The organism is Wenzhouxiangella sp. XN201 (genome assembly GCF_011008905.1).
Taxonomy (GTDB): domain Bacteria; phylum Pseudomonadota; class Gammaproteobacteria; order Xanthomonadales; family Wenzhouxiangellaceae; genus Wenzhouxiangella.
In genome coordinates this window covers 46,163-96,162 of the sequence record NZ_JAAIVI010000021.1, presented here as the reverse complement: position 1 = coordinate 96,162, position 50,000 = coordinate 46,163, and the positions used below count along the sequence as shown (strand labels likewise).

Genomic DNA, 50,000 nt, shown 5'->3' with positions numbered 1-50,000 from the left:
GGCGTACTGCGGATTGACGACGAGGCGCGAAAAACCCAGCGCCTCGGCCACTCCGTCGCGGTCGAGCGGCAGGTTGACGCCGAAGCCCGAGGCCGTGCCCAGTGGACTGGCGTCGAGCCAGTCGGCGGTTTGCCTGGCCAGGTCGGCGTTGTCGATAAAGGCCTCGGCATGGCCGGCCCACCACAGCCCCAGCGACGAGGGCATGGCCTGCTGCAGGTGGGTATGGCCGGGCAGCGGCACCATCGCCTCGGATTTCGCACGATCGAGCGCAACGTGCGCGATCTGCTGACACACGGTGCTCAACCGGGCCAGGCGATCGCGCAGGTAAAGCCGGATGGCCACCGCCACCTGGTCGTTGCGGCTGCGGCCGGCGTGAATGCGGCCGCCGATGTCTCCGAGGCGCTCGGTCAGCCAGGCCTCGATGGCCGAATGACCATCTTCGTAGCGTTGGTCGAGCACGAATTCGCCCGCGTCGAATGCCTGCTGCAGTTCGTTCAGGGCGGCAACCATCGAGTCGGCCTGCGCGTCGCTGAGTACGCCGATGCGCGCCAACCCACTGGCATGCGCCTGGCTGGCGCGGATATCGAAGGGCAGCAGTTCGCGATCCAGGATCACGTCGTCGCCAGCCAGGAAGCGCATGACCCGCTCGTCGACTTCGCCGGCCGAGTCCTTTTTCCAGATGTAGTCAGCCAATGGGATCTCCAGGCGTAGCGGCCGTTCGAATGAACAATGAAACCGCAGATGTACGCAGATAAACGCAGATTTGCTTTGGTTGTTCTCTTGTCATCTGTGTTAATCCGCGTTCATCTGCGGTTCCAGTTCCACTTCTTTCCATATCCACTCACTCATCGATGCCCGCCCGCTCATCCAGGCCCAGGGCCAGGTTGATGTTCTGCAGGGCCTGGCTGGCCGCGCCCTTGAGCAGATTATCGAGCACGACGACGAAACTGGCGCGCATGGTGTCGCGCTCGTCGACGGCAAAGCCGCCGAGGGCCAGGCGCGGCGTCCCGGCGACCTGGCGAATCTCGGGAATCTCGTCGCTGACCTCGATCAATGCCTCCCCCTCGTAGCGCGTTCGATACAAGGATTGCAGTTCTCCGGCGGACTGGGGTTCGGTCAGCATCACCGAGATCGTCAGCGAAATACCGCGAAAGAAGGGCGCCACGTGCGGATGAAAGCGCACCGGGCGACGCAGGTGAGAGGAGATTTCCTGTTCGTGCACATGTCCGGTCAGTGCGTAGGGAATCAGGTTGTCCCTGAGCCGATCGGGATCGTTGCGCGGCGATGGGGTCCGGCCGGCACCGCTGTAGCCGGACACACCAAAGGCCACCGGCGGCGAAGCCAGGGCGTGACGAATCGGCCACAGCCCGAACAGGCAACCGGTGGCATAGCAGCCCGGATTGGCGATGCGACGGGCCGAGCGCAGCGCCTCGCGATTGAGCTCGGTCAGGCCGTAGACCCAGTGTTCATCAAAGCGCCAGTCGGCGCCCAGATCCAGCATCACGGCATCGGGATGCGCTTGCGCGATGGCCTCGACCCAGGGCTTGCTCTTGCCGTTGGGCAGGGCCAGCACCCAGACATCCGCATCGACACCGGCGACGGCTTTCGGCTCGAGCGCCTCGAAGGTCTGCCCGGCATGGGGCCATTCAGAAACGACTTCGGCGATCGCCTGGCCGGCCTGGCTGTCGCTGGAGGCCAGCGCCAGCTCGATGCTGTCGTGAACAGCCAACAGTCGCAGCAATTCCGATCCGGTGTAGCCACGTCCGCCGATCAGGGCCAGTCGATGCATCACAGCGCTCCCAGTAAAAAGCTTGAAGCCAGCCACTGGTACATCAGACCAAAGGCGACGACTTCACTGGTACTCAGGAGGGTACCAATGACAAAGTATTCGGCATGCGCTCGCTGCTTGCGCACGCTGTCGAAACGGAAGACCGACTTGGCCGCCAGTACCAGGCCGATGGCGGCCCAGGCTTGTGCCAGGAATGCCGAGAACATGAGGAATCGCTCCAGCCAACCGATATACAGGCCGGCCCGGGCCAGGCCTTCGCCGGCATCCTCGCCTTGAGGCAGCAGCGAGGCCAGAAGCAGGCGATTGAACCAGCCGCAGACCACGACCACGATCAGATAAGCGACCAGCATCCAGCCGGCCGCGCCGCCAGACAGTTGCCAGAAGTCACTGATCGAGGCCTGCCAGTCGGGCTGACCGGCCAGCCACCAGGCGGCCAGCAGCAGCACCAGCAGGTGGATGGCCTGGTCGAACACGAAAGCGGTCAACGGGCGCTGGCTGCCGAAGCGGTACTTCAGCCAGTCGACGGTCAGATGCACCACGACGATCGCCGCAAACGCCAGGATCACCTGCCAGATGGCAGTGCCCGCCGGGGCGAACAGCAGCCAGGCGACGACCAGGCAAGCCAGGTGCCAGGCACCGTGCTCGAGCAGCGCGGCCAGGCGACCGGCTCGCTTGCCCTCGATCACCGCCTTGCGCTGGACGAGGAAATCGCCGACCAGATGCGCCAGCAGCAGTGCCAGAAGAATCTCCATCACGATGCCCCGTCAGCGCTTGCCATTGTCAGTATCCCGCACCGTTTCGCCCAGTATCTCCCCCAGCTCGCACAGGCTGGCCCTGATCTCGCGGTAGCGGGCGCTGGCCAGTGTACGCGACACGGTCGAGGTCGACACTCCGAGCTCGGCGGCCACTTCGGTTTGCTTGCCCGCCTGCTCGTAGCGGTCGATCACCTGCCACTGCCGATCGGTGATGTCCTGGACCAGGGCATCGGCCAGGCGCAGGACTGCGTTGCAGGTTGCCGCAGGCACGGAGTCGGCCGCGACCACCCGGATTCGCACCCGGCTCATGCCGTGTGTCGGGGCATCAAGCTGATCGAGTGCCTCGCGGGCACGATAGAAGGCCGCGCCGGTCACGGCTTCGTTCAGCGGCCTCCCGTCGGCCGCGTCAGGCGCGATCTCGATGTCACCGAAGCCCACGCCGACACGCAAGGACAGGGGCTGGAAGGCCCGCCACAAGTCCCACACAACATCGGGCAACCACTGCGGCCGGGTCAACAGGCCCTGGAATTCGTCCCAGGCCGTGACGGCATAGTCAAACTGGCTCCAGCCGCGACGGCGATGACGCGCGGACAACTCCGCCAGCAACCGGTCACGGCGCCCGGGGAAATCTTCCACCTGGCGCGAATCGGCCACATCGGCGATCAGAGCGACGGATTCAGTCATGGGTTCTGATCAGAATGCATTCCTGAGTGCATTTTTATCAAATTGCATAGATAAATGCAATTATTCTCGCCAGCCCGGATCCCGCGCCCGCGCATCGCCGACCAGCCGCCCGAGCAGGCCGAAGTCGTCCACGCCCACGCTATAGACAATCCACTCGCCCAGGCGGTGGCTGGTGTGCGCCTGCTGGAAATACCAGCCGGCAATCGGATTGCCGGCACGCGCACGCCAGTAAAGCTGCGGGAAGCGCTGGCGTAGGGCCTGCCATAGCGCCGCGCCCAGGCCTTCGCCCTGAGCCTCGGGTGTGACCACGAACTTGTCGAGATAGGGCACCCCGTCGACGCCGGTGGTCACCAGGGCGGCTGCCCGGCCGCTTTCCGCCCAGAGCAGCCCGACGACATCACGCCCGGACAGCCAATCCGCGCGCAGTTCACGGCCAAAGCTGCTCTCGAGCAGGATCTGGAGCTGCTCACGAAGCTCGGACGAGAGCGTCTCGAACCAGTCGATCGCCTCGCCGCGGCGGATCAGCGTGCCCGCGCCGGTGTGCGTGAACAACTCGCGGGTGAGGTTTTCGGCCGAAGTGATCGACACCGAGGTCTCCGGCGACAGGCGCTCGAGCATTTCCCGGATCTGTTGCAGTTTCAGGCGCATGCCCGAGTGCACCCAGTCCTGTGAGAGCAGGTGGTCGTAATCGGTGCGCAGGCTGATGGCCGAAATCACCCGGCCGCTGTGGTCGAGCAGACCGCCAGTGCCGGTCAGAAAGATGACCTTGTGCGGCTCCACCGCCCAGACCAGTTCGCGTGCGGCTATGTCGGCATTGATGTTCATCACCTGCCCGCCGGGTGATTCGCCCAGGCAGGCGACCACCGGCAGCGCGCCCGAGGCAATGGCCGTCCGCACCGGCTCGAGCTCGACCCGTTCGATCTCGCCGACCAGGCCGAGGCGTTCGCGATCGGCCAGCCTGGCTTCGAACACTCCGTGCAAAATGCCGCGTGCGCGCACGCCGCGTGCTTCCAGGGCGTCGACCAGCGCGGCGTTGGCGCGATAGATCACCGGCCGGGCCACCGCCATGACATCCTCGGTGGTGACGCGCAGGCCGTCGCGCTTCTCGATCGGCACGCCCGCGGCTTCCATCGCCTGATCGAGTTGCGGCCCGGCGCCGTGCAGCACGATCGGCGTCAGCCCCAAGCGCTGCAGGAAGGCCAGCGCGGCCGCCATCTCGTCGAGCTGATCGCGCATGACCGCGCCGCCGACCTTGACCACGGCAAAGCGCGATTCCTCGATGCGCGAGAACTGCTTGAGATACTGCCTGGCCTCCCGGCTGGAGCCGAGCTGGCCGAGCAGTTCGATCACGGTGCGGCGGACTTCAGGCATGGTCGACGATCCGTTGATAGAGATTGAGTGCCCGTTCGAGCTGATCGAGCGCGACCCACTCGTCGGCGGTGTGCGCCTGGGCGATGTCGCCGGGGCCGAGCACCATGGCCGGCATGCCGGCAGCCGAGAACAGCGAGGCTTCGGTCCAGAAATCGACCGGCTCGCCGATGGTCAGGTCATGGCGCTTGCAGAAAGCGCGTACCGGCACCTCGTCCTGGCCGGCGGCAGGCAGGGGCGGCCCGGAGAAGGGCACGTGCCAGTTGGCACACTGATCGATTCCGCCCAGGCCGGACAGCTCGGCCAGGAGTGCTTCATTGGACTGCCCCGGACCCAGCCGGGCCGAGTAATGCAGATTCGCCTCGCCCGCGATCACGTTCGACTTGGTGCCGCCGGAAGCGAGTCCGACGTTGAAGCAGGTCGGCCGGCCGGCGGCCTTTTCGGATTCACAATGCGCCACCGCGGCATCGATCCAGCGCGCCATGCGATGGATTGCGCTGTCGGCCAGTGCCCGACCTTCCGAAGAGTGCCCGGCAACACCCGTAAACCGTCCCTTGACCGAGAGGAATCCGCGATGGGCGAGAATCGCCTCGCAAGCGGTTGGCTCGCACACGATCACCTGCTCGAAACGACCCGGCGAGTCGTCGGCCAGGAAGTTGCGCACACAGCAGCCGCCGGCGCCTTCCTCGTCGGAAGAGAAAAGGATCGCCATGGGCGCGTCGCTGGTTTCGGCCACCGTCAGCAGCGCGGCAGCTGCACCCTTGATGTCACAGGCGCCACGCCCGAATGCCCGGCCATTTTCGACCGTCAGCTCCAGCGGCGGCTTGTTCCAGCCTTCGCCGATCGGCACCGTGTCGAGATGGCAGTTGAACAGCACCGTCGCCACGCCGCGCCGGGCAAACAGGTTGACGTGGCCGTCGCCGTAGTCGGACATGGCCACGTCAAATCCCGCCGCTTCCAAGACAGCGCGCGCATGCACGAACATGCCCGCCTCGGGCGTGATCTGCCGGGGCGGATTCTGGCTGTCGCACTCGACGAGAAACTTCAGGTGTTCCAGCAATCGTTCTTGCTCGGGCATCGTCATCGCTCGTCGGCCTCACGCCAAGGCGCCAAGACGCAAAGGACGCCAAGGTATAAATGACCCATGAGGATTCTTTTCTTGGCGAGCTTGGCGCCTTCGCGCCTTGGCGTGAACTGCATTTTCTAATTTCCCCTGACCCGGGCCGCCAGGGTGGACGACTGGCCGAGGAGTTTGACGAAGCCCTCGGCCTCCTCGGGTGTCCAGCCGGCGGACTGGGCGTAGACGGCATCCGGGTCTTTCAGCACGTAGCGCGATCCCACCGCCACGGCCTGGACATTCCCACCGTCGGTGGCCAGGCGAACCACACCGGTCACGTATTCGTTGGCCGAGGCCAGATAGGCCTCGAGATCGGCCTTGTGCGGCTCGAAGAAAAAGCCGGTGTAGACCAGTTCGGCCCAGCGCTGGGCGATCGCCTGGTGGAACTGGTTCTGCAGTTTCGTGTTGACCGCTTCCCTGAGTGCGCGCTGAGCGACCATCAGGCCGTCGATGCCGGGGCACTCGAATACGATCCGGCCCTTGAGCCCGATCGAGACGTCGCCGGTGTAGATGTGCCGGCCGACGCCGTAGGCGCCCAGCTTCTCGTTGAGTGCGGCCAGCAGTTGCGGACCTTCCATCTTCTGATCGTCGAGGCTCACGGCACGACCCTTCTCGAACCCAAGGGTCAACTCCATCGGCCCGTCCGGCCACTCGGTTCGCGGCCGGCACCAGACATGCGTATCCTCCCCCGGCACCCCGAATTCGTCGATCTCCTGGCCGGAAAGCGTCACGCCCAGCAGGTTCTCGTTGATCGAGTAGCGGCTGGATGATTCCGGCACTTCCACGCCGGCGTCAGCCATCAGCTTCAACTCATGGGCCCGCACGTTGCGGGTCTCGCGCTGGAGTTCGCGGATGGGCGCATGAATCGTGTAGTCGCCAAGCGAGCGTACCGACTGGTCGAAACGAAGCTGATCGTTGCCCATGCCGGTACAGCCGTGCGCGAAGTGCGCGGTGCCGAGCTCGTCGGCCAGATTCAGGCACTCCTGCACGATGACATAGCGATCCGAGCACAGCATCGGATACTGCTCGAGCATGCGCGCACCCGACCACAGCAGCGGCACCACGAACTGGTCCCACAGCGGCTGGCCGGCATCGAGCTCGTGATGCTCGGCGGCCCCCAACGCCCTTGCCCGCTCGGCGATCCAAGCCTTCTGGTCCGGGCCGATGCCACCGGTGTCGACAAAGGCGGTATGCACCTCGAAGCCCTGCTCCTTCAAGGCCAGCACACAGTAGCTGGTATCCAGTCCGCCGGAAAAGGCGAGTACGACGCGTTCGCTCATGATTCAATCTTCCCGTTCATTTTTACTTGATCCACTCATGCACAAAAAAACCCGGCTTTCGGGCCGGGTTTCTGGTGCAGTCTCGTCTAGCTTGAAGCTCGAATTCGACTAGTGCACACCCCGGCCCGAATGTCGGACACGACGTCGCGGCAGGCGGCCTGGACGCAGGTTGTCGGTAGTGGCAAGTGCGATGGCTTCAATCATGATTCACAAATTGCCATATGTTGGGGGGCAAAACAAGTGCGCGGGTGCAATCGCCCTGCCGCTGGGTATTGCGTTGCTACCGACGGGTTAGCGGGCCTCGACAAGTCAAAGGCGGTTCCGCCCGCCTGCTACGCAGGCTGATGGCGGGTAACTTTTTTCCCGCGCGAAAAAAGTAACCAAAAAACGCGCTTAAAAGCAGGCGGTTACGTCTCGAAAATCTCGCCTCGGAGTGGCTTCACGGACTGTGACTGGGGCTTTGCTTGGGCCCGGCTGAGAAACATGCTGGCGTGCGGTAACGCCTGGCGCGGCCCGCATCTAGCACTACGACTTCGAGTGGCGTTCCACCTCTGAGGTCTGCCCAACCCTCTATCGAAGTCGACCCCGATCGAGGTCGTACCGTTTTGGTGCGGGCTACGCCAAGGATTTAGCGAAAACGCCATGTTTCACGACCGAGCCATCGCGAAGGCAAAAGCGGTATCTCCGTTAAGCCCTGAAGCCATCTGGTCCTGCGGAACAACCGCGTCTTCTAAGAGCGTTTTTGGTGACTTTTGTCGCGACTGACAAAAGTTACTCGCCCAAAGTGCTTGCGAAGCAAGCCGGGCGAAACCGCCTTTGACTTGTCGAGGCCGCAAACCCGGCGGTAGCTACACACTGCCCAGTGGCTCCAGACTACCCAGCGCCCTTGGGCGCAATCAACTCCGCCATCATCGCCTTCTGCGTGTGCAACCGATTCTCGGCTTCGTCGAGCGCGACGCAATAGTCCGCGTCCATCACGCCATCGGTAGCCTTGATGTTGCGCCTCAACGGCAGGCAATGGCTGAAACGCGCGTTGGCGGTCAGCGCCATCTTGTCTTCGTCGACGATGAAGTGTCGAAAGGGCTCGCGCAGCCTGGCTTCTTCTTCCGGCCGACCGTAGAAGGGCAGTGCGCCCCAGCTCTTGGCGTAGACGAAGTCGGCATCGGAATAGGCTGCCTTGATATCGGTGGTGACTTCCAGTGAGCCGCCCGACTCGCCGGCCTGGTGCTCGGCGGCGTCCATGAACTGCTCGTCCAGGCGATAGGCCTCGTCGGGGATCAGCATGCGGATGTTCATGCCGAATTTGCTGGCGATCAGCAGGGCGGAGTTGGCCACGGCAGTATTGAGCGGCCGCGGGTGCCAGGTCCAGGTGAGCACGAAGGTCTTGCCGTCGGGTGAGCCGATATGGTCCTGGACGGTGCGCATCAGGGCCAGTTCCTGGCAGGGATGGACGATGGTCTCCATATTGATCACCGGTACGCTGGCGTATCGAGCCAGCGATCGGATCACCTTGTCCTGACGGTCTTCGGCCCAGTTCTTGAACAGCGGAAAGGCACGCAGGGCGATGGCATCGCAGTAGCGCGACAGCACCCCGGCGACCTCGGCGATGTGCTCCTCTGCATCGCCGTCCATCACCACCCCGGTCTCGAATTCGATGCCCCAGGCGCCCTTGCCGGGCTCCAGCACGACCGCATGCGCGCCGAGTTCGTAGACACCCACTTCGAAGGAAGCCCGGGTGCGCAATGAGGGGTTGAGGAAAAGCAGCGCCACGGAGCGGCCAGCCAGGGGGCGGCCCGACTCACCGTCGCGCCAGAGGCGAGCGCGGTCGAGCATATGCTGGAGCTCGGATCGGCTCCAATCGGTCGTGGTCAGGAAATGTCGCATTCAGGCATTCATCCTAGCATCACACCGGAGCCCCTCCTACTTCCGTTCCGTCCATTTCCAGGCGGTTGCGGCCGGCTTTCTTGGCCCGGTACAAGGCGCGATCGGCGCGTGTCAGCCACGACTGCGGATCGGGCGCGGTCAGCGCGGCCGCGCCGATGGAAACGGTGACCGGCCCGCCGGGTCCGTGAAGGTGCGCGCGAAGATAATCGTGGAGTTTCGCCAGTGCGGACAGCATCCCCTGTTCATCGGTAGCCGGCAAGAGCAGCACGAATTCCTCGCCGCCCATCCGGAAGAGCTGATCCTGCTCGCGCATGCACGCCCGGATCTGTCGGACCACAGCGATCAGCACCTGGTCGCCAGCGTCGTGCCCGTAGGTGTCGTTGATGGTCTTGAAGTGATCGAGGTCGAGCAGCGCCAGCCCGGCCGGCTCCCGACGCCTGCGGAACTGCTCGACGCAGCGGTCCAGCGAGGTACGCAGCGCCAGGCGGTTGCCGGCGCCGGTCAGATGATCGCTGCTGGCAATCGCGGCCAGCTGCCGCCGCTGCATTTCCGTTCGGGTGGCGAAGATCAACCCGAACGCGGCCGCCAGCGCACCGTTCACCACGAAACTCGACAACTCGACCACGGACGAAAACTGTCCCGGTTGCATGGCGATGCCGACCAACGTCAACCCACTGACTGCGACCGCAAGATAGCGGTCGGCCAGCAGAAAACTGGCCGAGAGTACCGGGAAGGCCCAGAACACGCTGACATTGGTGAACGTGACCAGGACCACGTATCCGATCATGACGACGAATGCGACCACGTTGCCCACCAACCTGGTTCGCCCGCTGATCCAGGCATAGGCAACCAGCCCACCGATGATGGCGATCAGCACGCAGTCACCAATGCCGGTCAGGAATTCGCCCCGGGCGAATCGAAACACGGCGAACGGCAGAATCCCCAGCATGGTGCACAGGCCGAAGAAACTGATGATGGTCAACCGGAAATCTTTGCGCAGCCGGCGTAACGTAGCCTTGAGGGTGTATCGGGAGCCTGACTCGTCGGTCGGGGTGTCGGCGTTGTTCCGGAGCATTCAGTAACCTGGGAAGACATCGCGACTTTTTACCGAGATTCTCTTTCGGCTGCGCTTTCCGACATTATCGCCGCTTGACCTCGTTCGGGCAAAAGCCGATGCTTGGACCTCCACCACACAAGTGAAGAGGTCCCACCATGGGTATTGAAGTCACTGGCCTGCTGAGCCTCATCTGGCTGATCATCATCATCTGGGCCATCGTCAAGACTGCTCAGAGTTCTGCAGGAACGGGCGCCAAGGTTCTCTGGATTCTTCTGCTTCTGTTCCTGCCGCTACTCGGGCTGATCCTCTGGTTGCTGCTAGGACCCAAGGGATAGCGCCTCTGCGGCCGGTCCGAGTCCGGGCCGGCCGCCTGCTTCCATGCCACTTCCCGACCCGCACACCCTGCTCGATTTCTGGTTCGGCGACAGCCGCACTCAAGCCGCGGCCATTCCCGAGCGCATGTCGTTCTGGTTTCAGCCGTCCAGCTCGGACGACGCCGCGGTGGCCGAACGCTTTGCCGATGCGCTGGCGCTTGCAAGCGGCGGCCACCTGACCCGATGGCTGGCCAATTCCGACAGCCGCCTCGCACTCATCCTGACCCTCGATCAGGCCCCACGCGTCATCCATCGCAGACGCGCCGAAGCCTTCGCCCACGACGGCCAGGCCCTGGCCACGGCACTGGCCGGCATCAAGGCGGGCGTCGATGAGCAGCTCGGCCTGGCCGAACGCGCCTTCTTCTATATGCCCCTGCAGCACGCCGAGGATCCGTTGGTACAGCGGCTATCGGTCGCCCGTTACCAGGCGCTGGTCGAGGCCTTTCCCGACCATGCCGATATCGCGCGGAGCTTTCTCGGCCACGCGCGCGAGCATGCTGAAATCATCGAACGTTTCGGGCGCTATCCGCACCGCAATGAGGTGCTGGAGCGCGAAAGCACAAACGAGGAACGAGCCTTCCTGGAATCCGGGCCGCGTTACGGACAGTAGCTCCCAATCTTCTGGCAGGCATGCGCACCTTGGGTCCCGCCAGCCCTCCGCCTTCCTCCGGGTCTGACACAGAATTCCCTCGGATTACGACTGCTAACAGTATTCCCGTTCCTACGGGCCGATAAAGCGTCACACTCGTGAGGAATCGTGCAATGAAATTTTGGATCCAAGTGGCCGCTGCCATTTTCGTATCGATCGCCGTCCCCGCCAGCGCCGGCGACGTGCCGGGTGACCCGCAAGTGGTCTTCACCACTTCCGTCACCGGCAATGTCATTCTCGGCTCCTGGCCCGACGCCGACGAACAAACCGGACTGGCGGCCGCCGATCGTATCTGCCAGAACCGGGCCGCGGCCGGCAGCCTGGCCAATGCCGCAAGCTACGTCGCCTGGATTTCCGACTCCAATGATGACGCTTACTGCCGCTTGCACGGTCTGACGGGGAAGAAGGCCGACAACTGCGGTCAGCCCAGCCCGCCGACCAGCACCGGGCCCTGGGTGCGCACCGACGGTTACCCGTTCGCACCCGAAATTGGGCCATTGCTGAGTCCCCACAACGTGGTCTATACGCCGCCGATGTTCGACGAGATGGGTGAGCCGGTCAGTCCAAACCAGTTTCTGCTGACGGCCACCGGCTATGACGGCACGCTGCTCGGCGATTCCTGCGGCGACTGGACCGACGACAGCTCGGGCAGCCTGAGCCTCGGTGCAGCCGGGGCGGTCAGCGGCAGCTGGACGAGCAGTGCAGGTGCATCCTGCTCGTACCCATCCGCTGCTTTGTTATGCATGGAACGTTCGACAGGTGCCGACTTTCCGCCGATCGAGTCGAGCGGGCGGATCGCGTTCCTGTCATCGGCAAGCGGCAACGGCAACCTCGGCTCGTGGCCCGAGGCCGGCGGTGCGACCGGACTGGCCGCCGGCGATGCCATCTGTCAGACGCTGGCAGCCGATGCCGGCCTGGCCCATGCATCCAGCTTCAAGGCCTGGTTGTCGGACGACACCACCAATGCCATCGACCGCATAGAACACGACGGCCCCTGGAAGCGCCTCGACGGCGTACCGCTGGCCAGCGGCAAGTCCGAACTGACGGCAGATGCGTGGTTCACAGGGCTGGCAGTGGACGAGAATGGCAACTATCTCGTCGAAGCGGTCCACGGCAGCAATGTCTGGACCGCCACACAGATGGACGGGACGACAACGGCGGCCGCTTGCCAGAACTGGTCGAGCGACAGCAGCGCCGACTCGGGTACCCGGGGTCTGCACTACACTGCGGGTGTCTGGCGCACGCATTTTACGCAGGTCGGCTGCCACGTCTCCGCACGCCTTTACTGCCTGTCCGACCTCGGTCCCGTCGTGTTCAGCGATCGCTTCGAGAATTGAAGCGAGCTATTGAACGGTCAGGCGCGCAAAACGGCGCTTGCCAACCTGTAGCACGCCTTCAAAGCCGGCCTGGAGCATCAGGTCGCGATCGGAGACTTTCTCTCCGTCGATCTTGACCGCGCCCTGCTTGATCATGCGGAAGGCCTCGGAATTGGAGGCCGTCAACCCGCACTCGGTCAGGGCCGCGGCGATGCCGATGCCGTCCTCAGTAGCCGGCAGCGTCATTTCAGGCATGTCCTCGGGCAACTGACCGCCACGGAATCGGGCGATGAACTGATCACGTGCCTTTTCGCCGGCGCCTTCACCATGGAAGCGGTCGACAACCTCCATTGCCAGGGCAAACTTGGCATCGCGCGGGTTGCCACCGTTGGCGACGCCCTCGCGCAGGGCCTCGATCTCGTCCGTGGCCCGGAAACTCAGCAACTCGAACCACCGCCACATCAGCTCATCGGAGATGCTCATGATCTTGCCGAACATCTCGTCGGCGGGCTCGTTGATACCGACGTAGTTGTCGAGCGACTTCGACATTTTCTGCACCCCGTCGGTGCCTTCCAGCAGCGGCCAGGTAATGATGATCTGGGGCGCCTGGCCGGCCTGCTGCTGGAGCTGGCGTCCGACGAGCAGATTGAACTTCTGGTCGGTACCGCCCATTTCGATGTCGGCCTTGAGCGCGACCGAGTCGTGACCCTGCACCAGGGGGTAGAGAAACTCGTGAATGGCGATCGCCTGGTTGGCGCGATAGCGCTTTTCGAAATCGTCACGTTCGAGCATGCGCGCCACCGTGTGCCGCGATGCCAGTCGGATCATGTCGGCGGCCGACATTTCGTTGAACCATTCCGAATTGAAGCGCAGCTCGGTGCGTTCCCGGTCGAGAATCTTGAACACCTGCTCGGCATAGGTTTTCGCGTTGGCGCGCACGTCGGCCTCGGTCAGGGGCTTGCGCGTGACGTTCTTGCCGGAAGGATCGCCGATCATGCCGGTGAAATCGCCGATCAGGAAAATCACGATATGACCGGCGTCCTGAAAGCGGCGCATGGCGTTGAGAATGACCGTGTGCCCCAGGTGCAGGTCGGGTGCCGTCGGGTCAAAACCTACCTTGAGGCGCAGCGGACGACCTTTCGCCAGCCGCTTCTCGAGTTCGTCGTGCTGAATGACCTCGGCTGCGCCGCGCGTCAGTTCGTTGATGTCCGTCACTTCGGGGGTCCCTGAGTGTGTCATTCATGCCAACAGAGCTTGCCGGCGGTGCCTGCCGAGATTGACTTGTCGGCCCGGAAGTCGTTAATGTTACCGGGTTTCCAGCCAATTGCGTCGTGCATGACCAGAAAATCGATGGCCACTTCCGGGCGCACGCGTGCGCACCGCGTGATGACGAGCGTCCGGATCGAGCTTGCCCAGGGGGGGCGCTTTCTGGCCCGCCACTGCGCCCAGGCATTCAAGTCGCGCCCGCATATCAGCCTGGCGGCGACCGGACTGGTCGCACTGGGCCTGGTGTTCTCCCTGGTGCCGTCCGGCCCGGAAGGATCGCCGGCGGCGCGGGTGCAGCCACTCGAGTTGCCGAAATTTGCCGAGGAGGCACGCAAGGGTCCGACCACGGACACGTCTTCGCCAGCCCATGAGGCTGCTCCGGCGGATTACCCTGAGCCGACCACCCAGGACTGGCAGATCGTCGAAATTCGACCCGGCCAGACGCTCGAACGCGTATTCCGAGACCTGGGCCTGGACGCCGGACTGCTGCACGAAATCGTCACGACGACCGAGCAAACTCGCAACCTGGCGCGAATTCGCCCGGGCGACGAGTTCGCCTTCGACATTCATCCCGAGGACGGCTTTCGCGCACTGCGCACCGAGCTTGACGAAGATGCCTGGCTGTACGTCGAACGCGACCAGGACCGGTTGCTCACGCGCACGGAACCGCGCCATCTGGAACGCCGCATCGTCGAGGCCTCCGGAACCATCGACGCTTCGCTCTACACGGACGCCCGCGAAGCCGGATTGTCGGACAGCATGATCATGCGCCTGGCCACCATTTTCGGCTGGGACATCGATTTCGCGCTCGACATCCGCGACGGCGACCGCTTCGCGTTGATCTACGAGGAAGTCTGGCGCGAGGGCGAGCACCTGCGCGACGGCGACATCCTGGCCGCCCGCTTCATCAATCGCGGCGAGAGCTTCGAGGCCGTCCGTTACGACGCGGGCAACGGACCCGACTACTTCGCCCCCGACGGCCGCCCCATGCGCAAGGCCTTTTTGCGCACGCCGCTGAACTTCGCCCGGGTCTCGTCCAACTTCAATCCGCGACGGCTGCATCCGGTGACCCGGCGAGTGCGACCGCACAACGGCACAGACTATGCCGCGAATACCGGAACCCCGGTGTGGGCCTCGGGCGACGGCACGGTGATCGAGGCCGGCTACTCCCGGCCCAACGGCAACTACATCTTCATCAAGCACGGCAACAACATCGTCACGCGTTACCTCCACCTGTCGAAGAAGCTGGTCAAGCGCGGTGACCGCGTGCGCCAGGGCCAATCCATCGGCCACGTCGGCTCGACCGGCCTGGCGACCGGCCCTCACCTGCACTACGAGTTCCTGCTCAACGGCGTGCATCGCAATCCGCGCACGGTCGACCTGCCACCAGCCGACCCACTGCCGGCCGAACACATGAAAGCCTTCGGTCGGCTCGGCCAGGGCCTGCTCGCCCGACTGGACAACCTGGCGCCGCCGGTGACCCTCCTGGCGCAGTCCGACAAGGACTGCGAACAGCTCTCCAACAGCTGCTGAATGCCCGGCAAGGCGCGCCCGGCCGAGCGCTATGTCGGGCTGATCTCCGGAACCAGCATGGACGGCATCGACGCCGTCGTCGTGGATTTCGCTTCCGAGCGACCGATTGTGCTCGCCGCCCTGACGCATCCCTTCGATGAACGCCTGCGCAGATCGCTCGATGCCCTGCGCCACGACCCCGATTGCTTTCCCGTAGCCGAGCTCGGCGCGCTGGATGCCGCACTGGGCGATCGTTTCGCCGAAGCGGCTTTGGCCGCCATTGATGCCGCCGGGCTGGCGTCGGCCGACGTGGCCGCCCTGGGCTCACACGGCCAGACCGTTGTCCACCATGCCGAGGCCAGGCCACCCTTCACGCTGCAGATCGGCGACCCCCATCGCATTGCGGCGCAAACCGGCATCACCACGGTGGCCGACTTTCGCCGGGCCGACCTGGCCGCCGGCGGCCAGGGCGCGCCGCTGGCGCCACTGCTGCACGAGCAGCTTTTTCGCAGCGAAACCGAATGCCGGGCAGTTATCAATCTGGGCGGCATTGCCAACGTCACACTGCTCGCACCGGACAAACCGGTCATCGGGTTCGACACGGGCCCGGCCAACTGCTTCCTGGATTGGTGGTTTCGAAGTCACCACGACGCCGGGAGATTCGACGCGGGCGGGCGATGGGCGGCCTCCGGCAAATCAGACTCCGGCTGGCTGGAAGCTCTGATGAGCGATCCCTACTTCCACCGGCCCGCTCCCAAGAGCACCGGTATCGAATACTTCAGCCCGGGCTGGCTGAAAGAGCGCCTGCCTTCCTGGGCCGAGTCCCGGCCGGCCGACATTCAGGCCACCCTGGCCGAGTTGTCGGTCAAAAGCCTGGCCGAAGCGCTGCAAGCGGCTAGTCCCACTCCCGTGGAGCGAGTCATCGTCTGCGGCGGCGGCGCGGCCAACTTCCATCTGATCGAGCGACTTGGCGACAACCTCGGCGGCATCCCGATCACCGACAGCGACACCTTCGGGCTCCCCGCCGATCACGTCGAAGGCGTACTGTTCGCCTGGCTGGCGCGGCAGCGGATGACGAACAGCCGACTGGCGACGGCATCGGTGACAGGTGCAGAGAGATCCGTCCTGTTGGGCGTTATCCACGAAGCCTAGGCCGAAGCGGCGGGCTGCTGATTGCTCCGCCTGGCATCGAGCAGCTGCTGGATATAGGTATCGTGGCTCGGCCCGTCGCTGACCACGTGCGCAATGTCTGCCTTGACCCTGGCCATCATGGCCGCGAGGTTCGCGTCATCAACGCGGTCAACTACCGGATGATAGCTGGCGGGCAGCAGACCCTGCCCGATCATCACGGCCGTCCACGACACTTCGGAAAAAAGTTCGTTGTTTTCTCTGAAGATCACGCCCGATCGCGAAAACAGGTCGATCTTGTGGCGCAGCGAATCCGGAATATCCATCTCCCGGCACTCGGTCCAATAGGGCGAGTCCGTGCGCTGATTGACGTGGTAGTGCAGGATGATGAAATCCCGGATGTATTCGATCTCGCTTTCCACTTCACGGTTGAACTGATCGATATTGGCCTGCTCGATTCCGGCCCGCGGGAACATCTTGATCAGTCGAATGATGCTGTTCTGAATGAGATGAATGCTCGTCGACTCAAGCGGCTCGAGAAAGCCGCTGGACAGGCCGAGTGAGACGCAATTCTTGGTCCACTGCTGCCGACGGCGGCCGGTCTTGAATCGGATCGGGCGCGGATCCGTAATCGGACGGCCTTCGAGATTATCCATCAAGGTGCGGGCGGCCCGATCCTCGTCCATGAAGTCGCTGCAATAGACCAGGCCGTTGCCGACCCGATGCTGAAGCGGAATCTTCCACTGCCAGCCGCAGCTGCGTGCGGTCGAGCGGGTGTAGGGTACCGGCGGACGCGTCGATTCGGTCTGCACGGCCAGTGCCCGGTCGCTGCGCAGCCAATGCGACCAGTCTTCCCAGCCGGTGCCGAGCGTTTGCTCGATGAGCAGTGCACGGAAGCCGCTGCAGTCGATAAACAGCTCGCCCGTGATTCGACGCCCGGATTCCAGCCTGACCGATTCAATGAATCCAGACTCGGAATGCTGTTCGACATCGATGACTTTGCCTTCGCTTCGCACGACACCCATCTTCTCGGCGAGCCCGCGCAGCAGCCGCGCATAGCCGGTGGCGTCGAAGTGATAGGCGTAATTGGCCGCCCGCCCGGACTTGTTGCCGAATCGGTTGGCCCGCGCCATACAGGTTTCCATGCTGAAATCATCCAGCGCGGCGCTTTCACCGGCCTGACGGGCGCGCAGCCAGTAGTGATGAAACTGAGCGGCCCAGGTGTCGATACCGTGCGGGGCGAAGGGATGGAAGTATCGATCGCCCAGTTCTCCCCAGTTTTCGAATTCAATGCCGAGCTTGAAGGTGCCGTTGACCGCGCGCAGGAAATCAGCCTCATCGAGTTCAAGCAGCAGATTGAAATTCCTGATCGGCGGAATCGTCGCTTCTCCCACCCCGACGGTGCCGATGGCATCGGATTCGATCAATTCGACATTGATGGTCGGGCCGAAAGTCTTGGCCAGCGCCGCGGCAGCCATCCATCCCGCGGTGCCGCCTCCTACGATCACGACTTTCTCGAGTTTGTCCACGCCTTGATCCTCCGGTGAGCGGGGCCGTGCAGCGGCCCTAGCGATTGAGCTTGTTACGCAGCATCGAGCGCCACTGCCGTGCTTGCTCTTCGTTCATGTCGCCGAGCACGCCACGGCTGGATTCCGGTATGTGCGCCAGGGCGTCCTCGGGCGGGTCGAAGATGTAGTACTCGAACATGTGCCGCCAGGCCTCGCGCTGGCGTCTGGGCAGCCCCCGCAAGTTCATCAGACCGTGGATCAAGACGTCTCCGGGCGCGCCCATATAAGAGGGAACGTCGCGCCACCAGTGATTGATCAGGATGTTCAGGGACGACAGGGCGTAAACCTGGTGCCACCACATGCTCGGAATGTAGATGGCATCGCCCGGCTGCAACTCGGCCCACAGCCCGGCCTCGAGCGCCTCTGCATAACGGGGGAAGGCCTCGAAATCGGGATTGTCGGGATCGACCAGGCTCACCTGCTGCCCGGCCGGCGTCATGTCGATGGGCCCCAGATAGAGGTTGGCCAGTTGTTCAGGCGGGAAGAGCGTGAACTGCCGTTCTCCCACGCACACGCAGGCGATGTTGTCGAGCACGTCGTGGTGTGCGGCCACCTTTGACTGATTTCCTATCCAGATCCTTACAGTCGTCGGCAGGTCGTGGGTGGCCAGGCTGTGAGTGGGCTTGAGCGAGGGCAGGCAATGGTCCATGGCCATCGAGCCCATATAGACCGTGGGCGCAGGCGATTGCTCCCGGGCCTGTCGAATATGCGACAGGACCGCATCGAGGCCGGTTCTGGTCGGCTTGAAATTCAGCGCCGAGATATCGTCGTTGTAGAAGAGACGCCCGTCGTTGCCGGACTCGCCCAGGAAAGCCGTTACCGGTGCGCCTTCGTAGTGGTCAAGCAACAGCCTTTCGACTGCGTCAGGCGAGTCGGCGGCCTGAACAAGCGGCCAGTCGGTGCACAGACCCCGCAAAACCAACGGCTCGGCACGGCCGTTGACCGATTCGATCACGGTCGAGGCGTCTGCACGTTCAGTTTCTTCGATGGTGCGCTCGGGGCGCATCACGAGGCCGTAGCCATGACTTGCCGGTTCTTGCGTTCGGTGAGTATCGACAGGTTGGGCATGGAAGCCAGCATCATGTAAATGAGCCGGAGATAACCCTTCTTGTGAAGCGCTTCCAGCGCTGTGCCGCCTAACTGCGCCAGGCGCGACTCGTCGATGGCATACAAGCCCTTGAGGTTCTGGCTGGACCCGTCGCGAAACTGCAAATCCAGCGACACCGACTCGATCAACTCCAGTCCCACCAGTGTCTGGGAGAATGCGGGAATGGCCTGGTGGCCTTCGTGGATCTCCATCAAGACCGAGGTCATGCGCTCGAGCCATTCGCTTTCTCCGCCGTGCGGCAAGAACAGCAGCTCACCCTCGGTTTCGCTGATGCTCGGATGGTCGAGATCGATGTGTACCACGGGAACCTCGGTGGGTATGCCGTCGATGTCCTGCTGCTGGAATCCGATCAGCAAGGGCTGGCGCTCGATCGTCAGGGGCAGGTAGTAGGCGTCCCAGCGTCCGTTGTCGAGGTAGAGATTTTCCTCGTCGGAAAACCCCAGAAGCGCAATCGGTTCGAAATGCCCGGTATCGCGATTCTTCATGAAAAACAGTGGATACTCGTTCTGCAGCGCCTCGAACTCGGCCGGAAAGACGCGCGCCACACCGGCATCGTAACCATGTCCGGGGCGGAACACGCGGTGAATCCGCAATTCACGGTGGGAAACGTTGTCCAGCAGTTCGTGTCGGGCCATATCTGTCTCCGAGCGCGCACGGCGGCGCCTGAGTTCGTCAGCTCGCCGCCGGCAGGCCGAATTCGGCAATCTGGTTCAAAAGCGCCCGGTTTGAGGGCAGCTTCTCGAGGTGCTGGTTGGCAGACCGAAGATTATCGTCGAACAAGCGTTGAGTTTCCTGCTCGCTAAGGGCATCGAGCGAGCCGGAGTAGTCCGCGGGCTCGAATCCCATCCCGAACAGCACGTACTGGTAGCTCGCGGCCGAAAATATCTCGTCGAAATGCGGAAAATCGGACGGACCGGGCGGACGATAGCGCCACAGTTCGAGCAATTCACCGAGGTGGTCGGGAATCGTCCCGGCCGAACGGTTGTCGCGCCAGTAGTCGCTGTCGTCTCTTCGGCTCAATACATAGTGCAACTTGAGGAAATCGATGATGCGCGCCCATCGATAGCGGAATTTCTCGTTGAATCGCCGCGCGACGATGTCCATCAGCTGCCTGTTGGCCGGCAGCTCCTCGGCGATCATGCGGGCCGACAACTCCACCATGACCAGGGCGCTGGCTTCGAGCGGCTCGATAAAGCCCGAGGCCATGCCGACCGCAACGCAGTTGCGGTGCCAGAAATGTTCACGGTAACCCGGCGTGAAAGAAATCTTTCTCGGCGCCGCTTCCGGATCGCCCGGCACATCGGTGTCGGCCAGATAGCGGGCAAGGACGGCTTGTGCATCTTCATCATTGCTGTGGCGGCTGGAGTAGACATAGCCAACGCCGCGGCGCCGGGTCAGGCCGATATCCCAGATCCAGCCGGCCGAGCGGGCCGTAGAAATGGTTTGCGACTCGATCGGCCCGGATTCGTCGGCGTACGGCACCTGGATGGCCAGGGCCGTGTCGTTGAACAGGACGTCGGACTGATCGATCAGTGGCACGCCGTAATGATCTCCGAGAAGCATGGCGCGCATGCCCGTGCAATCGACGAAAAGGTCGCCTTCGATGCGGCCTTGATCCACCGTCTCCAGCGCAGCGATGTCGCCGTCGGATGTGCTGACCAGCCCCTGGACATGATCCTGAATGTGACGTACGCCCAGCTTTTGCGTGCAATGCCGGGTCAACAGGGCTGCGAACCGGCCTGCATCGAGATGATAGGCGTAGTTGAGCACACCGGCATATTCCGGCGTCTGAGCCTGCTTGGGCGCGAGCCTACGATCACACACCATGCCCTGGGAACTGACGGCGTCGGCGAAGGACAGGCGCCCGCGCTGGTGCCACCAGGCAGAAGCCAGGTCGGTGCGGGGAAAACCGGCGGGAGCCGTGAACGGATGGTAGTAGGCATCGTTACCAGAACCGTCTACCCAGCCAACAAAGCGCGTACCCTGCTTGAACGTTGCCGTGCACTCGGCCAGAAAAGTCGATTCCCGAATGCCGAGCTGCCGCAGCGTGCTGCGCATGGTCGGCCAGGTGCCTTCTCCCACCCCGATGGTACCGACTTGCGGTGACTCCACCAGGGTTACGCGAACGCCCCGACCCGTTCCAGTGGCGTGCTTCGCAGCGATCAGGCCGGCCGTGATCCAGCCTGCTGTTCCGCCGCCGACCACTACGACGTCTCGCATTCTCCGATCGCCTCCTCGATTCATCTCAAAAAAGTACCGCTGCCGAAGCAGCGGCGTCAAATGAGAGAGTCTTGGTTAGATCAGAACTGGTATCGAGCACCGAGATTGAAACGGGTCCCGTACTGGTTGCCTCGCAGGAATTGCTCCGGGTACCGAACGTAAACGCGTTGTACCTCATCGGTTACATTGAGCGCTTCGACGAAGAAGTCCAGATTGTCGTTGAACTTGTAGGTCAGGTTGACGTCGACCGGCGCAAATTCCTCGGTATAGACCGGGGCACCGAACTGATCGAAGCCGCTCAGGAACTCGTCGCGCCAGTTCCAGGCCACCCGAGCCGACCAGGTCTGGTTCTCGTAGAACCCGATAAGATTGGCCGTATCGCTCAGCCCCGGTAGCGCAAAGCTCTGGTTGAGGATTTCCCGGTCCGCTTCCACGTCGCCGTTGACGATCGTGGCGTTGGCCTGGACACCAAAGCCGCTGTCACCGAAGAGATGCTGCACCGCGATCTCGTATCCCCAGACGTTGCCGACTTCCTGGTTGCTCGTCGTCGTGACGCTGAATACGGCCAGTGGATCGCCGTCCTGCGCGCGGATCGGCGTCGTCGGATCCACACCACGGATTTCATTGATTCGGCGGAAGACCTCCTGGTCGGTCGGGCTGATGCCCTCATCGACCAGTTCGGCGCGAGCCTGTTCGGCCAGAGCCCCGATGTAGGGGTCAAGCAGGCCTTCGAACGTGCGTTCCTCGGTGGTCGAAACCAGGAAGTTGTCGACCCGCTTGCGGAAGTGGTTAAACGACAGGTAGCTGCCCGGTGCGTAGTACCACTCGACACCCAGATCGAAGTTGTCGGATACATAGGGCAGCAGGTCCGGATTGCCGGTATTCACGCGGCGGTTACGGACAGTGGGATTGCCGACGAACTCCCGGTTGGGACCGAGCGCACCAATTGGTGGTCGCGCAATGGTGCGTGAATAGGCGAATCGCGCAATGACATCCGGCACGACCTCGAGATTGAAAGCAACGTTCGGCAGCCAGAAATCGTTACTGCCTTCGCCGCGTCTCAACTCAGGCTCGTTCGCAAATTCATAGCTGAATTCGTTGCCGCCGACCCACACGATTGCCGTCGCCGGCACTTCCTGACCGAAGGAGACGGTCTCGGTTTCCTCATAACGGAGACCGACAACTGCATTCCACGGCATGCCGTTGAACGTATCCTCGAAGGTGGCCTGGGTATAGAAGGCGTTGACCGTCTCTTCCACTTTGGAAACACCCGAGTTGCCCAGAGGCCCGGGCCAGAATCGACCCCGATCACCCGAAGGGTCCTGGAAGTCCGGCCCCCAGAACGCGGCATCGGGCCAGTAGCAGCAGGGGAAGTTGTCGGCGCCGATCGTTTCCCACATGTCGATGAGGTAGCCCACCGGCGCGGTGTAGTAGTGATCGTAGGAGAAGTTTCCACCGTTGGAGAAGGCATCAAGCAAGCCGTCGAAACTGCCTTCCTGCCACTGATCGTCCGGCCAGTGCTGTGCAGAAGTCAGCCAGAAGCCGGCCGGCAGCAAGCCCGAGTAGGCGTTGCGTTGATCGAAATCCTGCTCGGTGCGTGAAAAACCGAAATCGATGTGGGCCAGGGCCCCGTCCTGCTTGTTGAGCCAGCTGCCGCCCAACTGGTACTGGTCGATATCGTTTTCGAGGTCCAGATTGAAAGCCTGACCGAACAGCGAGCCGATGTCCTGTCGCAGCAGGCCGTCCTGCGGGCCGCCATCCGGACCGGTGCTGCGGAAGTCGACGTCAAAGCGCGGAATTCCGCTGCCAGTAAAGAAGGCGCGCTGCTCATTGATCGTGGCCGTGAAAGGTCCGGCATTGGGATCGAAGCCGCACCAATCGCAGGAAGTGTTGCCGATAATCAGGTTGAGCGAGCTGCCCGGCTCGCCGTTGATGCCGCCACCGCGCAACTGGGAGGACGAGGAATGCGCGTCAAAGGTGAACTCCAGCGCATCCGTCACGGCCCACTCGGCATTGAATCCCAGGGAATTGTTCTCCTTGATCGTGTGGTCCTTGGAGATATTGGTCGAAAAGTCGCCACAGGCCTGGGCGACCTCGGTGACCGAGCCGCGCTCGTTGACCGTCGCGTCGATGTTGGGGCACTCGAACCAGATGCCCACGCTGTTGGCATCTCTCTCGAAATCCACTTCCGAGTAGGTATAGTCGAGCGACATGGTCAGACGATCCGACGGGCGGAACTGCAGGACAGCCTGGCCATTGATGCGCTCGCGCGAGATGTCTCCCCAGCCGTAGCCCACGTTCTGCGGATGCCACCAGGTGCCGTCTTCCCGCTGATTATTGTCGTTGATGTTGCCGCCGTTGAGCTGAAGATTCGGGCCCCAGTTATCGACCGAAGCGTTCTCTTCCCGATTGTCCCGCCGCTGGAACGAACCGCTGATCAGGATGCCGATCGTGTCGTTGGCGAAGGTATTCGAGTACAAACCTGCAAGTTCGGGCGTCCACTCGTCGAGGTCGCCAACATCGGCGTCCGACGAAGAAGTCTCATGCACCGCCTTGCCACTGAGCACGGCCTGCATACCCGGGCGATCCAGCGGTCGAGGCGTCAGGATATTGACCGTCGAGCCGATGCCGCCGGTGGGCACTTCGGCACGAGGAGACTTGTAGATTTCAACCGCGCTGATGCCCGTCGTCGACAGGTCGGCGAAGTCGAAGGAACGTCCACCGGCTGTGGGCATGGACCGACCGTTGAGCGTAACCAGGTTGAAATCGGGGCCGAAGCCGCGAACGGTGATCCGGGAGCCCTCGTTATTGCTGCGGTCGATCGAAACACCGGGAATCCGTTGCAGGGATTCAGCCAGGTTCTGGTCGGGGAATTTGCCCATGTCTTCGGCGGTCACCGCGTCGACGAAGCCGATGGCGTTCCGCTTGCGGTCCATGGCGCGCACGATGCTGGCCTTGTAGCCAGTTACAGTCAGCGTCTCCAGCTCGCGAGATGCATCCGATTCCCGGCGCTGATCCTCTTCCTCGTTGGTTTCGGCCTGCTGGTCCGCGCCTTGCTCCTGCTCAGCGTCCTGTGCAAACGCGGTGCCGGCATGCAGCGCAAACGCAATACTGGTCGCCAGTGCGGTTCGGCGTAGATTCAGTCGTCCCATTGTTCTCTTACCCCGTGCTTCTGCGGGTCACCCCGCGTTGTCCGAGCCGGTTTCCGGCATTCTTGAAGATTCTTCGTCCCTCGAAGAGATTCTCTATCGGGCCACCGAGTGACACGGCGACCAGCTTGTTGAGGACACCTTAACTCAAAATGACAGCGCTGACAATTCATTTTTTGCAGTTTTTTGACGGGCGTTCTTGCCGCCCGAAGCGGAACTCGATCAGGAACTACAGCGCAGATCCGCAGTGTCGGCCGCATCGCGGACGAGCCGGATATCGGCCACGCTGATAACCGCTTCCCGCGCGGTTACCATCACCGCCAGGCCCTGCAGGGCCGAGAGATTCGCACCGGCCTCGACCAGGCAGGCCAGGTCGATGTCGAGCGTGCGCCAGACACCGACTGGCGTGTCCTCGAGAGCGGCTGACAGACTGATCTCGCCGCCGCAGCCATGACCGCAGTCGAAGCGAAGAGCCAGGTCCTCCGGAAGCGTCTGTTCCGGCCTTAAATCGAAGCGAAGTACAGCGTTGTCTTTGCCAAAAGCACCCAAATCGAGCGGTGCAGCCAACTGCAGGGTGACCGCCCCGGTCGCCTCGCCGGACCAGGTGACCCGCCTGGCATCGCCCTGAATGTAGCGATCAGCCGGTTCGGCCGTAACCGTCGATGCCGGTGCATTTTCACCAAGGGCCGGCCCGATGACGAGCTCCCAGGGCGGCTGCGCAGCGCCGTCGAAAAGAACCCAGTCCCCCGACTCGGGCACACGGTCGTCGCGCCGGGGGGCCATGGCGGTTTCGTCGAGAGGACCCAGGTCCGAGGAACTGGCATAGTCCAGACCGTAGCCGACTCCGAACAGTTCGGGAAAGGCACCGTCTGCCGCGGGCGTGGGCGCGGCCGGCCAGGCAAAGGGTAGACGCCCGGCGAAGTCGTGCTGGGCCGCACCGTCCGGACCGGCCAGGAGCATATCGGCGACGCCGGCACCCTCGGTACCCGGAAGCCAGGCGGCGACAAAGGCGTCGGAGCGATTCATTTCCGGATGCACCCACAGCGGGCGCCCGGACAGGAAGACCGACACGATTGGCTTTTCGAGACCCCCAAGCCGGTCGAGCAGGTCCAGGGCCTGGCGACTCCCGGCCTGGAACTCCAGCGTATCGACATCACCCTGACCTTCTGCGTAGGGGTCTTCGCCGTAAACGGCAATCACGGCGTCGGGCTCGAAGTCCGAAAGCGCGGATTCACCCAGGCGGACTTCGCCCCCGGCGGCTGCCACCTGTTCGGCAATTCCGGCGTAAATGGATCGCCCTTTGGGGAAACGGTCATTGGCGTCTTTTACCCCCTGCCAATCCAGGGTCCAGCCGCCGGACTGCTTGCCGATATCATCGGCACCGTCTCCGACCACCAGAATCTTCGACCCGGGATCGAGGGGCAACACGCCGCCGTTATTCTTGAGCAGAACCAGTGATTGGCGAACCGCTCGACGGGCCAGGGCGGTATGTGCATCGACGTTGGGCAACTGATCGCGGCCCGCCGGAACGGGCTGATCGAACAGTCCGGCACGTTTTTTCACGCGCAGGATCCGCCGCACCGCATCATCCAGTCTTTCCATCGGCAGCCGGCCGTTTCGGGCGTGCTCGAGCAAGCTATCGCGGAAGGCACGCCAGTCTTCAGGCACCATGAACATATCCACGCCGGCTTCGAGTGCCTCGAGGCAATCGGTGACGCTGCATCCGGGTAGCTGGCCGTGGCCGTTCCAGTCACCGATGACGAAGCCATCGAATCCCAGCCGCCCCTTGAGCACGTCGGTCAGGAGGTAACGGTGGCCGTGCATTTTCCGACCTTGCCAGGACGAAAACGACGCCATGACCGTCTGGACGCCAGCCTCGATGGCGGCCGGGTACGGGCGCCCGTGGATGTCAGCCAATACGTCTTCGGGCACGCGAACGTCGCCCTGATCCACGCCCTCGAAGGTGCCGCCGTCGCCGACGAAATGCTTGGCCGTCGCCAACACCCTGGGGGGTTCAAGCCAGGCCTCGCCTGGCTCGCCCTGCAAACCGACGATGGCGGCCCGGCCGAGCTCGGTGACGATCGCCGGATCACTGGAAAAGGATTCGTAGGCGCGCCCCCAGCGGAGGTCGCGAGATACCGCGAGCGTCGGCGCAAAATTCCAGTCGATACCGGTCGCCGCGACCTGCTCGGCTGTGGCCCGTCCGATGGCGCGAACAAGCTCGGCATCACGTGTGGCGCCAAGCGCCACGTTGTGCGGGAATACGGTGGCACCGAAAACGTTGTTGTGGCCATGAACGGCGTCGGTGCCCCATAGCAGGGGAATGGCCGGATCTCCATTTCCGGCCTCCAGGGCCGCCGAATGCATCCGCTCGGACAGATCGACCCAGTCGGATACGGCTGCGCGCCCGTCGCCCCCCGGGAAGGAGCCGCCGCCATTGAGGACCGATCCCAGCGCATAGCCCCGCACTTCCTCGGGTGTCACGTGTTTGATCTCGGCCTGGATGATTTGACCGACCTTGCGCTCCAGCGACATGCGGGAGAGCAGATCATCGACAAACCGCTCCACCTCCGGATCGGATTCGGCTTGGATGTGCGGCCAGGGCGACGCGGCAGCGGCACTGGATTGCGGCTCGCTTTCCATGGGCGCAGACGAAGCCTTGGTAGGGGCGTCCACGTCCTCGGACGCGCGGCATCCAACAACCGCAGCGGCGGCAAGCACCACCGCGACCATGACGGCGGCTACGCCGATCCTCGGTACAGAAATTGACGGCATCCTGTTCTCCTGAAAAGTCTCGTAATTCGGAAAGCGCGAAGCGGCTCAGGCCCCGGTGCCTGGCGGAGCTGTTGTCGCCCTGACCACCAGCGGCGCCTCGAAAACCTCCACGCCGCGCGTGGATTGGCCCGGCGGCGACTGGCGGCGAACGATGGCGTCGAGCAGGAGCTCTGTCGCGCGGTAGACCATGGGGCGGATGGGTTGACGCACGGTGGTGAGAGCCGGCCAAACCGCCCGGGAAATCGGCGTATCGTCGTAACCGGCCACCGAAAGTTGTTCAGGCACCCGGCAGCCCCGGTCGAGGGCAACCTGGAGAAGTCCGGCGGCCATTTCGTCGTTACTGGCGAAGATTGCGGTCGGACGCTGGGTCATATCGAGAAAATACGCGGCCGCCCGCCGGCCGGACTCAAGATCGAATCGACCTTCGAACACCAGTTCCGGGTCGTAGTCGATTTCGGCGCGCGCCAAGCCCATGCGATAACCCTCCAGTCTTGCCGAGGCCGCACCGTGATTCGCGGGCCCGGTCACGAAACCGATCCGGTCGTGTCCCAGGCCGGTAAGGTGCTCGACCACCATGGCCGCAGCCATCCGGTCGTCGATCGCCACACCAATACCCGGACGGCCGTCCAATGGCGCAACGCGCGCGTAAGGAAGATCGAGGCGGTCAAGCGCATCGATCACTTCGGGCACATCACCGATGGGCGGGATCAGCAGCAACCCGTCAACGCGCGACTGCGACAGAAAGCGGGTAATGCTGCCGGCCAGATCCGGGTCATCCTGCTCCGGAGCCAACAAGGAAACCCCGTAGCCGGCGGCTTCACTGGCCTGCAGTGCGCCGGAGGTGGCCTGGAAGAGATAGTTGGGGCTGGGGTTGTCGTAGATCAGGCCGATCATCCGCGACCGGGTGCCGGCCAGGCCTCTCGCGGAAGGGTGGGGCGAATAATCGAGTGCTTCGACCGCTTTCTCCACCTTGGCGCGCGTGGCCGGACGAACATTGGGCTCGTTGTTGAGCACACGCGAGACCGTCTTGATGGATACACCCGATAGCTCGGCCACTTCGTTGATCGTGACTCGACCGGAGTTGGGTCGTTGTCGTCGATTCACCATGTGTTTCGTCCCTCCGGAGCCGCGCCGGGGCCCCCAGACGAAGCCCGGTCCTCGCATTGCGATTCTGATTCGGCTGCAAGCATAATGCAAAATGACAGCGCTAACAATTGTCAGACTGCAGATTACTTCCGGGGCAAGAGCAGATCGTCATCGACCGGCCCATCAATACAGACTGTCTCCTGGCCGGTCGACGCCAAACCTCCGATGCTCAAGCTTGCGCGTCTCTGGACATATCCTCGAGCGTTCGCCCTTTGGTTTCTTTCACAAGACGCCTGACGAAGACGTAAGCGATCAGTCCGAAGGTTGCATAGATTCCGTAAGAGAACCCGAGGCCGATGCTCGCGAGCATGATCGGGAACGTCATGGTGATCAGGAAATTCGAACCCCACTGCACCAGCCCACAGAATGCGAGAGCAGCGCCGCGGAACTGGTTCGGGAACATTTCGCCCAGCATGACCCACATGACAGGACCCCATGAGAACGCGAAGAACGCGATATAGGCATTAGCCGCCAGCAGCGCATAAAGGCCGTTGTTTCCTTCCAGCATCAAGCCGCCGCTTGCGTTGACACCTGCCGTGCCGAAGAGAATTGCGAGCACGCCGAGCATCACTGCCTGACCCAACGCACCCACCAGGAGCAGTGGCTTGCGTCCGACCTTGTCAACAAGAGCGATCGCCACGAAAGTGAAGAGCACGTTGACCGAGCCGCTGATCACGTTCTGCAGCAGTGCGTTCTCTTCCGTAAAGCCCGCAGCCTGCCAGAGCGTGGCACCGTAATAGAACACCACGTTGATGCCTGTAAACTGCTGTAAGGCAGCCAGGCCGACGCCCACCCAGACAATCGGATGGATTCTGCCCGTGTACTTGCTGACGATGTCGCGCAGACTGGGCTTGCTGCCTTCGACGAGCGTCGACCTGATGTCGTTTACTTTCGCCTGTGCATCAACCGTGTCCGACAAACTTCGGAGAACCCCTTTGGCCTGGTCCAACTTGCCGGCTGCAACAAGATAGCGAGGGGACTCGGGAATGAAGAACAGGGCAATCAGAAAGATGGAAGCCGGAAGTATTTCCACCCAGAACATCCATTGATAGGTCTGGAAGCCGCCCCAGAGCACTGCACCAGCGCTGCCTGAAATACCTGCCAGCCAGTAATTACTCAGAAATGCAGCAAAAAGCCCGATCACGATCATCAGCTGCTGCAGAGTGGCCAGGCGCCCCCGGATTTTTGCCGGAGCAATTTCACTGATATAGGCCGGAGCCAGGATACTGGCGGCACCGACCGCGAATCCGCCGAGAACCCGGGCAAGAACAAACTGGAGGGAATCGGCCGCGATACCCGAACCCCAGGCGCTTATGATGAATGCGACTGCGGTCATGATCAGGACCGGCTTGCGGCCAATCTTGTCGGCAAGATTCCCGGCAAAGAAGGCTCCGGCGGCACACCCCAACAGCATCGAAGCCACGTTGAAACCTGTGCCAACGGCGTCGGAGTCAAAGGCGAGCTGTAGCGCGTCAACCGTACCGTTGATCACGCCACTGTCAAAACCGAACAAGAAGCCCCCGATCGCGGCCACAATCGACAGAAAAAGAACCCGCCCTATATTGCCGGCACCCTCAATTACTGCTTCGTCTGCGTTTTTCATATCTATCCCGTTAGTCAGATTTGTTATTCAAACTGAGTCAGTCCAGCCTCACACGGTTGACGCACTCGCGGGCCAGCGCCTCGATGCGCGGCCAATCGCCCCCCGTGACGGCGTCCATCGGAACCATCCAGGACCCGCCCACGCAGCGCACATTGGGCAGGGCGAGATACTCACGGAAGTTCTTCGGGCCAATACCGCCGGTGGGGCAAAAGGCCACGTCGGGGAAGGGGCCGTACAGACTTCTAAGCATGGAGACGCCGCCGATGGCGGCGGCCGGAAAGAACTTGAAGCGCGTCCAGCCGGCTTCCCTGCCAGCCATGATTTCTCCAGCCGTGGCGACGCCGGGAAGAAACGGCAAGCCGAGACGTCTGGCCCGTTCGTACAGGCCGGCAGTCGCACCGGGGGAGATCGCGAATCGCGCACCTGCATCGGCCACGCGATCCAGATCGTCGGGCGTAAGGACCGTGCCGGCACCGACCTGCGCCTGCGGCACCTCCTCGGAAATGCGCCGGATGGCGGTCAACGCCTGTTCGGTCCGAAGCGTGATCTCCAGCACCGTCAGACCGGCGTCGACCAGCGTGCTCGCCAGGGGCACGACCTGGCCGGCATCGGCGACAGTCAGCACGGGAATCACCGGGGCAGCACCCATCAGTTGATCGAGGGTGCGCATGTCGGGCGTGGAAATCATGTCGCGGGTACCGGCCGCTTGACGTCGCGTAGCGCTAGCGCGGCGCCCAGCAGGCCCGGCTCGGGATGCGTGACCAGCACCACGCGAACGACTTCGAGCCAGGCGGCAAATCGACCCTTGTCCAGGAAGCGCTCGATGAAAGCGCTGGAATTCAGGAAAGAGCCGAAACGCGGAGCGATGCCGCCGGCAATGGCCACGGTTCGCGCCCCGTGGATAAGGGCGCAATCCCCGGCAAAACTGCCGAGCACAGCGCAGAAACGAGCCAGCGCGCGGCGCGATACGACATCCTCGCCCTCCAGGGCCTGGGTCACGATGTCGGCCGGCGAAAGCAGGGAATCGTTCGGTGTCTGGGCCTTTGAGGGCTCACGACCCGAAAGCGCTGCGTGAATGCGACCGAGACCGCCTCCCGACAGTACGCGCTCTACCGAGACCCGGCCGTGGCGTGCGGCGAGCCAGTCGTGAATCATCTGCTCTTCGCTGCCCTGCGGCGCGTAACTGACATGGCCGCCCTCGGTTTCGATCACATGCCAATTGTCGATCTCGAATTGCGTGATCAGGGCCACCCCCATGCCAGTGCCGGGCCCGATCACGCTGATCGGCGCAAGGGGTCCGGAATGCGCGCCATGGTGGAGAATCAGCTTCTCGTCGTCACGCAGAGCCGGAATCGATCGGGCGGCCGCACCGAAGTCGTTGATCACCAGCAGCTCCTCGAGCCCGAGCTCCTGCTTGAGCTCGCGACGGCTGAACGACCAGGCCCGATTGGTCAGGCGAATCTCGTCGCCCGTCACGGGGCAGGCCACGGCAATGGCGGCGCGGGAAATGCGTGCACGCCCGTTTACGCTCGCAAGATAGTGGCGTGCCGCGTGCTGAAGGCTGGCGAATTGGTCGGCGGAGAACTTCTGCTCGTCGTGCAGTTTCGGACGCTTGCCGTGATCCAGGTCGGCGAGTGCGAAGCGTGCATTGGTGCCGCCGATGTCGGCGACCAGCACCAGTTCAGTGGCATGCATGCTCATTCGGACACAAACAGGATGCTTGCGCCGGACTCGGCGTCGCTGACCTGCGCCCGCATGGCGCCGAACAGTTCACGCCCGATCCCGGCCCGGTTGGCCGCAAGATCGAGGGGACGCGGTTCGCGGCGGCGCAATGTCTCGGCATCGACGGCGCAGTCCAGGCGCCCCATCTCGGCGTCGATGATCACCTCGTCGCCCGCTTCGAGCCGACCGATGAGTCCGTCCCGGGCCGCTTCCGGGACCACGTGAATGGCCGCCAGCACGCTGCCGGAGGCGCCGGACATCCGCCCGTCGGTGAGCAGTGCGACGCGCTGGCCGCGGTCCTGGAGAACCTGCAGCGTGGGGGTGAGCTTGTGCAATTCGGGCATGCCGTTGCCATGCGGGCCCTGGCCGCGGATGACGGCCACGAAGTCACCGTCGAGGACGCCGTCGCGAAACGCCCGGAGTAACTCGTCCTGCGAGTCGAATACCCGGGCCGGTGCCTGGATGCGCCGGTGCTCGGGCTCGACAGCCGATATCTTGACGATGGCGCGACCCAGGTTGCCCTGCAGCAGGCGAATTCCGCCTTCCGGGGCAAATGGCCGCTCGGCGCCACGCAGAATGGCGTTGTCCCCGGATTGCTCCACTGCCGGCTTCCAGTCGAGTCGCTCACCGTCGAGGAACGGGTCCTGCGCCTGCGCATAAAGGTCGCCGCCATGGATGGTCCTGATATCCGGGTGCAACAGGCCGGCATCCAGCAGTTCACGGATCACGAAGGCCATGCCGCCCGCCTCGTGGAAATGGTTCACGTCGGCCTCGCCGTTGGGATAGATCCGGGTCAGGAGCGGGGTGGCCCTGGAGATCTCATCCAGGTCGGTCCAGTCGATGGCAATGCCGGCTGCACGCGCTATCGCGACCAGGTGAATGGCGTGGTTGGTCGAACCGCCGGTGGCTGACAGGCCCACCATGGCGTTGACGATGGCCTTCTCGTCGACCGTACGCCCCAGCGGTGTAAAGGCATCCCCCTGCGCGGTGATTTCGCAAGCGCGCTCGCCCGCGGCCAGGGTCAGCCGCTCGCGCAGGGTCGTATTGGGATTGACGAAGGCACTACCGGGCAGATGAAGACCCATGACTTCCATCATCATCTGGTTGGAATTGGCCGTACCGTAGAAGGTGCAGGTGCCGGGTGAATGATAAGACTGTGATTCGGCTTCGAGCAGGTCCTCCCGCGAAGCCTTGCCCTCGGCGTGGGCCTTGCGTACCCGGGCCTTTTCCTTGTTGGGCAAGCCCGAGGGCATCGGGCCGCCCGGCACCAGGATGGTCGGGACGTGCCCGAAGGCCAGCGCACCAATCAGCAAGCCCGGCACGATCTTGTCGCAAACGCCCAGCAGCAGGGCTGCATCGAAGGTGTTGTGCGACAGCGCCACGGCCGTGGCTTGGGCAATCACGTCGCGCGAGAACAGCGACAGCTCCATCCCCGGCTGACCCTGCGTGACCCCGTCACACATCGCGGGTACGCCACCGGCGACCTGCGCGCTGCAGCCGCGGCTCTGGGCAGCGAACTTGATCAGCGCGGGGAATTTTTCCAGCGGCTGGTGGGCGGAAAGCATGTCGTTGTAGGCCGTGACGATTCCAATGTTGGGCGCCTGCATGGCCTTGAGAACGGGCTTGTCCTCGCCGGAAGCGGCGAAGGCGTGCGCGACGTTGCTACAGCTGACGCGCGAGCGCGCTGGACCGGAGCCAACGGCACCGTCAATACGCTCGAGATAACTCGAGCGACTCGCCTCGGAGCGCTTTCGAATTCGCTCGGTGACGGACTCGATGGTCGGATGCATGCTCATGGACTCCAGTGTATTTCCAGCGGCGGGCCGTTATGCGCCAGAAGCGCGGCGACGGGACAGTCGCGCGGGTCGGCGCCGCGCGCGGATTCCAGCACCTCGCGCTTGCGCCGACCGCGCAGGACCAGTACCAGGTAACGACTGGCCGCAATCGCCGAAAGGGTCAGCGAGACGCGCTCGAACGGCGCGTCTTCGGGCATCGGGTCGGGTGTGACGATCACCAGGGCTTCGCTGCCGGCGGGATCGAGACCGACATCGAGTTCCGGCGCGGCGGGAAACAACGAGGCGAAATGTCCGTCGGCACCCATACCCAGCACGCAGGCGTCGAATGGTGCGGGCGTTTCGGCCAGCGTGCGTCTTGCGGTTTCCAGCGACGGTTCGGGGCCCGGCGTATCGGGCACGAGCTTGCCGAAACGAGGGTCGACGTCGTCGAAGGCCGCCCGGATCGCGCGCAGGTTGCAGGCATCATGGTCAGCGGCAACCCAGCGCTCATCGCCGGGCAACAGCGTCACGCGCGGCCAGTCCAATGCTTCGCTGGCGAGGCGGCGATAGAGCGGAAACGGCGTCGACCCGCCGGCCAGCGCCATGGATGCGGCGCTGCGTTCTGCCACAGCGTTACGAAGCGCCTGGGCGAGCCTCGGCGCCAGCACATTGCACAGCGTGTCGAAATCGGGATGTTCGATGAAATCGGCCACGCCCTACTCCCGCCAGCTGTGGCCGTGTCGTTCGGTCAGGGCCACGGCGCTCGACGGCCCCCAGGTGCCGGCCGGATAAGCCTTTGGCGCAGCCTCCCGTTTTTGCCAGCCCTCGTAGATCGAGTCGACCCATCCCCAGGCCGTTTCCACTTCGTCGCGTCGCACGAAAAGCGTGCTGTTGCCCTCGATGGCGTCGAGATAAAGGCGTTCGTAGGCGAGGCGCCGGTGTTCCTGGTCGAAAGCGTTGTGGCGATCCAGGTCGAGCGCAACCTGGCTGAGTTGGACGCCGTCACGGTCCAGTCCCGGCTTCTTGTTCATCAGACACAGGGCGATATGCTCTTCGGGCTGTAGCCGGATGATCAGCGCGTTCGGCTGCATGGCGCCGCCCGCGGTGCCGTAGATCGAGTGGGGCACGGGCCGGAAGCGGATGTAGATCTCGGTCAGGCGGTGGGGCATGCGCTTGCCCGTACGCAGATAGAACGGCACCCCCGACCAGCGCCAATTGTCGATGTGAGCACGCAGGGCAACATAAGTCTCGGTTCGACTGTCCTTGCCCAGTTCTTCGAGGTAGCCGGGAACCGCCTGACCATCGATCGCCCCAGCCGTGTACTGGCCGGCGACTGTGTTCTTGTCCAGCGCTTCTCCGGTCATGGGGCGAAGCGAATTGAGCACCTTCAACTTTTCGTTACGTACCGCGGTCGGCTCGAAGTGCGACGGCGGCTCCATGGCGGTCAGGCAAAGCAGTTGCAGCATGTGATTCTGCACCATGTCGCGCATGGCGCCATAGTTGTCGTAATAGCCGGCACGATCCTCCACGCCGACAGTTTCGGCCACCGTGATCTGCACCTGTTCGATGTGCTGGGCGTTCCAGATGGGCTCGAACAGGGCATTACTGAACCGCAAGGCCAGCAGGTTCTGAACGCCATCCTTGCCCAGATAATGGTCGACGCGATAGATCTGCGATTCGTCGAAAACCTCGCCGACACCCTCGTTGATGGAAATGGAGCTTTCGAGATCGTGGCCGATGGGTTTTTCCAGCATGACCCGGGCGCCCGGGTCATTGAGCCCGGCCTGCGCCAGGGCCGCGCAAATCGTGGCGTACCAGCTTGGCGCCGTGGACAGGTGAAACAGAATGTCTCCATCGGCACGCCGCCGCCGAATATGCCCGGTCAATGTCTCGACCGAATCTTCCAACGACAGGTCGACAGAGTGATAGTCCAGCCGTTCGAGCAATCGATCAACAGAAGGCTGATCGTCCGCCGTTGCGCGCTCAGCGATGCCCTCGCGGCAAAGTTCGGCAAACGCCTCGCGCGACATCTCGGTGCGGGCACAACCGAGGATCCGAAGATCTTCCGGCAGCAATCCGTCGCGCTCGAGACCGAACAACGACGGCAGCAGCATGCGCTGGGCGAGGTCGCCGGTAGCGCCGAAAATGACCAGGTTGGAGGCGGCTTGAATCGACATAGCGTGTTCCTTTGACGCGCACTAGCGTAGCGCTTTACGACAGCGCTGTCACCCATGGCACCAAAAATAGCGGGAAATCCATCCCGCCGGCAGCCATGACCCGATCGTTCAGGACGTGGTCGCGTCGTAACGACGGCTCATCAACCACAGGATCAGCAGAATGGCCGGAATACCCAGCGCCGAGGCGTAGAGGAAGAAAAACACGTAGCCGGCGTTGTCGACGATCCAGCCCGACGGGCCGCCCAGCAGCTTGCCCGGCAGGGTCATGAAGGAGCTGAACAGGGCGTATTGCGTTGCCGTGTAGCGGCGACTGACCAGCGCCGACAGCCAGGCGATGAAGACCGTAGCCGACAGGCCGTTGGCCAGGTTGTCGGCGCCGATGGTCATGAACAGCGCCCAGAGTTCGGCGCCGATGGTCGCCAGCCAGGCGAACAGCAGGTTGGTCACCGCCACGATGATGGCCGAGGCCAGCAGCATCGGCATCAGACCGTAGCGCGCCACCAGCACCCCGCCGAGCAGTCCACCGGTGATGGTCATGGCGATGCCGAACACGTTGGTGACCGTGGCGATCTCGCTTAAGCTGAAGCCCAGGTCCAGGTAAAGCGGGTTGGCCATCGCCGCCATCGAGATGTCGGAGACCTTGAACAAGCCGATCAGGGCCAGCACGGCCAGCGCCATCCAGCCGTTGCGGCGGAAGAAATCCACCAGCGGTGCAACCACCGCGCCGGTCAGCCAGGCGCCGACGTCCTGGAACCGGCCCCTGAGACGCGATCGTTCGCGGTAGCCGATCACAAGTGGATCCTGCTCGATGTCGAGCCGCTCCAGCGAGGTAGGCTCGGGGGAAATCAGCACCGCGAACACGCCCACGAGCACCAGCGCGCTCATGCACAGGTAGGCGAGCGTCCAGGTGGCAAAGTCGGCGATGTAGAGCGCACCGGCACCGGTGGCGAGCAGGGCCATCCTGTAACCGAGCACATAGGTCCCGGCCAGGGCGGCCTGGAACTCGTTGCTGTCGGATTCGATCCGGAAGGCGTCGATGGTGATGTCCTGGGTGGCCGCCGAAAAGGCCACCAGCACGGCCAGCAAAGCGACCTGGGTCAGTTGCATGGTCGGATCGGTCAGCGCCATCCCGGCCAGGCCGGCCATGATGCCGATCTGGGCCAGCAGCATCCAGCCGCGACGCTGGCCGAAGGCCCGGGTCAGAAGCGGCAGGCGCACACGGTCGACGACCGGCGACCAGAAGACCTTGATCGAGTAGGTGATGCCGATCCAGGCGAAGAAGCCGATGGCCGTGCGCGATACCCCTTCGTCGCGCAGCCAGGCGGTCAGGGTGGAAAACACCAGCATGTACGGTATGCCGGCGGAAAACCCCAGCAGCAACATGCGCAGCACCGTCGGCCGGGTATAGACCGCCCAGGCATGCCGCCAGCCGGTGGCCGACTCAGTCGTCATAATCGAGAATCAGCGGGGCGTGATCGGAAAAGTTCTCATCGGTGTAGATCTCGGCCGAGCGTGCACGTTCGGCCAGGCCTGAGGTGGTGACCTGGTAGTCGATGCGCCAGCCCACGTTCTTCTCGCGCGCCCGTCCGCGTTGGGACCACCAGGTGTAGCGATCCGGGTTGGGGTCGACCCGGCGAAAGGCATCGACCATCCCGACCGGTCCGAACACCTCGTCAAGCCAGGCCCGCTCCTCGGGCAGGAAGCCGGAGTTCTTCTGATTGGCCTTCCAGTTCTTGAGATCGATTTCCTTGTGGGCGATGTTCCAGTCGCCGCAGATGACGTAATCGCGGTCGTGGCCGGCCAGCTCTTCAAGATGTGGATGGAGACGTTCCATGCAGCGGTACTTGAACTGCTGACGCTCGTCCTTCGAAGTGCCGGAGGGCAGGTAGAGCGAGACCACGCTCAGGTCCTCGAAATCGGCCTGCAGCCAGCGGCCCTCCCGGTCGAAATCCTCCCAGCCCAGACCGTAGACCACCCGCACCGGCTGGTGCTTCGAATACAGCGCCACCCCCGAGTAGCCCTTCTTCTCGGCATCGTGGTAGTAGCAGTGATAGCCGATTGGAAAGAAGTCGCGGTCGGCCAGTTGCCAGTGCTGGGCCTTGGTCTCCTGGATGCAGACAAAATCGGCATCCTGCTTCTTCAACCAATCGAAGAAACCCTTGCGATGGGCCGCGCGAATGCCGTTGGCGTTGAGGCTGATAATTCTCATGCCGGAGTTTTCTGGAAGCCAGCGTCGTATGGTAGCCCAAGCAAGCCCGGCCACTGCCTGCCGACCGCGGGGCAAAAGAATGCAGGTGCGCATGACGCCAACCGGACCATCGCCTAGAATGACGCCATGCTCAAACCCTGGACAGACCGTTTCCTGCAGTTGGCACTCGATCGCGAGGCGCTGCGCTTTGGCGAGTTCACGCTCAAATCGGGGCGCATCAGCCCCTATTTCTTCAACGCCGGCGAGTTCAGTACCGGCCGCGCAATCGACACCCTGGCACGTTGCTATGCCGATGCCATCGTCGATTCCGGGCTCGAGTTCGACATGCTCTTCGGGCCAGCCTACAAGGGAATTCCGCTGGCCACGGCGGTGGCCATGAGCCTGGCGAGGGACCACGACATCGATGTGCCCTTCACTTACAACCGCAAGGAAGCCAAGGATCACGGCGAGGGCGGGCAGCTGGTCGGTGCGCCACTTGAAGGCCGCGTACTGATTGTCGATGACGTGATCAGCGCGGGCACCTCGGTGGCAGAATCGCTTGAGCTGATCATGGCAGCCGGCGCCCAGGCTGTCGGAGTCGTTATCGCGCTTGATCGGGAGGAAAAAGGTGCCGGTGACGAGCGTTCGGCCGTCCAGGCCGTTTCCGCCCAGGGCCTGCAGGTCGTCGCCATTGCCGGCCTGCGTGACCTGATCGAGTGGCTGCGTACGCACGACCACGCACCCGATCGCCTGGATGCCATGATAGGCTACCGGCAACGCCACGGCGTATGATTCCTTCCATGCTGCGCATCCTGATCATTTCACTATCTCTGCTGCTGGCGAGCACCTCCGCGCTGGCCCAGGCCTACTATCGCTGGGTGGACGACGACGGCGAAGTCCACTACGGCCAGATGGTGCCGCCGGAATTCAAGGACTACGGTTACGTGCGCCTGGGGCCGGACGGCACCGTGCGCGAACGGGTCGAACCGGCGCTCAGTCCCGAGGAAATCGCCGAGCGTCGGCGCCAGCGCGCTGAAGAGGCCGAACGCGAGGCCGAGCGCCGCAGCCAGGCCAGCCGCGACCGCCTGCTGACTGCCACCTTCAGCAGCGAGCAGAACCTGATGGACGGCATGGAGATGCAACTGGCCGGAATCGAAAGCCAACGCACCTCCACGCGCACGGCGCTCGGGCTGATGGACAGACGATTCGAGACCCTTGTGGCGCGCGCTGCCCCCTACAGCCGCAAGGGGACAGCCGTGCCCGCCGACCTGTCCGAGGCCGTCGACGAGACCCGCGCGGAACTGCGTCGGCTACGCGGTGAACTGGAGCGGCTCAAGCAGCGCGAGGCCGAAACCCGGGAGCAATTCATGGCCGACCTCGAACGCTACCGGGAGCTGACCGGCTCCGAAAATGACGGCTGAGCAAGCCGGCATGTTCACTCGCTGCCCCGGATGCCAGGCCGTCTACGAACTGCGGGCCCGGCTGCTGGCCGAAGCGGCCGGTGTCGTGCGTTGTGGCAGCTGCGGCAAGACCTTCAACAGCCTGTCGGAGTTGTTCGAACACCGCCCCGATCAATCCGATGAAGCCTTGCGCGGCGAAGGCATGCCGCCGCTGCTCGAGCATGTGGAACTGAGGCAGGCCGAACTGCCGGTGGCGTTCGAACCGGTGCCGGACGAAATCGAGACCGACGATCTGTTCACCGAGCCGACGCCGCCGGGCGGGGACTCGATCGTGCGGCGCCATTTCTGGCCGGCGCTCAGTGCGGTCCTGCTGGTTTTGCTGCTGATCCAGCTCTGGGCGCTGTGGCAGACTCCCGGCTCGCCGATTGCCCGCTGGCTTGGCTCCTCGGTCCAGCCCGATGCCGCACTCGATCCCAACCAGACCGTCCAGATCGTCTCGCGCGACATGCATCCCCACCCCAGCCTGGACGACGCGGTGATCGTCAGCACCAGTCTGCGCAACCAGGCCGAAACCGCCATTCCCTTCCCGGTAATCGAGTTTCGCTTCTACGACGCCAGCCAGCAGGTGCTGGGGGTACGGCGAGTGACGCCCGAGGAGTACATCCAGGACCGCGAAGCGCTCGAGCGCGGCCTCGCCGCCGGCCGGATCATGCCGCTGGTGCTGGAATTCGTGATCGGCACCAGCGATCCGGCGGGCTTTCAGATGCGCTTTCATTAGTTAAGAGTGTGTTATCTTTGTTTGCTCGGCGCGAAGCCGGCATCCAAGCAGTATTGAGGAACTCATAAGTTGTCCGACAAGCCCGCAGACGAGAACCTGCGCCTGTACGAATTTGTCTGCTGCGTTGTTCGCAAGTACCTGGCGGACATGGGCGAGACTCCGCCGGACAACCTGCACGAGCTGATCATGGCCGAGGCCGAACGCCCCCTGATCGAAACCGTACTCAAGCACACCGGCGGCAACCAGTCGCGCGCGGCCGACATGCTCGGCATCACCCGCACCACCCTGCGCAACCGCATCCGGCGCTACGGCCTGGAGTAAGGCGACCATGAGTCAAGCGAGCCACCGCTGGGCGCTGTTGAGCGTGTCCGATAAATCCGGCCTGGTGCCCCTTGGCCAAGCCCTGGCACAAGCCGGCTTCGGCCTGCTCTCGACCGGCGGCACGGCGCGCGCGCTCGAGGACGCAGGACTGGCCGTCACCGCGGTGTCGACCCTGACCGGCTTTCCGGAGATCATGGGCGGGCGGGTCAAGACCCTGCATCCCAGGATCCACGGCGGCATTCTCGGACGGCGCGAGTCCGATACCGAGACCATGGATGAACACGGCATCGAGCGCATCGATGTGGTCGTGGTCAATCTCTATCCCTTTGCCGAGACGGTGGCACGTCCCGACTGCACATTCGACGAGGCGATCGAGAACATCGACATCGGCGGGCCGGCCATGCTGCGCGCCGCGGCCAAGAATCATCGCGACGTGTGCGTGCTCTGCAACCCGGATGACTATCCAGCGCTGATCGAATCCCTGCCCGCACTGCCCGACGAGCGCCAGCGCCGCGAACTGGCCTCGCAGGCTTTTGCCCACACCTGCGCCTATGACGGTCAGATCAGCCAGTGGCTGTCGGCGCAAGATGCCGAAAGCGATCTGCCGCCCAGGCTCAACCTCGCCCTCGACGCCGTCCAGCCGCTGCGCTATGGCGAAAATCCACACCAGGCCGCCGGTGTGTATCGTGTCCGCGGCGCGAACCCGACGGGGCTGGCCAACTGCCGACCGCTGCAGGGCAAGCCGTTGAGCTATAACAATCTGCTCGACGCCGATGCCGCCTGGTCGGGTGTGAGCAGCCTGGGTGATACACCGGCCTGCGTCATCGTCAAACACACCAATCCCTGCGGCGCGGCCCAGGGCAGCTCCGTGGCCGAGGCCTACGACAAGGCCCTGGCCTGCGATCCGACCTCGGCCTTCGGCGGCATCATCGCGGTCAATCGCGAAGTCGACGAAGAACTCGCCGAGCGCCTGACGCAGCAGTTCATGGAAGTGTTGATCGCGCCGGCAGTCAGCCAAGAGGCCAGCAAGCGTCTGGCCAGAAAACCCAATGTGCGCGTCCTCACGCCCGGCAGCGCCGCACCGCAGCCGCTCGAGCTTCGCGCCATCGACGGCGGCTGGCTGGTGCAGCAGGCCGATGACTGGCATAGCTTGCCCGATCTGGAAGTCGTCACCGAACGGCCACCCACCGAGGCCGAGCTCGACGACCTGCGCTTTGCCTGGGCAGCCGTTCGCATGGTGCGCTCCAACGCCATCGTCTACGCGAAAGACCGCGCCACCGTTGGCATCGGCGCCGGCCAGATGAGCCGCGTCGACTCGGCCCGCTTTGCCGCACTCAAGGCCGAGGCCGCCGGGCTATCCCTGGACGGCGCAGTGATGGCCTCCGATGCCTTCTTCCCCTTCGCCGACAGCATCGAGGCAGCGGCCGAGCACGGCATCCGCGCAGTGATCCAGCCGGGTGGGTCGAAGCGTGACGGTGAAGTGATTGAAGCCTGCGACAAGCACGGCATTGCGATGGTGCTGACCGGGCGGAGGCACTTCCGGCACTAGGGCTTTAATTGGCTCTGGTGCACGGTGGCCTCACGCCAAGGCACAAAGGCGCTAAGGGCGCCAAGAAAAAAGCGATTGAATTCACCAAAGTCTTTGGCGGCAGCCGACGCATGCTCGGCTGCACACCCGGCGCGGAATCAAAAATCATAAGTACCCTCGGCGAACTTGGCGCCTTCGCGCCTTGGCGTGAACCCTTACCACCCCGAAAATGGACCGAAGCCGGGCTACAATGAGCCGGTACTCAGAATCCGGATAGCACCCCATGAAACTCCTCGTCGTCGGCGGCGGTGGTCGTGAGCATGCGCTGGCCTGGAAGCTGGCGCAATCGGAGAAGGTCAGCGAAGTCATTGTCGCTCCGGGCAACGCCGGAACCGCCCGCGAGCCGGGCATGCGCAATGCCGGGGTCGGCGCCGAAGATATCGACGGGTTGATCGAGCTGGCCCGATCCGAGTCGGTCGGGCTGACCGTGGTCGGCCCCGAGGCGCCTCTGGCGGCCGGCATCGTCGATCGTTTCGAAGCCGCCGGCCTCAAGTGCTTCGGCCCGAGCGCCGACGCCGCGCGACTGGAGTCGTCCAAGGCCTTCGCCAAGGAGTTCATGTCGCGTCACGACATTCCCACGGCAGCGTTCGGCGTGGTCGACAATGTCGAGGAGGGCATGGAGATGATCCACGGCATCGGCCTGCCGGTGGTACTCAAGGCCGATGGCCTGGCCGCCGGCAAGGGTGTCGTCATCTGCGAGGAAGAAGCCGATGCCCGCGCCACGCTCGAGGACATGCTCTCTGGCGAAGCATTCGGCCAGGCCGGGCGGCGGGTCGTCATAGAAGAGTTCCTGATCGGCGAGGAAGCCAGCTTCATCGTCGTTGCCAGCGGCACCCAGTACCTTTCGATGGCCTCCAGCCAGGACCACAAGCGTCGCGACGACGGCGACCGCGGCCCCAATACCGGCGGCATGGGGGCTTACTCTCCCGCTCCCGTGGTCGACGAGACCGTCTACCGCAAGATCATCGGGGACATCATCGAACCCACGCTCTCGGGCCTGGCCGACGACGATTTACCTTTCACCGGGTTTCTCTATGCCGGCGTGATACTGACCGCGACCGGACCCAAGGTGCTCGAATTCAACGTCCGCTTCGGCGACCCGGAAACGCAGCCCATCATGCTGCGGCTCAAATCCGACCTGGTCGAGATCATCGAACACGCCCTCGAGGGCACGCTCGATGACCTCAGCCCGGAGTGGGACGAGCGCACGGCCCTGGCGGTGGTAATGGCCGCCGGCGGCTACCCGGGCCGCTACGACAAGGGTCACCCGATCACCGGCCTGGAGTCGGCCTTTCCCGAGGACGTAAAGGTCTTCCACGCCGGCACGAGCCTGGACGAACACGGCCAGGTGGTCACAAGTGGCGGTCGCGTCCTCGCCCTGTGCGCCCTCGGCGAAACGCCGAAGAAGGCCCAGGCCCGTGCCTACCAGTGGATTGCTCAGATCGGTTTCGAGGATGCGTTCTATCGGTCGGATATTGGCTTTCGAGCCATTGGGCGATCCTGATCGATGGGGGCTTTGTTGAAGTTGTTTGGATCGGGACTCGGGTCCCGGCCTTTCACCGAGTCCCGAGTCCCGAGTCCCGAGTCCCGTTAAGCCGCCATGGACGTCAGCCACCTACTCGACGAGCTCAACGATGCCCAGCGCGAGGCGGTGACCGCCGAGGACGGGCACGTGCTGGTACTCGCCGGCGCCGGGTCGGGCAAGACGCGCGTTCTGGTGCATCGCATCGCCTGGCTGATCCAGGTTCACCACTTGAGCCCGATGAGCCTGCTGGCGGTGACCTTTACCAACAAGGCCGCCGGCGAGATGCGCTCCCGGGTCGGCCAGTTGCTGGGGCTGCGGCCCGACGGGCTGTGGATCGGTACCTTCCACGGCATCTGCCACCGCATTCTGAGAATGCATTCGAAGGAAGCCGGGCTGCCCGAGACCTTCCAGATTCTCGACAGCGAGGACCAGTACCGCTTGATCCGGCGGGTGATCCGCGACATGGAACTCGACGAGGGCGAGTATCCGGCCCGCCAGATGCAGGGCCTGATCAACTACCACAAGGACGAGGGCCGCCGCCCCGAAAACATCGAGGCCTTCGACAATCCGCACGCGCTCACGCAGGTGGACATCTACCGCAACTACGAGGACTACTGCCGGCGCTCCGGCCTGGTGGACTTTGCCGAACTGCTGCTGCGAACGCTCGAGCTGCTGCGCGACAACGACGCGCGCCGGAAGCAGTACCAGGACCGCTTCGGGCACGTCCTGATCGACGAGTTCCAGGACACCAACAAGCTGCAGTACGCGCTGGTGCGGCTGATCGCCGGCCAGCGCGCGCGCTTGTTCGTGGTCGGCGACGACGATCAGTCGATCTACGGCTGGCGCGGCGCCCGGGTCGAGAACGTGTCGGATTTCGCGCGTGATTTCGACCCCGCCATGATTCGCCTGGAGCAGAACTACCGCTCGACGGCCACCATCCTCGAAGCGGCCAACCGGGTCATTTCCCACAACGACGAGCGCATGGGCAAGAACCTGTGGACCGAGGGACAACAGGGCGAGCCGATCCGGGTGTTTTCCGCCTTCAGCGCCGAGGAGGAAGCCGAGTTCGTCGTCGCACGCATTCGCGACTGGCTCGAAGCCGGCGGCGCAGCCACGGAAGCGGCCGTGTTGTATCGCTCCAATGCCCAGTCGCGCCTGTTCGAACATCAGCTGTTGGCCGAGGGCATTCCCTACCGCGTCTATGGCGGCCAGCGCTTCTTCGAGCGCGCCGAAATCAAGGACGCCATGAGCTATCTGCGGCTGGTGCACAACGGCGACGACGACCCGGCCTTCGAGCGCGTGGTCAACGTGCCGGCCCGGGGCATCGGCGAGCGGACCGTCGCCGGCATCCGAGAGCAGGCCCGGTCCGACGGCCAGTCGCTGTTTGCCGCCGCCCGCCAGATGGTCACTGCCGGCGCGCTCAGCGCCCGGGCCGGCAACGCCGTCGGCCAGTTCCTGGACCTGATCGACCGGCTCGATGAGCGCACCCGCGAAGCCGGCCTGGGCGAGATGATGGCCGCGGTGGTCGAGACCGCCGACCTGGCCACCTGGTATCGCAAGCGCGAGGCGCCCGACCGGGCCGAGACCCGCGAGGAAAACCTGACCGAACTGATCCGCGCTGCCGAGACCTTCGCCCAGCCGCTCGAAGACGAGCAGGCGGGCTTGAGCCCGCTGGCGTCTTTCCTGGCCCAGGCCGCGCTCGAGGCCGGCGAGCACCAGGGCGAGAAATGGCAGGACTGCGTGCAGCTGATGACCCTGCATTCGGCCAAGGGCCTGGAGTTTCCACTGGTGTTCATGGCCGGCATGGAAGAAGGCCTGTTCCCGCATCAGAAATCGACCGAGGAGCCCGGCCGGCTGTCCGAGGAACGGCGCCTGTGCTACGTCGGCATGACCCGGGCAATGCAGCGCCTGTATCTGACCTATGCCGAGTCCCGCCAGCTCTACGGTCGCACCGGCACCACTTATCCGTCGCGCTTCCTGTCCGAACTGCCCGAGGAGCTGACCGAGATGGTGCGCCCGCGCATCCAGCATGCCACCGGCGGCGGATTCGGCCCGCGCTCTGGCGACGCCGGCGCGGGATTGGGCTTCGATCTCGGAAGCACCGTCAGCCACGAACGCTTCGGCATCGGCACCGTGGTCAACGTCGAGGGCAGCGGTGACAACGCGCGCGTGCAGATCAACTTCGAGCAGGCCGGCCCGAAATGGCTGGTGCTGTCCTATGCCAACCTGGAGCGGCTGGACTGATGGACGCGCTCGAACTGTGCCGGGGACGGGTGGCGGCGCTGACGCGACGCGACGGCGACCTGCGGGTCCTGGCCCTGCACGGCTGGCTCGACAATGCCCACTCCTTTCTGCCGCTGTCCGGACACCTCGACGGCCTCGACCTGGTGGCCGTCGACTTTCCCGGCCACGGCCTGTCGGCGCATCGACCGGATGGTGTGCCCTATCATTTCGACGATTACGTCTTCGACGTGCTGGCGGTGCTCGACGACCTGGGCTGGGCACGTGCCCACCTGCTCGGTCACTCCCTCGGCGGTGCGGTATCCACCCTGGTGGCCGCGGCCGCGCCCGAGCGCATTGCCTCACTCGCCCTGATCGAGGGCCTGGGTCCGATATCGGCGCCGGCTGATCGCAGCGCCGCGGCCTGGCGCCGCGCGGTGGAAGGCTCGAAGTTGCGTCCACGGCGCGTGCACGCCGAACGCAAGGCCGCCATCAGCGCACGCATGCGCGGCAGCGACCTCACGGTCGAGTCGGCCGAACTGCTGGGGCGCCGCGGCCTGATCGAGGTCGACGGCGGCTGGCAGTGGCGCCACGATCTGCGGCTGACCTGGCCGAGCGCCCACCGCTATACCGAACCGCAGGTCATCGACCTGCTGGCCGGCATCGAGGCGCCGGTGTTCAACATCCATTCCGATCCGCCCACCGGCCTGCTCGACCGGCGCCTGCTCAAACGGCGCCTGGCCGCTCTGCGCCACAGTCGCGCCAGCCTGGCCTGCCCGGGCGGCCATCATCTGCACATGGTGCATCCCGATCGCATCGCCCCGACCCTGCTGGAGCATTTCCGCCGACATGACTGCTAATCGACAAGAGATTCCCGACGCCGAACGCCTGATTTTCGCCCTCGACGTGCCCGACCTTGACCAGGCCCGCGAGCTGGTCAATACGCTCGGCAATCACGTGCACTTCTACAAGCTGGGGCTGGAATTCTTTCTCAGCGGACACTACTTCACGCTGGCCGATGAACTCAAGCAGCTCGGCAAGCGCGTGTTCGCCGACCTCAAGCTGTTCGACATTCCGCCCACCGTGGGCCGTGCCACCGCGCAGCTGGCGCGGCGCGAAGTCGACTTCCTGACCGTCCACGGCAACGACGGGATGCTCGCCGAGGCCGTCGCCAACCGCGGCCGCATGGGCATCCTGGCCGTGACCGCCCTGACCAGCCTGGACCGCGGCGATCTCGATGATCTCGGATTCGACTGCGACGTCGAGTCGCTGGTGCTCTCGCGCGCCCGCCGCGCGCTGGCGCTGGGCTGCACCGGCGTGATCTCGTCCGGGCTGGAAGTGCCGGCCCTGCGCGAAAGCGTCGACCACAGCCTGGTTGTGGTCTGCCCGGGCATTCGACCGGTCGACAATATCGACGAACAGAAACGGACGCTGACTGCGTCGAAAGCCTTCGAAGCGGGGGCGGACTACATCGTGGTCGGCCGCCCGATCCGCGATGCCGCCGATCCGGCCGCCGCTGCCGCGGGCATTCAACAGGAAATATCTAATTATTTCAATTAATTATATTCTTTTAGTTAGAGACTTGATTAATTGTCTATCGTTAGGCTATGATTTGTCTTGAGGGGAGTGATTCTTTCGCGTCCCTGCGATCAACAATAAAGATAGACCTTTCCGGTTCGTCCGGTTGCCGGGCACTCCCTTAGCGGATGGCCCGGCTTTTTCTTGCTGGCGCTGGCAACGCCTGCCGCCCGGCCCGGTGGTAAACTTGCCGCCCCAAATCGAATCCCCGCCATGCAAGGATCCAGCACTTCAATCAGCGTGCCCGCCCGCCTTTACGGCTTGTGGCTGAAGCTGCTCAGGCGCGTGCTGCATTGGTGGGTGCGATCCACGATCCTGCCCGAAAACGTGTCCGAACTCGAAATCGATGAGGATCGGCCCACCTTCTACGTCCTCGATACCTACGCCCTGTCTTCCCTGCTGATCGCCGAGCAGGCCTGCATCCGCCTCGGCTGGCCGCGACCGAGCGAAGCATTTCGTGTCGGCGACGGCCTCCTGCCACGCTCCTACAGCGCTTCGCGCCGGTATGGCGGCTTCTTGATTCGGCGTCCCCAACGCCGGCGTCATCCCGAGATGTTGCGCCAACTGCTCGAGCGCGCCGACGCCGAGGACCTCGCCCGGGTTCAGATCGTGCCGGTCACTGTCCTGATTGGACGCGCGCCGGACTCTGAGGAAAGCATCTTCAAGATCCTGTTTTCCGAAAACTGGGGCGCAGCCGGGCGCATTCGACGCCTCTTCTCGACCCTGATCAACGGCCGGGCCACCATGGTGCAGTTCGGCAAGCCGGTAGACGTCGGCGAGGTATTGGCCGAGACCGAGGACAGCTCGCAGGCGCTGGGGCGGATCAGCCGGGTCTTGCGTGTGCATTTCAAGCGCGTGCGCACGACCGCCATCGGGCCGGACCGGTCGCACCGGCGCACGCTGGTCGATCGGATCATCCGGTCGGAGTCCGTCGAGCAGGCCATCGCCACCAAGGCCCGTCGTGACGACATCAGCCCGGAAAAAGCCGAACTGATTGCCCGCAAGTACGCCCGCGAAATCGCGGCGGACTATTCCTACGCCTTCATTCGCATTGCCGACATCCTGCTGACCTGGTTCTGGAGCCGCATTTACCGCGGCGTCGTCGTCCATCATTTCGGTCCGTTTCGCGAGGCACAGACCGGCCACGAGATCGTCTACGTGCCGTGTCATCGCAGCCACATCGACTACATGCTGCTGTCCTACCTGCTCTACCACCGCGGCTTCGTGCCGCCGCACATCGCCGCTGGCGTGAACCTGAACATGCCCCTGATCGGGCCACTGCTGCGCCGCGGCGGGGCCTTCTTTCTGCGCCGCTCCTTTCGCTCGCAGCCGCTCTACGCGGCCGTCTTCAACCAGTACGTGACCCTCATCCTCGACCGCGGGGTGGCGATGGAATATTTCATCGAGGGCACGCGCTCGCGCACCGGTCGCCTGCTGCCGCCGCGCGCCGGCATGCTCTCGATCACGGTGCGCGCATTTCTGCGCAACCCGACGCGGCCGGTACTGTTCCAACCGGTCTACATCGGCTACGAGCGGCTGGCCGAAGGCAGTTCCTACATCTCGGAGCTTTCCGGCCGGCAGAAAAAACCGGAATCCCTGGCCGACCTGCGCAACGTCATCAATATCCTGCGCAAAAACTACGGCGAAGTAACGGTCAGCTTCGGCGAGCCCATCCAACTCGACGATGTGCTCGATTCCCACAACCCCGACTGGCGCGAGGAAGCGCTGCAGAACGGCGCCAAGCCGCGCTGGCTGGCCAAGACGGTCGATGACCTGGCCGAACGCATCATGGTCAACATCAACCGCAGCGCCGACGTCAATCCGGTCAATCTGCTGGCCACCGCCCTGCTGGCCAGCCGCAAGCACGCCCTCGACGAGGACGACCTGGAAAAGACCATCGAGATGCTCAAGGAACTGGTCACCCTGACCGGTTACTCCGACCGCGTCACCGTCACCCGCATGACGGCCGGTCAGGTGATCGAGTACGGCCTGGAACTGGGCATCATCGAGCGCCACGAGCATCGACTGGGCAACATCATCCGGACCGATGCCACCCGGGCGGTGCTGCTGACCTATTTCCGCAACAATACCGCGCACCTGCTCGCCATCAGCGCCTGGATCGCCTGTAGTTTCCTCAATACCCGGCGCGTGCGCCGCGCACGCCTCCTGTCACTGAGCCGGACGGTCTACCCTTTCATCCAGAAGGAATTGTTCCTGCCCTGGTCGAACGAAGAACTCGATGGCGTGGTCGAGCGTTGCGTCGAAGCCCTGATCGAACTGCAATTGCTTCGAAGTTCGGGCGAGTACCTGCTGCGTGCCCCGGGCGGCAGCGACGAAAGCTACTACCTGCGCCTGCTCGGCGGTTCCTTGCTGCAGACCTTCGAACGCTACTTCATCACCATGGCCGTGCTGGTCAAGAACGGATCGGGCAAGCTCAACCGCCGGCAACTCGAACAACTCTGCATCCTGTCGGCCCAGCGCATCTCCCTGCTGCACGAGTTCGAGGCGCCGGAATTCTACGATCGCACCCTGTTCAAGCAGTTCATCGAGTCGATGTTCGAAAGTGACTTCCTGTCGCGCAACGAAGACAATTGTCTGGTATTCGGACCGAATCTCGAGAGCTTCGCGCGCGATGCCAAGCTCGTGTTGGGCAAGGAGATTCGGCATGCGATTATTCAGGTGACACCCGAGTTATTGGAATTGACTGGGGAGGTCAGTAAGGGGGAGTAGCACTGGGTTGGTTGTTGCCGCTGGGCGCGGTGGTGGCCTCGACACGGCAAAGGCGGTTCGGTTTGCCTGCTGCGCAGGCTGATGGCGAGTGGTTTGTTTGTTTCGCTGCCGTTGGGCGGGGTGTTGCTACCGCCGGTTTGGCGGGCCTCGACACTTCAAAGGCGGTTTCGCCCGGCTTGCTTCGCAAGCTCTTTGGGCGAGTAACTTTTGTCAGTCGCGACAAAAGTCACCAAAAACGCTCTTAGAAGAC

40 protein-coding genes (1 of these 40 cut by a window edge) are annotated in these 50,000 nt (G+C 63.8%); 15 read left to right on the top strand and 25 right to left on the bottom strand.

Annotated elements, in window-relative coordinates:
- From argH to G4Y73_RS12010, 9 genes are all read right to left on the bottom strand, one after another.
- Positions 1 to 693, bottom strand: the 5' portion of a protein-coding gene (argH, locus tag G4Y73_RS12050; protein ID WP_164231908.1) for an argininosuccinate lyase. The gene continues 609 nt to the left of window position 1, outside the view; the window shows 693 of its 1,302 coding nt (coding positions 1–693); it begins with the start codon at positions 691 to 693; the stop codon falls past the left edge of the window.
- Positions 694 to 841: 148 nt separating this feature from the next.
- A complete protein-coding gene (gene argC, locus G4Y73_RS12045; protein WP_164231907.1) occupies positions 842 to 1,789 on the bottom strand; it encodes an N-acetyl-gamma-glutamyl-phosphate reductase in 948 nt (315 codons plus the stop codon).
- Positions 1,789 to 2,541 (bottom strand): DUF3307 domain-containing protein, encoded by a 753-nt coding sequence (locus G4Y73_RS12040; protein ID WP_240451352.1) that lies wholly within the window; start codon positions 2,539 to 2,541, stop codon positions 1,789 to 1,791. The genes argC and G4Y73_RS12040 overlap by 1 nt, the downstream gene beginning before the upstream one ends.
- A gap of 12 nt (positions 2,542 to 2,553) precedes the next feature.
- Positions 2,554 to 3,228, bottom strand: a complete 675-nt coding sequence (locus tag G4Y73_RS12035; RefSeq protein WP_164231905.1) for a SatD family protein — start codon at positions 3,226 to 3,228, stop codon at positions 2,554 to 2,556.
- Positions 3,229 to 3,288: 60 nt separating this feature from the next.
- On the bottom strand, positions 3,289 to 4,599 hold the full coding sequence (locus G4Y73_RS12030; RefSeq protein ID WP_164231904.1) for an acetylglutamate kinase: 1,311 nt from the start codon (positions 4,597 to 4,599) through the stop codon (positions 3,289 to 3,291).
- Positions 4,592 to 5,674 (bottom strand): acetylornithine deacetylase, encoded by a 1,083-nt coding sequence (locus G4Y73_RS12025; protein ID WP_164231903.1) that lies wholly within the window; start codon positions 5,672 to 5,674, stop codon positions 4,592 to 4,594. The genes G4Y73_RS12030 and G4Y73_RS12025 overlap by 8 nt, the downstream gene beginning before the upstream one ends.
- Positions 5,675 to 5,799: 125 nt before the next feature.
- Positions 5,800 to 6,993, bottom strand: coding sequence for an argininosuccinate synthase domain-containing protein (locus G4Y73_RS12020; protein WP_164231902.1), 1,194 nt, complete (start codon positions 6,991 to 6,993; stop codon positions 5,800 to 5,802).
- An 873-nt stretch (positions 6,994 to 7,866) separates the two neighbouring features.
- Positions 7,867 to 8,877: an N-acetylornithine carbamoyltransferase gene (locus tag G4Y73_RS12015; protein ID WP_164231901.1), complete on the bottom strand. Its 1,011-nt coding sequence runs from the start codon at positions 8,875 to 8,877 to the stop codon at positions 7,867 to 7,869.
- 19 nt (positions 8,878 to 8,896) lie between these two features.
- Complete coding sequence (locus tag G4Y73_RS12010) at positions 8,897 to 9,952, bottom strand: GGDEF domain-containing protein (protein ID WP_164231900.1); 1,056 nt, start codon at positions 9,950 to 9,952, stop codon at positions 8,897 to 8,899.
- A 137-nt stretch (positions 9,953 to 10,089) separates the two neighbouring features.
- Here G4Y73_RS12010 and G4Y73_RS12005 point away from each other — a divergent pair, with 137 nt between their 5' ends.
- From G4Y73_RS12005 to G4Y73_RS11995, 3 genes are all read left to right on the top strand, one after another.
- Positions 10,090 to 10,269, top strand: coding sequence for a PLDc N-terminal domain-containing protein (locus tag G4Y73_RS12005; protein ID WP_164231899.1), 180 nt, complete (start codon positions 10,090 to 10,092; stop codon positions 10,267 to 10,269).
- Between the two features lie 43 nt (positions 10,270 to 10,312).
- A complete protein-coding gene (locus G4Y73_RS12000; RefSeq protein WP_164231898.1) occupies positions 10,313 to 10,918 on the top strand; it encodes a DUF924 family protein in 606 nt (201 codons plus the stop codon).
- A 152-nt stretch (positions 10,919 to 11,070) separates the two neighbouring features.
- A complete protein-coding gene (locus tag G4Y73_RS11995) occupies positions 11,071 to 12,294 on the top strand; it encodes a hypothetical protein (protein WP_164231897.1) in 1,224 nt (407 codons plus the stop codon).
- A 6-nt stretch (positions 12,295 to 12,300) separates the two neighbouring features.
- Here the strand turns inward: G4Y73_RS11995 and tyrS are convergent, their stop codons facing one another.
- On the bottom strand, positions 12,301 to 13,512 hold the full coding sequence (tyrS, locus tag G4Y73_RS11990) for a tyrosine--tRNA ligase (protein WP_164231896.1): 1,212 nt from the start codon (positions 13,510 to 13,512) through the stop codon (positions 12,301 to 12,303).
- A 96-nt stretch (positions 13,513 to 13,608) separates the two neighbouring features.
- Between tyrS and G4Y73_RS11985 the strand changes: the two genes are divergently transcribed.
- Complete coding sequence (locus tag G4Y73_RS11985) at positions 13,609 to 15,072, top strand: peptidoglycan DD-metalloendopeptidase family protein (protein WP_164231895.1); 1,464 nt, start codon at positions 13,609 to 13,611, stop codon at positions 15,070 to 15,072.
- Positions 15,073 to 16,203 (top strand): anhydro-N-acetylmuramic acid kinase, encoded by a 1,131-nt coding sequence (locus G4Y73_RS11980; protein ID WP_164231894.1) that lies wholly within the window; start codon positions 15,073 to 15,075, stop codon positions 16,201 to 16,203.
- Here the strand turns inward: G4Y73_RS11980 and G4Y73_RS11975 are convergent.
- The 15 genes from G4Y73_RS11975 to G4Y73_RS11905 all read right to left on the bottom strand — a co-directional run bounded on the left by G4Y73_RS11975 (position 16,200) and on the right by G4Y73_RS11905 (position 37,631).
- Complete coding sequence (locus G4Y73_RS11975) at positions 16,200 to 17,708, bottom strand: tryptophan halogenase family protein (protein WP_346426856.1); 1,509 nt, start codon at positions 17,706 to 17,708, stop codon at positions 16,200 to 16,202. The genes G4Y73_RS11980 and G4Y73_RS11975 overlap by 4 nt on opposite strands.
- A 37-nt stretch (positions 17,709 to 17,745) precedes the next feature.
- Positions 17,746 to 18,753, bottom strand: a complete 1,008-nt coding sequence (locus G4Y73_RS11970) for a cupin-like domain-containing protein (RefSeq protein ID WP_240451351.1) — start codon at positions 18,751 to 18,753, stop codon at positions 17,746 to 17,748.
- A complete protein-coding gene (locus tag G4Y73_RS11965) occupies positions 18,753 to 19,490 on the bottom strand; it encodes a SapC family protein (protein ID WP_164231892.1) in 738 nt (245 codons plus the stop codon). Before G4Y73_RS11965 ends, G4Y73_RS11970 begins: the two co-directional genes overlap by 1 nt.
- 37 nt (positions 19,491 to 19,527) lie before the next feature.
- Positions 19,528 to 21,075, bottom strand: a complete 1,548-nt coding sequence (locus tag G4Y73_RS11960; protein ID WP_205596634.1) for a tryptophan halogenase family protein — start codon at positions 21,073 to 21,075, stop codon at positions 19,528 to 19,530.
- 80 nt (positions 21,076 to 21,155) lie between these two features.
- Positions 21,156 to 24,227 (bottom strand): TonB-dependent receptor, encoded by a 3,072-nt coding sequence (locus tag G4Y73_RS11955; protein ID WP_164231890.1) that lies wholly within the window; start codon positions 24,225 to 24,227, stop codon positions 21,156 to 21,158.
- A gap of 219 nt (positions 24,228 to 24,446) precedes the next feature.
- Positions 24,447 to 26,999, bottom strand: coding sequence for a glycoside hydrolase family 3 protein (locus tag G4Y73_RS11950; RefSeq protein ID WP_164231889.1), 2,553 nt, complete (start codon positions 26,997 to 26,999; stop codon positions 24,447 to 24,449).
- Between the two features lie 45 nt (positions 27,000 to 27,044).
- A complete protein-coding gene (locus G4Y73_RS11945; protein ID WP_164231888.1) occupies positions 27,045 to 28,106 on the bottom strand; it encodes a LacI family DNA-binding transcriptional regulator in 1,062 nt (353 codons plus the stop codon).
- A gap of 208 nt (positions 28,107 to 28,314) precedes the next feature.
- Complete coding sequence (locus tag G4Y73_RS11940; protein WP_164231887.1) at positions 28,315 to 29,748, bottom strand: sugar porter family MFS transporter; 1,434 nt, start codon at positions 29,746 to 29,748, stop codon at positions 28,315 to 28,317.
- A gap of 37 nt (positions 29,749 to 29,785) precedes the next feature.
- Entirely contained in the window at positions 29,786 to 30,436 is a 651-nt protein-coding gene (locus G4Y73_RS11935; protein WP_240451333.1) for a bifunctional 4-hydroxy-2-oxoglutarate aldolase/2-dehydro-3-deoxy-phosphogluconate aldolase, read from the bottom strand.
- Complete coding sequence (glk, locus tag G4Y73_RS11930) at positions 30,433 to 31,443, bottom strand: glucokinase (protein WP_164231886.1); 1,011 nt, start codon at positions 31,441 to 31,443, stop codon at positions 30,433 to 30,435. Before glk ends, G4Y73_RS11935 begins: the two co-directional genes overlap by 4 nt.
- Before the next feature lie 2 nt (positions 31,444 to 31,445).
- On the bottom strand, positions 31,446 to 33,260 hold the full coding sequence (gene edd / locus G4Y73_RS11925; protein ID WP_205596633.1) for a phosphogluconate dehydratase: 1,815 nt from the start codon (positions 33,258 to 33,260) through the stop codon (positions 31,446 to 31,448).
- Positions 33,261 to 33,262: 2 nt separating this feature from the next.
- The gene (gene pgl, locus G4Y73_RS11920) at positions 33,263 to 33,958 is read right to left on the bottom strand and encodes a 6-phosphogluconolactonase (protein ID WP_164231884.1); all 696 of its coding nucleotides are present in this window, start codon (positions 33,956 to 33,958) and stop codon (positions 33,263 to 33,265) included.
- Between the two features lie 3 nt (positions 33,959 to 33,961).
- Positions 33,962 to 35,422: a glucose-6-phosphate dehydrogenase gene (zwf, locus tag G4Y73_RS11915; protein ID WP_164231883.1), complete on the bottom strand. Its 1,461-nt coding sequence runs from the start codon at positions 35,420 to 35,422 to the stop codon at positions 33,962 to 33,964.
- A gap of 108 nt (positions 35,423 to 35,530) precedes the next feature.
- Complete coding sequence (locus G4Y73_RS11910) at positions 35,531 to 36,874, bottom strand: AmpG family muropeptide MFS transporter (protein WP_164231882.1); 1,344 nt, start codon at positions 36,872 to 36,874, stop codon at positions 35,531 to 35,533.
- Entirely contained in the window at positions 36,864 to 37,631 is a 768-nt protein-coding gene (locus tag G4Y73_RS11905) for an exodeoxyribonuclease III (RefSeq protein WP_164231881.1), read from the bottom strand. Before G4Y73_RS11905 ends, G4Y73_RS11910 begins: the two co-directional genes overlap by 11 nt.
- Positions 37,632 to 37,757: 126 nt before the next feature.
- Between G4Y73_RS11905 and pyrE the strand changes: the two genes are divergently transcribed.
- The 10 genes from pyrE to plsB all read left to right on the top strand — a co-directional run bounded on the left by pyrE (position 37,758) and on the right by plsB (position 49,750).
- Positions 37,758 to 38,402: an orotate phosphoribosyltransferase gene (gene pyrE / locus G4Y73_RS11900; RefSeq protein ID WP_164231880.1), complete on the top strand. Its 645-nt coding sequence runs from the start codon at positions 37,758 to 37,760 to the stop codon at positions 38,400 to 38,402.
- Positions 38,403 to 38,410: 8 nt separating this feature from the next.
- The gene (locus G4Y73_RS11895) at positions 38,411 to 39,031 is read left to right on the top strand and encodes a DUF4124 domain-containing protein (protein WP_164231879.1); all 621 of its coding nucleotides are present in this window, start codon (positions 38,411 to 38,413) and stop codon (positions 39,029 to 39,031) included.
- Positions 39,021 to 39,788 (top strand): DUF3426 domain-containing protein, encoded by a 768-nt coding sequence (locus G4Y73_RS11890; RefSeq protein ID WP_164231878.1) that lies wholly within the window; start codon positions 39,021 to 39,023, stop codon positions 39,786 to 39,788. The genes G4Y73_RS11895 and G4Y73_RS11890 overlap by 11 nt, the downstream gene beginning before the upstream one ends.
- A 69-nt stretch (positions 39,789 to 39,857) precedes the next feature.
- Positions 39,858 to 40,109, top strand: a complete 252-nt coding sequence (locus tag G4Y73_RS11885; RefSeq protein WP_164231877.1) for a helix-turn-helix domain-containing protein — start codon at positions 39,858 to 39,860, stop codon at positions 40,107 to 40,109.
- 7 nt (positions 40,110 to 40,116) lie between these two features.
- Positions 40,117 to 41,658 carry a bifunctional phosphoribosylaminoimidazolecarboxamide formyltransferase/IMP cyclohydrolase gene (purH, locus tag G4Y73_RS11880; protein WP_164231876.1) on the top strand — a complete coding sequence of 514 codons (1,542 nt, stop codon included), beginning with the start codon at positions 40,117 to 40,119 and terminating at the stop codon, positions 41,656 to 41,658.
- A gap of 262 nt (positions 41,659 to 41,920) precedes the next feature.
- Entirely contained in the window at positions 41,921 to 43,201 is a 1,281-nt protein-coding gene (gene purD / locus G4Y73_RS11875; RefSeq protein WP_164231875.1) for a phosphoribosylamine--glycine ligase, read from the top strand.
- 96 nt (positions 43,202 to 43,297) lie between these two features.
- Entirely contained in the window at positions 43,298 to 45,466 is a 2,169-nt protein-coding gene (uvrD, locus tag G4Y73_RS11870; RefSeq protein ID WP_164231874.1) for a DNA helicase II, read from the top strand.
- Positions 45,466 to 46,302 carry an alpha/beta hydrolase gene (locus tag G4Y73_RS11865; protein WP_164231873.1) on the top strand — a complete coding sequence of 279 codons (837 nt, stop codon included), beginning with the start codon at positions 45,466 to 45,468 and terminating at the stop codon, positions 46,300 to 46,302. Before uvrD ends, G4Y73_RS11865 begins: the two co-directional genes overlap by 1 nt.
- Entirely contained in the window at positions 46,292 to 47,002 is a 711-nt protein-coding gene (gene pyrF, locus G4Y73_RS11860; protein ID WP_164231872.1) for an orotidine-5'-phosphate decarboxylase, read from the top strand. The genes G4Y73_RS11865 and pyrF overlap by 11 nt, the downstream gene beginning before the upstream one ends.
- A 231-nt stretch (positions 47,003 to 47,233) precedes the next feature.
- A complete protein-coding gene (gene plsB, locus G4Y73_RS11855; protein WP_164231871.1) occupies positions 47,234 to 49,750 on the top strand; it encodes a glycerol-3-phosphate 1-O-acyltransferase PlsB in 2,517 nt (838 codons plus the stop codon).
- The last annotated feature ends 250 nt before the right edge of the window (positions 49,751 to 50,000 follow it).

Bases quoted from the DNA above. Each gene is read 5' to 3' on its own strand.
- G4Y73_RS11905 (WP_164231881.1), bottom strand. From the start codon at position 37,631: ATGAGAATTATCAGCCTCAACGCCAACGGCATTCGCGCGGCCCATCGC.
- pyrE (WP_164231880.1), top strand. From the start codon at position 37,758: ATGCTCAAACCCTGGACAGACCGTTTCCTGCAGTTGGCACTCGATCGC.
- G4Y73_RS11940 (WP_164231887.1), bottom strand. From the start codon at position 29,748: ATGAAAAACGCAGACGAAGCAGTAATTGAGGGTGCCGGCAATATAGGG.
- G4Y73_RS12025 (WP_164231903.1), bottom strand. From the start codon at position 5,674: ATGCCCGAGCAAGAACGATTGCTGGAACACCTGAAGTTTCTCGTCGAG.
- G4Y73_RS11965 (WP_164231892.1), bottom strand. From the start codon at position 19,490: ATGGCCCGACACGAACTGCTGGACAACGTTTCCCACCGTGAATTGCGG.
- G4Y73_RS12010 (WP_164231900.1), bottom strand. From the start codon at position 9,952: ATGCTCCGGAACAACGCCGACACCCCGACCGACGAGTCAGGCTCCCGA.
- zwf (WP_164231883.1), bottom strand. From the start codon at position 35,422: ATGTCGATTCAAGCCGCCTCCAACCTGGTCATTTTCGGCGCTACCGGC.
- G4Y73_RS11985 (WP_164231895.1), top strand. From the start codon at position 13,609: ATGACCAGAAAATCGATGGCCACTTCCGGGCGCACGCGTGCGCACCGC.
- purH (WP_164231876.1), top strand. From the start codon at position 40,117: ATGAGTCAAGCGAGCCACCGCTGGGCGCTGTTGAGCGTGTCCGATAAA.
- G4Y73_RS11865 (WP_164231873.1), top strand. From the start codon at position 45,466: ATGGACGCGCTCGAACTGTGCCGGGGACGGGTGGCGGCGCTGACGCGA.
- argC (WP_164231907.1), bottom strand. From the start codon at position 1,789: ATGCATCGACTGGCCCTGATCGGCGGACGTGGCTACACCGGATCGGAA.
- G4Y73_RS11970 (WP_240451351.1), bottom strand. From the start codon at position 18,753: ATGCGCCCCGAGCGCACCATCGAAGAAACTGAACGTGCAGACGCCTCG.
- G4Y73_RS11910 (WP_164231882.1), bottom strand. From the start codon at position 36,874: ATGACGACTGAGTCGGCCACCGGCTGGCGGCATGCCTGGGCGGTCTAT.
- uvrD (WP_164231874.1), top strand. From the start codon at position 43,298: ATGGACGTCAGCCACCTACTCGACGAGCTCAACGATGCCCAGCGCGAG.
- G4Y73_RS11980 (WP_164231894.1), top strand. From the start codon at position 15,073: ATGCCCGGCAAGGCGCGCCCGGCCGAGCGCTATGTCGGGCTGATCTCC.
- G4Y73_RS12035 (WP_164231905.1), bottom strand. From the start codon at position 3,228: ATGACTGAATCCGTCGCTCTGATCGCCGATGTGGCCGATTCGCGCCAG.
- G4Y73_RS11890 (WP_164231878.1), top strand. From the start codon at position 39,021: ATGACGGCTGAGCAAGCCGGCATGTTCACTCGCTGCCCCGGATGCCAG.
- plsB (WP_164231871.1), top strand. From the start codon at position 47,234: ATGCAAGGATCCAGCACTTCAATCAGCGTGCCCGCCCGCCTTTACGGC.
- G4Y73_RS11995 (WP_164231897.1), top strand. From the start codon at position 11,071: ATGAAATTTTGGATCCAAGTGGCCGCTGCCATTTTCGTATCGATCGCC.
- G4Y73_RS11955 (WP_164231890.1), bottom strand. From the start codon at position 24,227: ATGGGACGACTGAATCTACGCCGAACCGCACTGGCGACCAGTATTGCG.
- glk (WP_164231886.1), bottom strand. From the start codon at position 31,443: ATGCATGCCACTGAACTGGTGCTGGTCGCCGACATCGGCGGCACCAAT.
- tyrS (WP_164231896.1), bottom strand. From the start codon at position 13,512: ATGACACACTCAGGGACCCCCGAAGTGACGGACATCAACGAACTGACG.
- G4Y73_RS12020 (WP_164231902.1), bottom strand. From the start codon at position 6,993: ATGAGCGAACGCGTCGTACTCGCCTTTTCCGGCGGACTGGATACCAGC.
- edd (WP_205596633.1), bottom strand. From the start codon at position 33,260: ATGCATCCGACCATCGAGTCCGTCACCGAGCGAATTCGAAAGCGCTCC.
- G4Y73_RS12000 (WP_164231898.1), top strand. From the start codon at position 10,313: ATGCCACTTCCCGACCCGCACACCCTGCTCGATTTCTGGTTCGGCGAC.
- purD (WP_164231875.1), top strand. From the start codon at position 41,921: ATGAAACTCCTCGTCGTCGGCGGCGGTGGTCGTGAGCATGCGCTGGCC.
- G4Y73_RS11950 (WP_164231889.1), bottom strand. From the start codon at position 26,999: ATGCCGTCAATTTCTGTACCGAGGATCGGCGTAGCCGCCGTCATGGTC.
- G4Y73_RS11895 (WP_164231879.1), top strand. From the start codon at position 38,411: ATGCTGCGCATCCTGATCATTTCACTATCTCTGCTGCTGGCGAGCACC.
- G4Y73_RS12005 (WP_164231899.1), top strand. From the start codon at position 10,090: ATGGGTATTGAAGTCACTGGCCTGCTGAGCCTCATCTGGCTGATCATC.
- G4Y73_RS11945 (WP_164231888.1), bottom strand. From the start codon at position 28,106: ATGGTGAATCGACGACAACGACCCAACTCCGGTCGAGTCACGATCAAC.
- G4Y73_RS12015 (WP_164231901.1), bottom strand. From the start codon at position 8,877: ATGCGACATTTCCTGACCACGACCGATTGGAGCCGATCCGAGCTCCAG.
- pyrF (WP_164231872.1), top strand. From the start codon at position 46,292: ATGACTGCTAATCGACAAGAGATTCCCGACGCCGAACGCCTGATTTTC.
- G4Y73_RS12040 (WP_240451352.1), bottom strand. From the start codon at position 2,541: ATGGAGATTCTTCTGGCACTGCTGCTGGCGCATCTGGTCGGCGATTTC.
- G4Y73_RS11960 (WP_205596634.1), bottom strand. From the start codon at position 21,075: ATGCGAGACGTCGTAGTGGTCGGCGGCGGAACAGCAGGCTGGATCACG.
- G4Y73_RS11935 (WP_240451333.1), bottom strand. From the start codon at position 30,436: ATGATTTCCACGCCCGACATGCGCACCCTCGATCAACTGATGGGTGCT.
- G4Y73_RS12030 (WP_164231904.1), bottom strand. From the start codon at position 4,599: ATGCCTGAAGTCCGCCGCACCGTGATCGAACTGCTCGGCCAGCTCGGC.